The organism is Variovorax sp. GW460-12-1-14-LB1 (assembly GCF_059423605.1).
Window position 1 is genome coordinate 1 of record NZ_JBWKYF010000024.1, and the last position, 55692, is coordinate 55692.

The window sequence follows — 55692 nt, forward strand, 5'->3', positions numbered from 1 at the left end:
GGCCCGCGGGGTCAACGCCGCGGCCATGCCAGGCCCCCGTTCTGCAACACGCCGGCCAGCTTCGCGATGCCGCCGGTGCCGCTCGCCGCCCGGCCGATCAGCGCGCCGCCGGCGGCGCCCGCGACGATCCGCATCAGGAACGACCGGCTGCGGCCCGCGGCCAGCAACAGCAGCACGCCGGCGCCGAGCACGACGAAGTGTTCGCCGGGGTAGTCGGCGCGCGCCGCATCCACCTGCTTGATCTTGTCGATCGTCTGTTTCAGGTCCATGGCTGAGGCTCCTTGTCGTGTTCAGTCGTTCTTACCGGTGAGTGCCGGGCTCCGCTGTAGGCCGGCACCATGCGCGGTGACGGAATCCGCCGCGAAAACGCCGTGGAGAAAGCCGCATCGCACGGGAAGCGGGGGCGCTCTCGATAATGCAACCCGCTTGTAGAGAACCCCACAGAAGCAGAGAACTAGAGAACCGCGAAATGAGTGCAGCAGATTTTCTTTTCGCCCCCGAGGTGCAAAAGCTCTTGATGGTCGCCTACGCGGCGCCCCAACAACCCTTGTCTTCCAGCGAGCTGGCCCATCGCTCGAAGCTCGACACGGCCGATGTGGAACGCACCTTGGCGCACCTCGTCAGCAGCGGCATCCTGAAGAAGCAAAAGCCGAAGGCCGAGGAGGCCGAGACCTTCTCGATCGACCGCGTGTTCATCTTCCACGACGAACTGCGCAACATCGCCCTCAAGTCGTTCGCCGCGGCCGAGCCGGTTCGCGCGATGCTGCGCGGCAAGTTCAAGGCCTCGGTCGTGCGCGCCTTCGTGCTCGCAGAGGACGAAGACGGCACCCTGGAGCTGCTCGTCGTGCACGGCCAGTCGATGCCCGACGAAGCCACCCTGGCGGCCGCCTGCCGGAAGCTCTCGAAGAACATCCACCGTCACCTGAAGGTGCACGTCATCTCGAACGCGAAGTTCAACGGACTCACGCCGCGCGATGCACTCATGCCGAAACCCGCGGCGCTCGAGATCATCAAGCCCGGAGATACGAAGGCGCCGCTGCCCGCCGAGAAGGTCGGCCTCTTGCAGAGTGCGAGGAAGAAGTTGGCGACGCTGTCGCGTTCGTCGGCGTGATCGCCTGGCTTTTGTCCTGTGAGGCCAGCTGCCGATGCAGGCCGCGACGGACCCCGACGTGTTCCTGAAGGCCGCCTGAGCCGGGGGAGGAGGGCGCGCTGGGGGACAATCGAAGCAACCCCCTCGACATCACAGCATCCCACGATCATGTCCCGCCTCGACGACCCCCGCCACGACGCCGAAGTCGGCTCCCGCGACAGCACCCTCGACACCACCCGCATCGACGACGTGCGCATCGGCGCCGTGCGCCCTCTCATGACCCCCGCGCTGCTGCAGGAGCGCGTGCCCGTGCGCGACAACACGCTGGCGCTGGTCGAAGGCAGCCGCGCGGCCATCGCCGACGTGCTGCACGGCCGCGACGACCGGCTGGTCGTGGTGGTTGGCCCGTGCTCCATCCACGACCACGACCAGGCCATCGAATACGCGCAGCGCCTGAAGAAGGTGGCCGATTCGCTGCAGGACGACCTGCTCATCGTGATGCGCGCCTACTTCGAGAAGCCGCGCACCACCGTCGGCTGGAAGGGCTATATCAACGACCCGCACCTGGACGGCAGCTTCGCCATCAACGAAGGCCTGGAGCGCGCGCGGCGCCTGCTGCTGGAGCTGACCACGCTGGGCCTGCCGACCGGCACCGAGTTCCTCGACCTCTTGAGCCCGCAGTTCATTGCCGACCTGATCGCCTGGGGCGCCATCGGCGCGCGCACCACCGAGAGCCAGAGCCACCGCCAGCTGGCCTCGGGCCTGAGCTGCCCGGTCGGTTTCAAGAACGGCACCGACGGCAGTGTGAAGGTGGCGGCCGACGCCATCCTCGCGGCCCGCGCGCCGCATGCCTTCATGGGCATGACCAAGATGGGCATGGCGGCGATCTTCGAGACGCGCGGCAACGACGACTGCCACGTGATCCTGCGCGGCGGCAAGGCGCCCAACTATTCGGCGGCGGATGTCGCGTCCAGCTGCGAGGCGCTGCTGGCCAACGGCCTGCGCCCGCAGGTGATGATCGACGTCTCGCACGGCAACAGCAGCAAGCAGCACCAGCGCCAGATCGTGGTGGCCGAAGACGTGGCCGCGCAGATCGCGGCCGGCGAGCGGCGCATCACCGGGATCATGATCGAGAGCCACCTCGAGGAAGGGCGGCAGGACCTGAAGCCCGGTGTGCCGCTGAAGCACGGCGTGTCGATCACCGATGCCTGCATCGGCTTCGCGCAGACGGTGCCGGTGCTCGAGGGGCTGGCGTCGGCGGTGAAGGTGCGGCGGCGGTTGGCCAAGGCCTGAGGCTTTGGCTTCTTTGGCAGCTTCGGCTTCAAGCCAGCATCTCATGATCCACTGCGAATCCTTCGCCAACCGCGAACGCTGATTCTCAAGCGGGTCAGTCCCATGCAACTCTCAAGCCCAGCAGGCGTCATTCAGATCGTCAACGAGCCGACTTATTCATTGAGTTCGGCTGACAACGTTCGGCGCTACCCGCTTGAGCTGCAGCTCGCAGGTGGGGCGCAGTCCAGCTCGATCCATGGCGTCCTGCTGAATGACGAGCCCGTTGCAGTGATTTCCAACGGAGGGGGGGCAAGCGGAGTACATCAGCACTCGGCTGTCTTCAAGGACGGGCTCCTCTATCTGGCTGTGGGAGACAGTGTGGTGTGCCTGAGTCTCGAGCCGGTCAGGATGGTCTGGTCGCTCAAGGTGGACTCGGCGACCTGCTTCGGAATCCACTTTGACGAGAGGCACAGCGCCTTCATTTCGCATGGGGAGCTGGAGATCGCTCGATTCTCAGCGGCCGGAGAAACTCTCTGGAGCGAGTCGGGAGCCGACATCTTTTCGGAGCGATGTGCGCTTCATCCTCAGTTCGTCGAGGCGATGGATTTCAACGGGAAAATCTACCGGTTTCGCTATGAAGACGGTCTTCCAGCCTCACCTTGACCGCGACCGTTTTCGACCGGTGTCGGCAGCGAGGGCCTGAGATTCGGGAGAGGGTCGGGCGCCTGTGGGGCTGGCTGTGACGGCCTGTTCGGCGGGCTGCCCCTATCGGCATGAATAGGCCGGTCAGCCTCTGGCGCCGCAGGCCCTGCGTTTGTTACGGCCACTCCCCATCCACCACCGACCGCACCGAAGGCCTCCATTTCGCCGAGGCAGGGGCACGGTGACTGTGGTGGAAATGTAAACAATGCAAACAGTTTTCCAATTGTTACGAGAACTAGATCACGAAGTTTGAGCCGAGGCGCCGTGAATCCGAGGGCAAACGGGCCGGTTGTGGGGCATCCTTGCGCCACTTTGTAGTCAAAACGTATGCAAAATGATTACAAAATACCGACCTGTCAGGTCTTATTGATTACATTTGGAGTGCTTTCATGCTCAAGCTCGCAGTCGCCGCGGCGGCCACCGCCACCTTCGTTTTCGCATCCGGTTCGGCCTTGGCTGACACGGCCAGCGCCAACTTCCAGGTCAAGATGACCATCGTCCGCAGCTGCTCGGTGACGGCCGGCAACGCCTCCGACATCAGCCTGGGCACCACCGTGCAGCCCACCGCCACCAACCAGACGGGCAACAACACCATCTCGGTCACCTGCTCCAAGACCACGCCGTACACCGTCGGCCTGCTGCCTTCGTCCACGAACGGCGGCACCACCGACGGCACGGGTGCCATGTCGTCCGTCGCCAACTCGGCCACCAACACCGACAAGGTGCCCTACGCGCTGTACTCCAACGCGGGCAACAGCACCGTGTGGGGCAACACCACCGGCACCGGCGCCAATGTGGTCGGCGGCACGGGCACCGGTGCGGCGATCACGCACACGGTCTACGCCAAGAACACCAACGCCAACTTCACGCCGGACAGCTACGCCGACACCGTCACGGTGACGGTCACGTACTGAGCCCGTACCCGTACTGAATCGTGAGACGTGCACTTGCCATCCTCGGACTGTGGGGCGCATGCCTGCTTGGCGGCGGTGCGGTCCAGGCGGCCGGCCTGCAGGTCTCGCCCGTCACCCTGACCCTGGCGCCGACCCGGCAGGGCGATGGGCTCTGGCTCAGCAACACGGGAACGGCGCCGCTGGACGCGCAGATCCGCGTGTTCCGCTGGACACAGGTGGACGGACAGGACCGCATGGAGCCGGCGGACGGACTGGTCGTCAGCCCGCCCATGCTGCAGCTGCCCACCGACGGGCGGCAACTGGTGCGCGTGATCCGCAACGGCCCGCCGCCCGCGGGCCCGGCGGAAGAGGCCTACCGCGTGCTGGTGGATGAGCTGCCCGTGCCCCAGGCGGCGGGTACCGCGACGGACGGCAAGAAGAGCAACCTGAACTTCGTGATGCGGCACTCGCTGCCCATCTTCGTGTCTCCGGCGGGCGCGGAGCCGGCCCCCGCGCAGTTGCGCTGGAGCCTGCGGCGCGAGGACGGCAAGGCCGTGCTGGAGGTCAGCAACAGCGGCGGGGTGCATGCCCAGCTGGCGGACCTCGTGTTCACCGGCGCGGACGGCCGCGCCGTCGCCGCCTATACCGGCTTGCTGGGCTACGTGCTGCCTGGCGCCACCATGCGCTGGCCGCTGAAGACGTCGCCCGCAGCCCTGGCCGGCGCGGGTCGCTGGCAGGTCATGATCGATGGCAGAACGACGGACGCCAACCTCGCGCCGCTGGCGCGCTGAGCGGGCCGGGTTCGCTGCGAGGGCCTTGCTGGCTCCGTTTGCACTGGCCCTGACCACGCTCCCCGCCCACGCAGCGCCCGCCGCGCAGTCCGTGCCGGGGGCCATGACGCTGTACCTGGAGGTCCGCCTCAACGGCATGGCCCGCGGGCTGCACCCGTTTCGCCTGCAGGCCGGGGCCTTGTCGGCCTCCCGCGCGGTGCTGCGCGAACTGAGTTTCTCCCTGCCCGACAACGGCGCTGAATGGCTGCCCCTGCGCGACCTGCCCGGGCTGGTGGCGGGCTACGACGCCGCGCGCCAGCAACTGAGCCTGACCGCGCCGCTGGCGATGCTGCAGCTGCCCACGGCCACGGTGGGGCAGGCGGCCGTCACCGCGCAGCCCCTGAGCACCTCCACCGGCCTGCTGCTGAACTACGACCTCTACGGCACCCAGGGTAGGGGCGGCAGCGCCAGCCTGAGCGCCTTCGGCGAGCTGCGCGCGTTCCGCGGCGCCAGCGTGCTCAGCACCACCTGGCTGATGCAGCGCACGCACGACACCCAGGGCTGGAAGGACCAGTCCGTGCGCATGGACAGCACCTGGAGCATGGCCTTCCCCGACAGGATGCTCACCCTGCGCGTGGGCGACACGCTCACCGGCGCCGTGCCCTGGTCGCGCGCCACGCGCATCGGCGGCATCCAGCTGTCGCGCGACTTCGGCCTGCAGCCTTACCGGCAGACCGCGCCGCTGCCCAGCTTCATCGGCTCGGCCACGATGCCTTCGGACGTGGAACTGTTCATCGACGGCATCCGCCAGTACAGCGGCCAGGTGCCGGCGGGGCCTTTCCAGCTCAACGCGCTGCCGCGCATCAACAGCACGGGCACGGCGCAGGTGGTGGTGACCGACGCGCTGGGGCGCGCCGCCACGCTGAGCTTTTCTCTCTTCGACAGCAGCCGCCTGCTGGCGCCGGGGCTGAGCGACTGGACGGTGGACCTGGGCGTGGTGCGTCGCAACTACGGCCTGCGCTCCTTCGACTACGGCAAGCAGCCGGTGCTGACCGGCACCTGGCGCCGCGGCCTCAGCGACAGCTTCACGGTGGAAGCGCATGGCGAAGTGACGCGCGGCCTGGCGCTGGCCGGCGCCGGAGGCGTGTGGCAACTGGGCGCGGCGGGCACGCTGTCGGCGGCGCTCGCAGGCAGCCGGCACGACGCCGACACCCCGGGCGGCAGCCGCAGCGGCACGCAGACCAGCCTGGGCTACCTGTGGCGGCAGGAGCGCCTGTCGGTGGGCCTGAACGGCTCGCGGACCCAGGGCGACTACCGCGACGTGGCCACGGCCTACGGCGCGGCCCCGGCCAAGGGCAGCGCCAGCGCGAGCGTGGGCTACGACATGGGCGGCCTGGGCAACGTCAGCGTGAGCTACCTCTACCTGCGCCCGGTCGGGCAGAACGCGTCGCGCTACGCCAGCGTGAACTGGTTCCGTTCGATCGGGCGCACGACCTCGGTTTCGGTGGGCATGAACCAGAACCTGGACAAGCGCAGTGACCGCGGCATCTTCGTCGGCCTGAGCTGGTCGTGGGACGCGCAGACCAGCGTGAGCGCCGGCGTGCAGCGCAGCGGCGACCAGGGCACGGTGGGCACCGTCAGCGCGCAGCACTCCCCCCTCGGCGACGGCGGCTGGGGCTGGCGCGCCACCGCGCGCACGGGCGGCGGCACGAGCGGCGGGCAGGCCGAAATCAACTACCTGGGTCCCTACGGCCGCGTGCAGGCCGGCGTGAGCGAGATGGGCGGCGGCCGCGCCAGCCGCTACGCCTATGCCGGCGCCAGCGGTGCGCTGGTGCTGATGGGCGGCGGGGTGCTGGCCGCGCGGCGCATCGACGACGCCTTTGCGGTGGTGGACACCGACGGCGTGGCCGGCGTGCCCGTGAAGCTCGAGAATCGACCGGTGGGGCAGACCAACTCGCGCGGGCTGCTGCTGGTCGTGCCGGTGAACGCCTACCAGAACAACAAGCTGGCGATCGACCCGATGGACCTGCCCGCCGACGTGCGCATCGAGCGCGCCGAGAGCCTCATCACCCCGGCCGGCCGGTCGGGCGCACGGGCGCATTTCGGCATCACGCCCGTGCGGGCCGCCCACGTGGCATTGATGGACGCACAGGGCCAGGCCTTGCCGCTGGGCAGCCGCGTGCAGGTGAACGGCCAGGAGGGCGGTGGTGCGGTGGTGGGCTACGACGGCTGGGTGTACCTGGACACGCTCGACGTGCGCAACACGCTGGCCGTGCGCACGCCCGACGGTGCGGTGTGCCGGGCGCAGTTCGACTGGCGCCGGCCCGAGGGCGGTGGTTTGCAGAAAGAGCGGTTGACATGTGGACGTTGAGATTCGTGAAACTGGCGCTGGCGTTCTCATGCCTGCTGGGCATGGGCGCGGCGCATGCCGACCCGAGCTGCTGGGTCGCCAGCCAGCCCAGCTTCGCCTTCGGCACCGTCACGGCGTCGGCGGCGACGGACACCACCGCCACGGTCGGCTTCGCCTGCCAGAACGACACCGGCCAGACCATGTTCTTGAGCTACTGCGTGTACGTCTCCCAGGGCAACGAGATCGCCGGCTACGCCCCGCGCTACATGACCAACTGGAACGGTTCGCAGATGGCCTACAACATCTATGCCGACGCGGCCCGCAGCGGCATCGTCGGCCCGCCGCCGGGCGGCGGCACCTACGCCAGCGCGGGTGGCACCTTCGTGCTGCCGGCCAGCGGCGGCAACGTCGCGTTGAACATCCCGCTGTACGGTCGCGTGCCGTCCGGGCAATCGCTGGCGGCGGGCGGCTACCAGGCCAACATCTACAACTCCGAGGTCGTCTGGGGCATGAAGAGCGGCAACGCGCCCGACAGCTGCACCGCGAGTTCGGCCAAGTACGTCGGCAGGACGAACTTCTACACGCAGGTCACGGCCCTCTATTCCAACGCCTGCACCGTCAGCGTGGCGGCCACCGACCTGGACTTCGGCAGTGCCAGCTCGCTGAGCGCCGCGGTCAACGGCACGGCCGCCATCACGATGGCCTGCCCGCCCAGCACCGCCTGGAAGGTGGGACTGAGCAATGGCGTGAACGTGGCGGGAACCCAGCGGCGCATGGCGGGCGGCACCGGTGACTACATCCAGTACGAGCTGTACCGCGATGCCGCGCGTTCGCTGCGCTGGGGCAACACCGTCGGCACGGACACGGTCGACGGCAGCGGCAACCCCGGCAGCAGCATTCCGGTCTATGGGCGGGTGCCGGCCCAGACCAATGTGACGCCGGGCAGCTACAGCGACACGATCACGGTCACCGTGACCTACTGAATCGCCATCGTCCCGGGGCCGGGCCGCGCATCAGATCGGCGCGTACGTGCCCGTGCCGCCCGGCCAGGCCGTCAGCACCTCGTAGCCGTCGGCCGTCACTGCCACCATGTGCTCCCACTGCGCGGACAGCGAGCGGTCCTTGGTCACGACGGTCCAGCCGTCGGCCAGCTGCTTCGTTTCGGCGCGGCCCGCGTTGAGCATCGGCTCGATGGTGAAGACCATGCCCGGCTCGAGCACGAGGCCCGCCCCGCGCCGCCCGAAGTGCAGCACCTGCGGTTCGTCGTGGTAGATGCGGCCGATGCCGTGCCCGCAGTATTCGCGCACCACGCTGAAGTGCTCGCGCTGCGCGACCGACTGGATCGCGTGGCCGACGTCGCCCAGCGTCGCGCCGGGCTTCACCTGGCGGATGCCGGCGCACAGGGCTTCGTAGGTCGTCTCCACCAGCCGGCGCGCCAGCACGCTGGGCGCACCGACGAAGAACATGCGGCTGGTGTCGCCGAACCAGCCGTCCTTGTTGACGGCGACGTCGATGTTGACGATGTCGCCCGCCTTCAGGATCTTGTCGGCCGAGGGAATGCCGTGGCACACCACCTGGTTCACCGAGGTGAGGATGGTCTTCGGATAGCCCAGGTAGCCCACGTTGGCGGGAATGGCGCCTTGCACCTTCACGATGTGTGCGTGGCAGAGGCGGTCGAGCGCTTCGGTGCTCACGCCGGGCACGACGTGGGGCTCGATCATCGCCAGGACCTCGGCGGCCAGCTGTGCGGCGCGTCGCGCCATCACCAGCTCTTCGGCGGACTTGAGTGGAACGTCGTGTGCCATCAGTGCTGCTTGCCGTTCGCGGGGGCGCGGGGCTTGCCGGGGGGCGCCGCAGTGACTGTCGCGGCAATGTCCAGCCCGCCCGAGAGCTCGGCCTGAATCAGCAGTTGGCAGACCTCCCGGTAGTCGAGGTCGGGATGCATCTCGGTCAGCATGCCGACCCGCATCCAGTGCTCTGCCTGCGCATTGATCGACCGGCTGAGGGCGTTGCCCGCCACGCGCAGGTTCTCGTGCATCAGGTCTGAAATCTTGACGATGCCCATGGGCCACCTCTGTATGAAACGTATATGGATTGTATGCGTTTCATGTGGTCGGGTGCCAGGGCCGGTCTACGCACTCTTGTCTCGCGCGATCAGCAGGTTGCGCGCCTCCGCCAGCAGCGGCTTCACGGTCTCGAAGGTCGCGGCGCTCGGGTTGATCACGCTCACCCAGTGCATCCTGGCGTACACCGGGTGCGGCATCAGCCGGTCGAGCGCGGTGTAGTCGATGTCGACTGGTGGCTGCTCGCCGAACAGCGCGCGAAAGGTCTCCTTGCCCACGCCGACGTTCAGGCGGAACACGCCGGGCCGGTTCAGCTTCGAGGCGCTGTCGAAGTCGTTGTCCTTCGTCACGATCGTGGCGAAGGGGAACTTGTTGTCCGCGCCGTGGAAGAAGAAGGTGTTGTCGTCGGCCACTTCGAAATGGCCGCCGCCGAGCATGTCGATGAGGTGTTGGGTGATGTCGTCTTCGGTCATGGAGATTGGATGAGGTCAAGGCTTCCAGCGCCGCAGGCCGAGCTCGTCGGCGAGCGCCTGGTAGGCCTTGATGCGCGCCTTCACGTAGTCATCGAGCGCGGCGCCGGTGAGCGCGAAAGGATAAAGGCCGTGCCGTTCGCGCAGCGCCGCATAGCCCGGCGCGGCCGTGGCCTCGGCGAACGCGGCGGTCCAGGCGCGCACGGCGGCGTCGGGCACGTTGGCGCTCAGGTAGACGCCGCGCACGGTCGGCCAGACGATGTCCGCGCCTTGCTCGCGCGCGGTGGGCACGCCCGTGAGCGCACCGCCCAGCCGCGCTTCGGACAGCACCGCGAGCAGGCGCAGCGGCGCGCCGCCGGCGATGGCCTGCAGCGCCTCGGCGGCGTCGCCGGGGAACGCGTCGACGTGCTTGCCCTGCAGCGCGCCCAGCGCATCGCCGCCGCCTTCGAAGGACACGAAGCGCATCGCCTTCGGTGCGCCGCCGGCCGCGCGCACCAGCAGTGCGGCCTTCACCCAGTCCTGGCTGCCGACCGTGCCGCCCGCGCCGAAGACCACGCGCGATGGGTCCTGGCGCAGCGCGGCGATCAGGTCCTGCAAACGCCGGTAGGGCGAGTCGCGGTGCACGGCGACCACGCCGTAGTCGGTGCCCAGCGTGGCGATCCAGCGCACGGCCGAGGGCGGGTGCGGCCCGAAGCGGCCCTGCGCGAGGTTGAGCAGCGAGCCGCTCGAGAACGCGACCAGCGTGCCCGGCCCGCCGAGCTGGCCGCTCGCGATGCGGTCGAAGGCCACCGCGCCGATGCCGCCCGGCAGGTAGCGCTGCGCAAGCGGCGTGCGCGCGGGGCGCACGGCCTGCAGCGCATCGCGTGCGAGGGCGCAGGTCAGCGCGAAGCCGCCGCCGGCCTTGGCGGGAATCACGCATTCCGCCGGGCCCTCGGACACATCGCCCGCGGCCGCCGTCGCCTGCAGCGCGACAGGCGCGAGCCACGCGGACAGCGCGCGCAGCACATGGCGACGGGTGAGAGCGAAGGGGCGTGACATTGAAGGGAAGGAGGGCAGCGGTTCACCCCGCAGGCCGGGGCCACCAGATGATGGCATGCAGGCCCGGCCCCGCGCCGCGCGCTTCGAGCCGCAAATCGCCACGGTGCCGTTGCGCGATGGAACGCACGATCGCCAGGCCGAGCCCGAAGCCGCCCTGGTCCGCGCGCGTGCCGCGCCGGAAGCGCTGGCCCAAGGTGGCGCGCTCGTCCTCGCTCAGGCCGGGGCCGTCGTCCTCCACGTTGAGGCTCCAGCCCGCGGCATCGCCGGCCGCGAAGAGCGTGATGGTGCCGGCCGCCGGCGTGTAGGCGATGGCGTTGGCCACGAGGTTGCTCAGCGCCTCGCGCAGCAGGCCGCGGTCGCCCACCGCGTGCAGCTCGGGCGAGGGCGCATGGATGCCCAGGTCGATGCGCTTGGCGCGCGCCAGCGGCAGCAGGTCGACCGCCACCTCGCGCAGCAGCTCGGCGGTGTCGAATTCGGCGGGTGCCACGGCCACGGTGTCGCTGCGGCCCAGCGCCAGCAGCTGCTGCGCGCTGCGCGTGGCACGGCCGATCTCGGCGCCGAGCGCGTCGAGCGCGGCGCGCACCTGCGCGGGGTCGTCCTCGCGGCGCGCGTAGTCGGCCTGCATCTGCAGCGTGGTCAGGTGCGTGCGCAGCTGGTGCGAGGCGTCGTCCAGAAACTGCCGCTGCTGCGCCACCAGTTCCTGCGTGCGCGCCATCTGCTGGTTCACGGCGGCGACCAGCGGGCGCACCTCGGCGGGCAGGTCGGTCTCGGCGATGCGCGTGAGGTCGTCGGGCGTGCGTGCCTGCACCTCGCGCGCCAGCCGCGACAGCGGGCGCAGCGCCGCCGCCAGCGCCAGCGCGGTGCCGCACAGCAGCATCGCGAGGATCAGCCCGTCGCGCAGCGCGGCGCTGCGCACGAAGCGGCTCGTGAACTCCTGGCGCGAGCGCGTGCTCTCGCCGACCTGGATCAGCACGCTGCGCCCGGTGCTGCCGGCCGGCGCGCTGTCCAGGTCGCGCCGGTAGGCCGCGAGCCGCACGGCCTCGCCGAAGTAGGTGGCGTCGTAGAAGGCCGGCACGCCCATCGCCGGCTCGACGGGCGGCGCGGGCAGGTCGGCGCTGCCCAGCTCCACCAGCCCGTCGGAGGTCGCGACGCGAAAGAACACCTGCCCGCTGGCCGTGAGCTCGAAGAACTCGAACATCGTGTACGGCAGCTCGACCGACAGCCCGCCCGAGGCCGTGGAGATGTTCGCGTCGATCGATTTGAGCGCGCCGAGCAGCGAGCGGTCGTAGGCCGCGTTGGCGGCGGCCAGCGCGTCGTGCCGTGTCATCCACAGCTCGATGCCCGTCACCAGCAGCAGGGCGGGGAACAGCAGCAGCGCGAGCCGCTGCCACAGGCTGGTGCGGCGCAGGCGGTCGGTGAAGCGGCGCAGCGCGCTCACTCAATCCGCTTCCAGCACGTAGCCCAGGCCGCGCAGCGTGACGATGCGCACGCCGCTGCCATCGAGCCGCTTGCGCAGCCGGTACACCAGCACCTCGATGGCTTCGAGGTGCACCTCGTCGTCGTCGGAGAACACGCGGTCGAGGATCTGCTGCTTCGACAGCGGCTCGCCGCTGCGCTGCACCAGCGCGCGCAGCACGGCCTGTTCGCGCGGCGACAGCGCAAGCGCCTCGCCGCCCAGCGTGAACTGCCGGCGCGCGCCGTCGTACACCAGCGGCCCGCAGGCCAGGCGCGGATGCTCCACGCCGCGCGCGCGGCGCACCAGCGCATGCAGCCGCGCTTCGAGTTCGGCCAGCGCGAAGGGCTTGGCGAGGAAGTCGTCGGCGCCTGCGTTGAGGGAGGCGACACGCTCGTCCAGCGAATCGCGCGCCGTGAGGATCAGTGCCGGCAGCCGCTGGTCGCGTTCGCGCAGCCGCTGCAGCACCGTGTGGCCGTCCATGCCGGGCAGGCCCAGGTCGAGCACCAGCGCGTCGTGGTCGCGCTGCTGCAAGGCCCGGTCGGCCAGCCGGCCGTCGTCCACCCATTCGACCTGGATGCCCGCATGCTCCAGCGCCTTGCAGAGCCAGGTGCCCAGGGTGTGTTCGTCTTCGGCCAGCAGGATGCGCATGGCGCCGATGCTAGGGCCTGTACCGGTCAATCAGGCTTGATGTTTGCCCGGGCGATGACCTTTTGCCAGCGGTTCTGTTCTGCGGTGATGAACTGCGCGAACTGCTCCGGCGTGCCGCCCACGGCCTCGGCCGCATCGGCCGTGAGGCGCTGCATCGAGTCGGGCGACTTCACGGCCTTCATGGTTTCGGCCGACAGCTTGGTCATCTGCGCGGGCGTGATGCTGGCCGGCGCGAGCATGCCGTACCACTGCGTCATTTCGAAGCCGGGGAAGCCTTGCTCGGCCACGGTCGGCACGTCGGGCAGTTGGGCGAGGCGCTTGGCCGAGCCGGTGGCGATGCAGCGCACCTTGCCGGCCTTGATGAACGGAATGATCGCCGCCGCGCCGATGGCCGAGGCGTCGAGCCGGCCCGAGAGCAGATCGGTCACCATCGGGCCGGTGCCGCGGTAGGGCACGTGCAGCATGAACACGTCGGCGGTCATCTTCAGGTACTCGAAGGCCAGGTGACCGGCGCTGCCGTTGCCGGCCGAGCCGTAGCTCAGCTTGCCGGGCTTGCTCTTGGCGTAGGCGATGAATTCCTTGAGATTCTTCGCCGGCACGTCGGGGTGCACCACGTACAGGCTGGGCACCTTGGCCAGCAGGCTCACGGGCTTGAAGTCCTTGTTCGCGTCGTAGGGCAGCTTGGCGAAGATGTAGGGGTTCACGGCCAGCGTGCCGATGTGGCCGAGGATCAGCGTGTGCTGGTCGGTGGCGCGCGCCACTTCGCTCATGGCGATGTTGCCGGCCGCGCCGGGCTTGTTGTCCACGAACACGCTCTGGCCCAGCGTGCGCGACAGCTCGGCGGCGGTGGAACGCGCCACGATCTCCGAGCTGCCGCCCGGTGCGAAGGGCACGACGAAACGGATCGACTTGCTGGGCCAGGCGTCCTGCGCGCAGGCCATCGAAGGCAGCAGGCCGCCGAGGGTGAGGGCGCCGCCGGCTTGGAGCCAGTGGCGGCGGCTCAGGGGGGCGTCGGTGGGGAAGCGGTCGGACATGGCTTGTCTCCAGTGTTTTTTGGATGGAAGCCCGCATCCTGCCGGGCGGATGCTGTCGGAATGCTGTCAGTGCCTCTCTGGATGGAGCCCGGTGGCCGAACGGGATGGCGTCGCGCTGCCGGCGCGAACTCGCACTCAATGGCGCGGGCTTCGGAATGTTGTGGCTTCAAGACACTTCCTCGCCTTCCATTCGGTCCCTCACTGATTTCTCGCGTTCACGGGACCTCGAGTTCATCGGCTAGATAACATCGGTTTACAAAATTGGAGGAGAGACTTGTGAACCACATCTACCGCGTGATCTTCGACCGTCGTCTGGGCCGGTTTCGCGTTGCATCGGAACTGGCGAAGGGCTGCGGCAAGGGCAGCGGCACGGCGACAGTGGCGGGCGCTGCGCTCGCGTTTTTGGCGACCAGCTTCTTTCCGGCGCAGGCGGTGTGCACGGTTGCATTCAACGACGTGACCTGCGACGGTGCCGCCCCCCTGCTGGCGCCGGACTATGCGAACGGCGCCAGCAACCTGAACGTCACGGTGAACGCCGGGGCGACCGTCGGCGTGCTGCCGGGTGGAAGCGGCAGCGCAATGACGCTGACGGGCTCCGACATCAAGCTCACGAACAACGGCCAGATCGATCCGCTGCTGTTCGGCAACGGCACCGCGAACCTGTCCACGGGCGTCGTGATGGGCAACGGCGGGGCCAGTACGGCCACCGTCATCAACAACGGGACGATCAGTGGCACCAGGGATGCGTCCGTCGGCCTGGCCGGCCTGGCGCTCGCGCTGCAGAACGGCGGCGGCATCACGACGATCACCAACAACGGAACGATGACCACCGGGGCTATCGCCAAAGCGACACTGGCCGAGGCCGATGCAGCGGCGGTCGCCGTCTATGGTGGCGGCCAGATCAACATGGTGAACACCGGCACGATCACCGGCCGCATCGCGTTCGAGAGCCCGACTTCCAGCGGCAACAGTTTCACCAACGCGGGCACGATCAACGGCAGCGTTTCGCTCGGCACCGGGGCGCGCAACGACACCTTCATCGCGGCCACCGGCTCGTCCATCAACGGCGGACCGAGCCTGGTGCCGGCCACTGCGGTGGCGGCGCCGTCGGGCGGCACGCTGAACTTCGCGGCCGCCGGCACGGTCGATGCGGGCGTTGGTGGCACCGACACGTTGGTGCTGCGCAACGCCGGCGGTGGTGCTGGCTCGGGCGAGATCAAGGCCGCGCAGTACCTGAACTTCGAGAACCTCCAGGTCAACAGCGGCACCTGGACCCTGAACGGCCCGGTGGTCAGCGGCAGCGCCCTGCTCAACGGCGGCGTCGCGATCTTCGATGACGCAGGCGCCTTCGGCACCGGCACGCTGATGGGCAACGGCGGCGCGATCCAGGCCGCGGCGAACGGCCTCACGCTGGCCCAGAACGTGAACCTTGTCGGCAGCCTGACCGTGCAGGGCAACAACAACTTCACGTTGGGCGGCACCGTCAGCGGCATCGGTGGCCTCATCAAGAACGGCGCCGGCACGCTCACGCTGAGGGGCAACAACAACTTCTTCGGCGGCACGACGATCAAGGGCGGCATCCTGCAGATATCGGGCGACGCCAACCTCGGCGCGTTCGGCACGGGCCTGGCGCTGGATGGTGGCACCCTGCGCATCGCCGCGGGCTCCGCGCCGTCCTTCAGCATGCGCAACGTCGCGCTCGGCTCCGGCGGCGGCACGATCGATCTGGGCGACAACTTCTTCGGCGTGGCCGGCGCCATCACCGGCAACGGTTCGCTCACCGTCACTGGCAAGGGCGGCTCCCTGAGCCTCATGGGGGCCAACAACTACAGCGGCGACACGGTGCTGCAGGACCGCGTGAGCATCTTCACCACCGTGAGCGGCGTGTTCGGAAGCGGCGCGGTGCAGCAGCAGGGCGTCGGCTCGCAGTTGATTTTCAGTGACAAGGCGAGCGCCGGCGGTAACGCGTACACGGTGGGCCGCGCCGCAGGCGGGGACAGCAGCAACACGCTGTCGTTCGCCCAAAGTGCCACGGCCGCTTCCTCGAAGATCACGCTCAATGGCGCGACCTGGCAGATGGCCGGCGCGAACGCGTTGCAGTTCGGCGGCAATTCGAGTGCCGATGCATCGACCATCACCAACGCGGGCGGGGCGATCAACTTCTTCGAGAGCGCCAGCGCCGGGACGGCGACGATCACCAACGGAAGCAACAGCCTGTTGGCCTTCGGCCAGACGTCCACGGCCGGCAGTGCGCAGATCGTCAACACGGCCGGCGGGCTGGTGCGCTTCGTCGATGCCGCGACGGGCACGAGTGCCTCGGTCGCCAACGCCGCAGGCGCCACGCTCGACGTGTCGGGCGCGACGGGCAAGCCCTCGCTTGAACTCGGTGCGGTTTCGGGCGGCGGCGCCGTCGTCCTGGGCGCCACGCAGCTCGCGCTCGGCGGTCTGGGCCGCAACGACACGATCTCGGGCACCGTCAGCGACAAGGGCAGCATCTTCTCGCAGCCGGGTTCGGGCACAGGCGGCTCGATCGTCAAGGTGGGTGCGGGCACGCTCACGTTGAATGGCGCCAATACCTATACCGGTGGCACCACCATTGCAGCCGGCACGCTGAGTCTGAACAACGCCAGCGGCAGTGCGACCGGCAGCGGCGCGGTGCGAGTGCTCGGCGGCGGGACGCTGGCGGGCAACGGCAGCATCGCGGGCGCGGTCACCATCTCCAAGGCCGGCGTGCTGTCGGCCGGCAACGGTGGTGCCGGCACGCTGACGCTTGGCAGCCTGAGCCTCTTCGAGGGCGCGGTGCTCAACTACGACCTCGGCCAGGCCGGCACTGACGGCGGTTCGCTCAACGACCTGGTCAAGGTCAACGGCAACCTGCTGCTGGACGGCACGCTCAACGTGGCGCAGTCCAAGGGCGGCCAGTTCGGTGCGGGCATTTACCGCCTGATCGACTACACCGGCACGCTCACCAACAACGGCTTGGACATCGGCAGCGTGCCGGTTGCGGCCACAGACCTTCAGGTGCAGACCTCGGTGGCCCAGCAGGTCAACCTGGTCAACCGCGCGGGCCTTGAGCTGAAATTCTGGGACGGCGGCGACGCCGGCAAGTACAACGACGGCAAGATCGCCGGCGGCGCGGGCACCTGGCGCGTGGGCGTGCCCGGTGACGGCTGGACCGGCGCCGACGGCAAGATCAACGCAGCCTGGGCGCAGGACCAGCTCGCGGTGTTCGGCGGCACGGGCGGCACCGTCAATGTCAGCAACGCGGGGGGCACGGTGCGTATCACCGGCGCGCAGTTCGCGGCCGATGGCTATGTGGTGCAGGGCGATGCGATCGAACTCGGCGCCTCGGGCACGGTGGTGCGCGTGGGCGATGGCTCGGGCACCGACACCACGCGCAGCGCGACGGTGAATGTCGCGCTCACCGGCACGGGCGGCCTGGTCAAGGACGACGTGGGCACGCTGGTGCTGCGCGGCACCAACACCTACACCGGCGGCACCACCGTCAAAGCTGGCGTGCTGGTGGGCGACACGCTGAGCCTGCGAGGCAACATCGTCAACAACGCGGAGGTCGTCTTCGACCCGAGCCTGTTCGTCGTCGGTTCCTATAACGGCGCGATGAGCGGCAGCGGCCGGCTGCGCAAGATCGGCGGCGGCATTCTGCTGCTGGGCAGCGCGAACAGCTACACGGGCGGCACCTTCGTCGATGGCGGCTTGCTCTCCACCGATGTCACCGGCGCCCTGGGCAGCGGCCCGGTGAGCGTCGCGGCCCCCGGCAGGCTGCTGTTCGGCATCAACGCCGATGCGGGCGGCGCGGCCATCTACAACCAGGGCTCGGTGCGCTTCCAGACAAAGGCAAGCGCCGGCACGTCGACCATCACCAACGCCGCGGGCGGGGTGCTGGACTTTGCCGACTACGCCTCGGCCGACAAGGCCACGGTGATCAACCAGGCCGGCGCGCAGGTGCGCATCGACCAGGCGGTCATCGGCGTGAGCTTCGGTTCGCTCAGCGGCGCGGGCGATCTGGTGCTCGGCGGCAGCGCACTCACGCTCGGCGGCAGCGGTGGCGACAACACCTTGTCGGGCACGATCAGCGGCACCGGCGGTGCCGGGGGCTCGATCGTCAAGGTGGGCGGCGGCACGCTCACGCTGTCGGGCGCCAACACCTACACCGGCGGCACCCGGGTGACCGCTGGCACGTTGAGCGTGAACAACAAGAGCGGCAGTGCCACGGGCACGGGCAGCGTGCAGGTGCAAACGGGCGCCACGCTCGCGGGCAGCGGCACCATCGCGGGCACGGTCTTCGTTGCCGACGGCGGCATCCTCGCCGCGGGCAACAGCCCCGGCACGCTGACGCTCGGTGCGCTCGCACTGGGCGGCGGCGCCACGCTGAACTACGAACTCGGCCAGGCCGGCGTGCCCGGCGGCGCGCTCAACGACCTGATCAATGTCACGGGCAACCTGCAGTTGAATGGCACGCTGAACGTCGCGCAGTCGGCCGGCGGCACTTTCGGGCCAGGGTTGTATCGCCTCATGAGCTACGGCGGCACGCTGACCGACTTCGGCCTGGACATCGGCACCGCACCGGCCGGCACCAAGCTGGCCGACCTGCAGGTGCAGACCTCGGTGGCGAACCAGGTCAACCTGGTCAACCGCGCGGGCCTTGAGCTGAGATTCTGGGACGGCGGCGACAGCACCAAGTACCACGACAACCAGGTGGCCGGCGGCAGCGGCACCTGGCGCGTGGGCAACCCACAGCCCTCGCAGGACGGCTGGACCGACATGGACGGCAAGCTCAACGCCAACTGGGCGCAGAGCCAGTTCGCGGTGTTCGGCGGCAAGGGCGGCACCGTGACGGTCGATGGGGCCGGTGGCGCGGTGCGCATCGCGGGCGCGCAGTTCGCGGTCGACGGCTACGTGGTACAGGGCGCCGGCCTCACGCTGGATAGCGCCAACTCGGTGGTGCGTGTGGGCGACAACACGGCCGCGGGCGCGAACATGACCGCGACGATGAATGTCGCGCTCTCGGGCGCGGGCGGCATCTCCAAGGAAGATGCGGGCCGGCTGATCCTCGGGGGTATCAACACCTACACCGGTGGCACCACCGTCAAGGGCGGCGTGCTGCAGGGCAGCGCCACCAGCCTGCAGGGCAATATCGTCAACAACGCCGAGGTCGCGTTCGACCAGGACAAGACTGCTGGCACCTACGCCGGTGCGATGAGCGGCACCGGCAAGCTGCGCAAGATCGGCACGGGCACGCTGACGCTGGCCAGTGTCAGCAGCTACAGCGGCGGCACGCTGGTCGATGCAGGCACGCTCGCCACCGACACCAGCGGTGCGCTGGGCACGGGCGCGGTCAGCATCGCCCCGGGCGCGGCGCTGCAGTTCGGCGGCAAGGCCGATGCGGGCATGCTCACCATCGCCAACCAGGGCACGCTGCGGCTGCAGGACGGTGCGAATGCCGCCAGCGCCACGGTGACCAATGCGGCCGGCGCGCAAGTGCACATCGACCTGGCCACCACCGGTGCGAGCATCGGCTCGCTCGGCGGCGCGGGCGACGTGGTGCTCGGCGCGAAGGCGCTGACCACCGGCGCAGTCGGCAGCGACAGCACGATCTCTGGCGCCATCAGCGGCGCCGGCGGTTCGCTCGTGAAGGTCGGAGCAGGCACGCTCACGCTCGCAGGCACGGCCAGCTACAGCGGCGAGACCCGCGTGGTCGCAGGCATGCTCAAGGCCGGCGCGGCCAACGCCTTCAGCGCTGCGTCGAGCGGCGTGGTGGCCAGCGGCGCCACGCTCGACCTGGCGGGCTTCAGCCAGCAGATGGCAGGCCTGAACAACGCAGGCACCGTCTCGCTGCTGGGCAGCACGCCCGGCACCACGCTCACGCTGACCGGGCCCTACGTCGGCAGCAACGGCGTGCTGCGCCTGGCCACGAAGCTGGACAACCCCGGCACCGCCGACCGCCTCGTGCTCGACGGTGCTGCCGCCAGCGCGAGTGGTCGCACGACGGTGCAGGTGTCCAACCTCGGCGGCCTGGGCGCACGCACCAGCGGCGCGGGTATCGAGCTGATCAGTGCACGCAACGGCGCGACCACCACCGCGCAGACCACCAAGGACGCCTTCGTGCTCTCGGGCGGCCATGTCGATGCCGGGGCCTTCGAGTACCGGCTGTACGCGGGCGACGCCAGCGGCGGTGGCGAGAACTGGTATCTGCGCACCGAGGCCGAACTGGGCGCTCCGGGCGTTCCAGGCACTTCCGGCGGTGCTGGGCTGCCGACCTACCGCGCCGAGGCTTCGCTGTTCGCGGCGCTGCCCCATCAGCTGCGCCAGGGCAACCTGGGCATGCTCGCGAGCCGCAGCCAACGCGTCGGCGACGACGATGTGCGCGGCGGTGCGGGAGCAACGCCGGGCACCGACGGCAATAACCGTCGCGCCTGGGGCCGGCTGATCTCCACCGACATGGACATCCGCCAGGGCGGCACCGTCTCGCCGCACGGCGAGGGCCGTCTGACCGGACTGCAGGCCGGCACCGACCTGTGGGCCAACCCGGATTGGCGCGCGGGCATCTACGTGGGCCAACTCGACGGCAACGCCCGCACGAGCGGCTTCAGCGGCGGCCTTCTGAACACCGCCGCAGGCAGCAACGATCTGCGCAGCCAATACCTGGGTCTCTACGGCACCTTCACCACTGAGGATGGCTTCTATGCCGATGCGGTGCTGCAGGCCGGTCGCCACCGCTACACGGTGCAGCCGCTCCTGAGTGCGGGCGTCTCGGGCAAGGGCAACAGCTTCCTGGCATCGATCGAAGTAGGCAAGGCCTTCGCGATCGGTGCGAGCGGCTGGTCGGTGGAGCCGCAACTGCAGCTGATCCATCAACGGCTGCGGCTTGACAACGTGTCCATCCCGGGCGCACTCGTGCAGCAGGACGCGGACAGCGGCTGGATCGGCCGTGCGGGCGTTCGCATCAAGGGCAGCTTCGCGACCGGCGCCGGCACGCTGCAGCCCTATGCGCGCCTGAATGTCTATCGCAGCGCCAAGGGCAACGACGTTGCTCGCTTCGTGAACCCGGCGGCCATCACGCCTGTCGGCGCGCCGATTGGTGGCACCAGCACCGAGCTGGCTGCGGGCTTCACGCTGGCGGTGAGCCAGCGCACGAGCCTCTACGGCGAACTCGGCAAGCAGTGGGCCACGGGTGGCGGGGCGCGGGTGGGCAGCTCCATCAATGCGGCGGCGGGCGTGCGAGTGAAGTGGTGAGCAGGTGAAGTGAGGCGGCGCGACGGAACTGCCTGTCGCGGCCGCTTCGAAAGAAAGCGTCGGCATGACCGACGCGCGCCACCGGTTCAGCTCAGATCAGGTTGCGCATCGCCTGCGCAGTCTCGCGCAGCACGGGCAGCACGCGGGCCACCGCGTCTTCCGAACTCTCGTGCCCCATCGGCATCGTGATGTTGAGCGCGCCCACCAGCGTGCCGTGGCGGTCGCGCAGCGGCACGGCGATGCCGCGCGAGTTCAGGTCGAGCTGCTGTTCCGATAGCGCCCAGCCCTGGGCGCGGATGCGTGCCAGTTCGAGCTTCATGCGCTCCATGCTCGCGATGGTGTGCGAGGTGAACACCGTGAGCTGGCGCGTGGCCAGCCAGTCGTTCAGCTCGGCGTCGCTGCGCAGCGCCAGCATCAGCATGCCCGAGGCCGTGACCTGCGCCGGCACGCGCGCGCCGAGCACGTAGCCGGTGCTCATGCTGCGGTTGGGGCCGTTGCGCGCGATGTAGACCACCTCGTCGCCGTCCATCACGCTGAGGTACGCGATCTCGTTGGTGCCGGCCGCCACGCGCTGCAGAAAGGGCTGCACCACGCGCGGCAGGCGGGCCGACTCGAGGTACGACTGCCCCAGGCGCAGCACGCGCGGCGTGAGCCAGAACAGCTTGCCGTCGCTGGCCACGTAGCCCATGTGCTGCAGGGTGAGCAGGTAGCGCCGCGCGGCGGTGCGCGTCATGTTCGTGCGCTGGCCGGCCTGGCTGGCCGTGAGGCGCGGGTTGGCGTCGTCGAAGGCCTCGATGATGCTCACGCCGCGCTCCAGCCCGGCGATCCAGTCGCGCTTGTCCAGGCCGGCGGGCGGCGTCGAGTCGTCGGGGCTGGTGCTGTTCATGGGCGGAAGTGTGCCCGCGTCCGGCGCGGCGGCGGGGGCCGAATGGCTAAGTAAAAACCCGCAATTTGATCGATTGACGAACTTGAAAGATCGATCATCGAGCGTTTTGCGTCTCGTATGCCAGCAGGCCGCGCGCGACGGGACTATAAAGCCCGCTGTTCCGCCCCGAAACGAGCGATTGACGAACGGAAGCACGCCCATGAGCCCCATCATCACCGGCAGCACCCAGGCCTACCTCATCCCCGGCGACCCGGTCCGCAACGTGCGGCTGCCGCGCATGTTCAACGCGGCCTTCGCGCGCTACGGCATCGACGCGGTGCTGGTGCCCATGCAGGTGCCGGTGCGCGACTTCGCGGTGTTCATGAAGTCGGCCTTCCTGGCGCGCAACGTGCGCGGCATGGTGATTGCGCCGCCGCACAAGCCGCGCGTGGTCGACCTGCTCGACGGCTGCGGCCTGTTCGGCCGCGTGGCCGGCTCGGTCAACGTGGTGCGCCGCACCGAGGGCGACCAGCTCGAGGGCGATCTGTTCGACGGCGAAGGCCTGATCGGCGCGCTCGACCGCTGCAACGTGCCGTTCCGCGGCAAGCGCGTGCTGATCCTCGGCGCGGGCGTCAGCGCCGCGGCCATCGGCGTGGCGCTGGCCGAGGGCGGCACGGTGAACGGGGCGGAGCACATCGCCTTCTTCGACACCGCCTCCGGCAAGGCCGCGGGCGTGGCCGCCAAGCTCGACGCCTTCTTCGATGCGACCGTGGTCGCGGTCGACAGCAACGCGCCCGAGGGCTACGACCTCGTGATCAACGCCACGCCGCTGGGCCTGGCCGAGGACGACGCGCTGCCGTTGGACGTGGCGCGCATGGAACCGCATGCGGCGCTGTTCGACATCCTGCTGCGCAACCAGCCCACGCCGCTGGTGCGTGCGGCACGTGCGCGCGGGCTCAACGCACAGGCCGGCTTCGAGATGCTGGTGCAGCAGATGCCGCACTACTTCCGCTACTTCGGCCACATCGACGCGGCCGATGCGATGCAGGCCGACGCCGACTTCCTGCGCGAGCTCATCTATCCGCCGGCGATGCACGCCGAGATCGCAACCCCGTTGCGCTACCAATCCCCGAGCGTGGCCTGATCCCGCTCCTTCCTGAACAAGACGACTCCCATGATCTCCGGCAAGACCACGCTCATCGCCCACATCGGCTACCCCACCGAAGCCTTCAAGGCGCCGATGATCTACAACCCCTGGTTCGACAAGCAGGGCATCGACGCGGTCGTCGTGCCCATGGGCGTGAAGCCCGAGGACTACGCGGTGTCGCTCGCGCAGATCTTCAAGTTCTCGAACCTGCGCGGTGCGCTCGTGACGATGCCGCACAAGGTCACGACGATGTCGCTGGTCGACGAGGTCACGCCCACCGCGCGCGTCGCCGGCGCCTGCAACGCGGTGCTCAAGCGGCCCGACGGCAGCCTGCTGGGCGACCAGTTCGACGGCGCGGGCTTCGTGCGCGGCGTGGAGCGCAAGGGGCGGCTGTTCAAGGGCACGCGCGTGCTGGTGTCGGGCACGGGCGGCGTCGGGTCGGCCATTGCGGCGTCGATCGCGGCGGCCGGTGCGGCCGAGCTGATGCTGTTCGACATGAGCGACGCCTCCGCGCAGGCACTGGCCGCGCGGCTGCGCGAACACTATCCGCAGATGAAGGTCGCCACCGGCTCGAAAGACCCGGCCGGCTTCGACATCGTCGTCAACGCCACGCCGCTGGGCATGAAGGACACCGACCCGCTGCCCTTCGACGTGGACCGCATCGCGCCCGAGACCTTCGTCGGCGAGGTCGTCATGAAGACCGAATACACGCCGCTGCTGCAGGCCGCCAAGGCCAAGGGCTGCCAGGTGCAGGTGGGCACCGACATGCTGTTCGAGATGATCCCGGCCTACCTCGAGTTCTTCGGCTTCGGCACGGCCTCACCCGAAGAACTGCGCGCTGTGGCGCAATTGAAATACTGAAAACACCGGAACACGCATGAGCATTTTTGAAGGCTTCCTTTCCACCTCCGAGACGCTGGGCGCCTTCAGCGACCGCGCCTTCGTCGACGCCATGCTGCGCTTCGAGGCCGCGCTCGCGCGCGCACAGGCGGCCGAGGGGCTGATCCCCGAGAGCGCCGCGCATTCGATCGTCGGCAGCTGCAAGGTCGAGCTGTTCGACGTGGCCAAGATCGTGCGCGAGAGCGGACGTGCGGGCAGCGTCGCCATCCCGCTGGTGAAGGCACTGCGTGAGGCCGTGGGCCTGTTCAATGCCGAGGCTGTGCCCTTCGTGCACTTCGGCAGCACCAGCCAGGACGTGATCGACAGCGCGATGGCGCTGGTCACGCGCGAAGCCGTTGCGCTCGTCGAGGCCGACCTGGCCAAGGCCGCCGACGCGCTGCTGCGGCTGGCCGTGCAGCACGCCGACACGCCGATGCTCGCGCGCACGCTGATGCAGCCGGCCTCGGTCACCAGCTTCGGCTTCAAGTGCGCCGGCTGGGCCGCGCCGCTGGTGCGCAGCCGCACCCGCCTGCGCGCCGCCGCGAAGCATGCGCTGCAGCTGCAGCTCGGCGGCGCCGTCGGCACGCTGGCGCAGATGAAGGGGCAGGGCGCCACGGTGCGCCAGCGCATGGCCAAGGAACTCGGCCTGGGCGACCCCGGCGCCACGTGGCACACGCAGCGCGACGAATGGGTCGCGCTCGGTTGCGAACTCGGCCTGCTGACGGGCAGCCTGGGCAAGGTCGCGGTCGACATCTCGCTGCTCGGCCAGTACGAAGTGGCCGAGGTCGCCGAGCCCAGCGAACCCGGGCGCGGCGGCTCGTCGGCGATGCCGCACAAGCGCAACCCCGTGGCCTCGATGGTCGCCATCGCCGCCGCGCACCGCGCGCCGCAGCGCGTGGCCGCCTTGCTCGGTGCCATGCCGCAGCAGCACGAGCGCGCGCTCGGCGCCTGGCAAGCCGAACTGGCCGAATGGCCGCAGCTGTTGATGTCGGCGCACGGCAGCGTGCGCGCCATGGCCGGCGCCTTGCCCGGCCTGCAGGTCGACGCCGCGCGCATGCGCGCCAACATCGACCGGCTGCGCGCCGAGCTGCCGCGCGACGCGGCCGACGAATGGTTCGACCCCGCGCTCGCCGTGAACGCGGGGCACATCGCTGTGGCAGAGGTGAAAGCCCTGCAAGCCCAACTCTCATCCGACAAGGAACTCTCGCCATGACCGCCCCCGAAACCCCGAGCAACCCTTACGAAGACGGCCTCGTCAACCGCCGCCGCGTGCTCGGCGACGCCTGGGTCGACAAGTCGCTCGCCAACCGCAACGGCTTCAATGCCGAGTTCCAGGAGCTCATCACGCGCCACGCGTGGAACGACATCTGGGGGCGCCCCGCGCTGGGCGACAAGACGCGCCGCTTCATGGTGCTGTCGATGATGCTGGGCATCCATGCCTACGAAGAATTCGCCATGCACGTGCGCGCCGCGCTCGACGGCCCGCCCGAGTCGCGCCTCACGCCCGACGAGATCAAGGAAGTGATCATGATGGCCGCGATCTACTGCGGCGTGCCGGTGGCCAACCACGCCTTCGGCATCGCGACGAACATCCTGCGCGAGAAGGGCCTGCTGCCGCCAGTGGCGGCGCAGTGAGCGCGACGGAAGGCCGGCAGGGCGGCAAGGGCCGCTTCGACGTCGGCTTCACCTTGCTGTTGCCGCTGCTGCTCGCGGCGCAGCCCGTGGCGACCGACAGCTACCTGCCCGCGCTGCCCGCCATCGCCAGCGAACTCGGCTCGGCCAGCACCAGCCTCACGCTGTTCGTGCTGGCCTTCGGCTTTGCGCAGCTGCTGTGCGGCCCGCTGGCCGACCGCTTCGGGCGCCGGCCGGTGCTGCTCGCGGGCCTGGGCTGCTACGCCATCGCGGCCTTCGGCGGCGCATTCGCCGGCAGCGTGGCGGTGCTTGCGGGCTGGCGCACGCTGCAGGGCTTCTCGATGGCGGCGATCCTCGTGTGCGCGCGTGCCGCGGTGCGCGACCTGTACCCGGCGCATGAAGGCCCGCATGTCATGGCGCGCGGCCTCACGGGGCTGGGCGTGGTCGGCCTCATGGCGCCGCTGCTCGGCGCCTGGCTGGTGCAGGGCGCGGGTTGGCGCTGGGTGATGGTGGCGATGGCGCTCTATGCCGTGGTGCTGTTCGCGCTGTGCTGGCGCTCGTTCGGCGAAACGCGCCGGCCGTGGGGCGAGGGCGAATCGTCCGCGCCGCGCGGCAGCACGCGCGCCGTGTTCGCGAGCCGCGCCTTCCGCGCCTGGGCCTCGGTGGCGGCCGCCACCTACGGCGGGCTGTTCTGCTTTCTGCTGCTCTCGCCGATGGTCTACATCGGCTACCTCGGCTGGTCGCCTGCGTGGTACGGCTGGATTCCGGCCGGCGGCTCGCTGGTCTACATCTTCAGCACCACGATGTGCCGCAGCCTGCTGCGCCGCTTCGGGCCGATGCGCACGGTGCGCCTGGGTGCAGTGCTGAGCATCACCGGCGCCGTGATCCAGGCGCTGGGCTGCTGGCTGATGCCGCACAGCGCGGTGCCGCTGCTGGCGGGCCACGCCGTGTACTGCCTCGGCCACGGCATCCACCAGCCCTGCGGGCAGGCCGGCGCCGTGGGCGACCTGCCGCACCTGGCGGGGCGGGCCGTGTCGTGGTCCGGTTTCGGCATGATGATGGTCGCGTTCTGCGTGGGGCAGGTCGCCGCGCTGTTCGTCGACACGAGCTTTTCGTATGGCGCCTGGCCGATGGTGGTGCCGATGCTGATGGCCGGCACCGTGCTGCTGGCCATCGCGTTCCTGTGGCTGCCGCGTCTCCCGCAACCTGCTTCTCCATCCTCCCCAAAGAAGGACTCCACCCCATGACCACTTCCTCTCCCCGCCTGAATATCGTGCGCGAAGGCGACGGCCCCTTCGTCGTGCTCAGCCATGCGCTCGGCTGCGACCTGCACATGTGGGACGGCGTGGCCGCGCAACTCGCGCGCGCCCACACGGTGATCCGCTACGACCACCGCAACCACGGCGGCTCCGAGGTGGCGCCCGGCGTGCTGCGCGTGGAAACGCTGGCGCAGGACGCGTCCGAGCTGATCGTGCGCGAGACGGGCGGCGAGCCCGTGCACTTCGTGGGCCTGTCGATGGGCGGCATGACCGCGCAGGCACTGGCGGTGCGGCACGCCGCGCAGCTCAAGACCGTGGTGATCGCCAATTCGGCCGCGCACTACCCCGACCAGGCCCCGTGGCGCCTGCGCGCGGAAACCGTGGCCGCCAAGGGCGTGGCCGCCATCGCCCCGGGCGCCGTGGCACGCTGGCTCACGCCGGCCTATGCCGCCACGCCCGAGGGCGCGGTGGCCGCGCGCACGCTGCACGACACACTGGTGCGCACCGATGCGCAGGGCTACATCGAGAGCTGCAACGCCGTGGCCGCCATCGACTTTCGCGACAGCAACCGCCGCATCGCCACGCCCACGCTGGTGATCGGCGGGCTGCAGGACGAGGCCACGCCCCTGGCCATGTCCGAGGCCATGGTGGCGCAGATCCCGGGCGCGCGGCTGGCGACCATCGACGCCGCGCACCTGAGCGCGGTGGAGCGCCCGGTCGAGTTCGCGCAGATGCTGATCGATTACTGGCGCAGCCTCTGAAAAAACGCCCGGCCCGCACCCCCGTGCGGGCTAGGTGTAACCCCTATTTCGTGCGAATGATGATCGGTGGCGTGCGATCATCGATCAGACGGGGCTGATTTGCGTTGTGGCGCGCCCGGGCTCTTTCTACAGTCCATCCCCATGCACCGCGCCATTGCCACCGTCTCGCTCAGCGGCACCCTCCGCCAGAAGCTCGAAGCCATTGCGGCCGCGGGCTTCGACGGCATCGAGCTGTTCGAAGCCGATTTCGTCAACTTCCGCGGCACCGCCGCTGAGCTGCGCCGCATCGCGTCCGACCTGGGCCTGGCTATCGACCTGTACCAGCCCTTCCGCGACTTCGAAGGCATGCCCGAAGCGCAGTTCCACCGCAGCCTGGAGCGCGCCGAACGCAAGTTCGACCTCATGGAAGCCATGGGCGCGCCGCTGGTGCTGTGCTGCTCCAACACCTCGCCGCTGTCGGTGAACGACCCGGCGCGCGCCGCCGCCCAGCTGCACGAGTTGGCCGAACGCGCCGCGCGCCGCAACCTGCGCGTGGGCTTCGAGGCGCTGGCCTGGGGCCGCCACACCTCGCGCTACGCCCAGGCCTGGGACATCGTGCAGCGCGCCGACCACCCGCACCTCGGGCTGATCCTCGACAGCTTCCACACGCTGTCGCTGAAGGACGATCCGGCGGGCATCGCCGCCATTCCGGGCGAGAAGATCTTCTTCGTGCAGATGGCCGATGCGCCGCTCTTGTCGATGGACGTGCTGCAGTGGGCGCGCCACCACCGCTCGTTCCCGGGGCAGGGCGACTTCGACGTGGTCGGATTTTTCGAGCAGGTGCTGCGCGCGGGCTACACCGGGCCGCTGTCGCTGGAGATCTTCAACGACATCTTCCGCGAGACGCCGAACCGCCGCACCGCCGTCGATGCGATGCGTTCGCTGCTGTACCTCGAAAGCGAAACGCGCGAGCGGCTCGCCCACGGGAATGCCCCCGTGCAGCCGCAGCGCTTGGAGCTGTTCAACCCGCCGCCCGCGCCGGCGCTCTCGGGCCTGTCGTTCATCGAGTTCGCGGCCGACGAGGCCTCGGCCGTCACGCTCGGCGCGCTGCTCGGGCAGCTGGGCTTTCGCCGTGTGGGGCGCCATCGCTCCAAGGCCGTCACGCTGTACCGCCAGGGCGGCATCCACTTCATCGTCAACGCGCAGCCCGATTCGTTCGCGCGCCGCCGTTTCGAGGCGCACGGCACCTCGGTCTGCGCGCTGGGCGTGCGTTGCGCCGACCCGCTCGCGGCCGTGGGCCGCGCCAGCGCCATGCGCTCGCAGCGCCATGACAGCCCGGTGGGGCCGAACGAGCTGCGCGTGCCGGCCATCGTGGCACCGGGCGGCAACCTGATCCATTTCGTGCCCGAGGCGCTGGGCGCCAACGGGCTGTACGAGACCGACTTCATCCTCGAGGACGCGGGGCCGGGCGACAGCGATGCGGGCCTCACGCGCATCGACCACGTGGCGCTGGGCCTGGCGCTCGACCAGCTCGACACCTGGGTGCTGTTCACGCGCGCCGTGCTCGGCCTGGAGCCCGGCGAGAGCCTGGAGCTGGCCGACCCCTTCGGGCTGATCCGCAGCCGCGGCGTGGCCAATGCCGACCGCAGCCTGCGCCTCGTGCTGAACGTGTCGCTGAGCCAGCGCACGCGCACCGCGCGCACGCTGAGCGTGACCGGCGGCGGCGCGGTGCACCACATCGCGCTCGATTGCGACGACATCTTCGACACCGTGGCCCGGCTGCGCGCCAACGGCACGCGCTTCGTGCCGATCTCGGACAACTACTACGACGACCTGGCCACGCGCATCGACGTGGCGCCCGAGCTGCTGGCGCGCATGCGCGAAGCGGGCGTGCTGTTCGACCGCTCGGCGGCCGGCGACTACCTGCACATCTACACCGAGAGTTTCGACGGCGGCCTCTTCTTCGAGGTCGCGCAGCGCGTGGGCGGCTACGACGCCTACGGCGCGCTCAACGCACCCGCGCGCATGGCGTCGCAGGCGCAGCAGCCCCAACAAAAAGACTGATTTTTTCCCCTCGCATCCGACACCTTCGTCACACCACTGGAGACAACCCATGGCCCACCCATCCGCCAAAGAGCCGCAAGGCAAGCACCAGTCGAGGAAAGCCGCCGCCAGCGGCTGGATCGGCTCGGCGCTGGAGTACTACGACTTCTTCATCTACGCCACCGCCGCGGCGCTGATCTTTCCGCAGATCTTCTTCCCCAAGGGCGACCCGACCACGGCCATCATCGCGTCGCTCGCGACCTACGGCGTGGGCTATGTCGCGCGCCCCATCGGCGCCTTCGTGCTCGGCCACTGGGGCGACACGCACGGGCGCAAGCAGGTGCTGGTGCTGTGCATGTTCCTGATGGGCTTCTCGACCGTGGCCGTGGGCCTGCTGCCGACCTACGACCAGGTCGGCCTGCTGGCACCGGCGCTGCTGGTGTTCCTGCGCCTGGTGCAGGGCTTCGCCGTGGCCGGCGAAATTTCGGGCGCGAGCTCGATGATCCTGGAGCACGCGCCGTTCGGGCGCCGCGGCTTCTTCGCGAGCTTCACCTTGCAGGGCGTGCAGGCCGGCCAGATCCTGGCGGCCGCCGTGTTCCTGCCGCTGGCGCACTACATGCCTGAAGAGTCCTTCAACTCGTGGGGCTGGCGCATTCCGTTCCTGCTGAGCTTCATCGTGATCGTGGCCGGCTACATCATCCGCCGCGAGGTCGACGAGACGCCGGCCTTCGCCGAAGTCGACCAGAAGGGCGAAGTGGCCAAGGCGCCCATCGTCCAGGCGCTGACCGACAGCTGGGGCGACATGCTGCGCGTGATCTGCATGGCGCTGATGAACGTGATTCCCGTGGTCGCCACCGTGTTCGGCGCGGCCTACGCGGTGCAGGCCGCCTACGGCATCGGCTTCCAGAAAGACGTGTACCTGTGGATTCCCGTGCTGGGCAACATCCTGGCCGTGCTGGTGATCCCGTTCGTGGGCAACCTGTCGGACCGCATCGGCCGCAAGCCGCCGATCATCGTGGGCGCACTGGCTTCGGGCCTGCTGTCGTTCGTGTACCTGTACGCCATCAGCATCAAGAACGTGCCGCTGGCCATCTGCATGTCGCTCTTGATGTGGGGCGTCGTGTACCAGGGCTACAACGCGACCTTCCCGAGCTTCTACCCGGAGCTGTTCCGCACCCGCAACCGCGTGTCGGCCATGGCCATCTCGCAGAACATCGGCACCACCTTCACCGCGCTGCTGCCCGCGCTGTTCGCTGCCGTGGCGCCTCCGGGCTCGACCAACATCTGGTTCACCGTGGGTGCCATCACCTTCGCCGTGACCGTGCTGGCCGCGCTGGCCGCCATGAGCGCCCGCGAGACCTACCGCGTCCACATGCGCGACCTGGGCAACCCGAACGCCGTGCCGGTCGACAAGGCCGAGTACGACCGGCTGCGCGAAGAAACGCTGGCCAGCGCCCGCATGGAGCGCGAGCGCCGCAAGGCCATGGCCTGAGCTCGGGGGGCGAAGACCCCGCGCGCACAAAGGGGTTGTGGCGCCATGAAGAATGGCGCCATGACCGCCCATCTCAAGATCGATTTCGTTTCCGATGTCTCCTGCCCCTGGTGCGCCGTGGGCCTCGGCTCGCTCGAGGCCGCCCTGAAACGGGTGGCGCCGGAGGTCTCGGCCGAGCTGCATTTCCAGCCCTTCGAGCTGAACCCGCAGATGCCGCCCGAAGGCCAGGACACCTTCGAGCACCTGAACCAGAAGTACGGCTCGTCGCTCGAGCAGCAGGCGCAGGCCCGCGAGGCGATCCGCCAGCGCGGCGCGGCCGTCGGCTTCGAGTTCAGCGCCGGGGGCCGGCCCCGCGTGTACAACACCTTCAACGCCCACCGCCTGCTGCACTGGGCCGAACTGGAAGACCCGGCCAAGCAGGTGGCGCTGAAGAAGCTGCTGCTGAAGGCTTACTTCACCGACAGCCAGAACCCCTCGGACCCCGAGGTGCTGGTGCGCGCGGCGACCGAGGCAGGGCTCGACGCGGCACGGGCCCGCGAGATCCTGGCCGGCGACGAGTTCGCGGCCGAGACCCGCGAACGCGAGCGCCTGTACACCGACGCCGGCATCCATTCGGTGCCCGCGATCATCATCAACGACCAGCACCTGATCTCCGGCGGCCAGCCGGTCGAGGTGTTCGAGCGTGCGCTGCGGCAGATTGCGGGCGCGGAGCCCAGCCGCACCGCCACGGCCTGATGAGGCGGGGGGCGCAGGGCCGCGGCCCCGGCGTTTCGTCCTGAAACGAAGCTGACCTTCAGCTTTACCTGAGTGCGGGCCGAGGTCGGTCAACCGCCTACATCGCGAAGCGGTTGAAGGGCGCATGATCGTCCGCATGCCGTTTCCGAAGCTGCACCGTTCGCGCGCGATCGCCGTGACGCTGGCCGCCGTGCTGGCGCTCACCGCCTGTTCCACCGGCCTGCTGCGCCCCGAGGGCCCGCCGCTCACGGCGCTGGGCCACGCCGCCGACACACCCGCCGCGCAGCTGCGCTGGCTCGACCGCGTGAGCTGGGGCGCCAACGCCGGCAGCCAGGCCGAACTGGTGCGCGACGGCCTGCCGCGCTGGATGGGCCGCCAGTTGCGCCCCGCGCCGCGCCCGCTGCCCGCGGCGGCGCAGGCGCAAATCGACGCCATGGCCATCTCGCGCACGCCGCTCGATCAGCTCGTCTTCGCGCTCGATGCCCGGCGCAAGGCCGCCGACGCCATGCCCGACGAAGAAGCGAAGAAGGCCGCACGCACGGCCTACCAGCAGGAACTCAACACCCTCGCGCGCGAGGCGCAACAGCGCTTCCTGCTGCGCGCGCTGTACGCGCCCAACCAGCTGCAGGAGCAGATGACCTGGTTCTGGATGAACCACTTCAGCGTCAGCATCCGCAAGGACCTGGTGCGTGCAATGGTCGGTGACTACGAAGAGAACGCCATCCGCCCGCACGCGCTCGGCAAGTTCCGCGACCTGCTGGGCGCCACCGCGCGGCATCCGGCCATGCTGCGCTACCTCGACAACGCGCAGAACGCCGCCAACCGCATCAACGAGAACTACGCGCGCGAGCTCATGGAGCTGCACACGCTGGGCGTGGGCGGCGGCTACACGCAGGCCGACGTGCAGGAGCTGGCGCGCGTGCTGACCGGCGTGGGCGTCAGCGTGCAGCCGCCCGACGCGGCGCCGCCCGCGGTGCGCCCGGCCGTGCGCGCCGACTACGTGCGCCAGGGCCTGTTCGAGTTCCACCCGAACCGGCACGACTACGGCCCGAAGACCTTCCTGGGCCAGCCCATCCAGGCGCGCGGCCTGGCCGAGACCGACGAGGCGCTCGACCGCCTGGCGCGCGCGCCGGCCACCGCGCGCTTCATCTCGCGCAAGCTCGCCGTGTACTTCGTGGCCGACGAGCCGCCGCCCGCGCTGGTCGATCGCATGGCCGCCACCTTCACGCGCAGCGACGGCGACATCGCCGCCACCTTGCAGACGCTGTTCGAATCGCGCGAGTTCGCGGCCTCGCTGGGCCGCAAGTTCCGCGACCCCGTGCACTACGTGGTGGCGGGCGTGCGGCTGGCCTACGACGAGCGCGTGGTGCTCAACACCACGCCGATGATCGGCTGGATCAACCGCATGGGCGAGACCCTGTACGCCCACGAGACGCCCGACGGCTACCCGCTCAACGAGGCCGCCTGGGCCAGCGCGGGCCAGATGAACACCCGCTTCGAAATCGCGCGCGCCATCGGCACGGGCGGCGCCGTGCTGTTCCGCACCGACGACAAGGCGCCGCTCGAGAAGCCGCCGTTTCCGCCGCTGGCCGAGTCGCGCGCCGTGCGTGCGCTGCAACCCGGCCTGGGCACCGACACGCAACAGGCGCTCGCGCAGGCGAAGAACCCACCGGAGTGGAACACCTTCCTGCTCGCATCGCCCGAGCTGATGCGGCGTTGAAAAGAGGGACCGTCATGCAACGTCGACACCTGCTGCAACTCCTCGCCGCCACACCCTTCGCCGGCGCCGCGGCGCGCGTGGTTGCCGCGCCCGCCGCCGAGGGCACCAAGCTGCTCGTCGTGTTCCTGCGCGGCGCCTATGACAGCACCAGCCTGCTGGTGCCCACCGCGAACAGCGACTTCTATTACGCCTCGCGGCCCAACATCGCCATCCCCCGGCCCGGCACGCCCGACGGCGCGTTGCCGCTGGACGGCGGCGACTGGGGCCTGCACCCCGCGCTCGCGCAGAGCGTGCTACCGCTGTACCAGCGCAAGCAGGCGGCCTTCATCGCCTTCGCCGGCACCGACGACCTCACGCGCAGCCACTTCGAGACGCAGGACGCCATCGAGCTCGGCGTGGCACCCGACAACGCGCGGCGCGACTACCGCTCGGGCTTTCTCAACCGGCTGGCCGGCGTGCTCGGCGCCGGGCCGCTGGCCGACGTGTCGCCCATCGCCTTCACCGACCAGCTGCCCATCGTGCTGCGCGGCGACGACGCCAAGGCCGCCAACATGGCGCTCGCGGGCGTGGCGCGGCAGGCCCTCGATGCGCGGCAGAGCCAGATCATTGCGTCGATGTACCGCAACACCGTGCTCGCGCAGCCCGTGGCCGAGGGCTTCCAGGTGCGCGACGAGGTGGTGCGCGCCATGCAGGCCGAGATGGACGCCGCCAGCCGCAACGCCATGAGCCCCAAGGGCTTCGAGCAGGTCGCGCGGCGCATGGCGCTGTTGATGCGCGAGCGCTACGACATCGGCTTTGTCGACGTCGGCGGCTGGGACACCCACGTGGGGCAGGGCGCGGCCAAGGGCTACCTGGCCAACCGTTTCGAAGAGCTGGGCCGCGGCGTGGCCGGCTTCGCGCAGGAGATGGGCGAGCCTGCCTGGCGCCAGACCGTGGTGGTCGTCGTCAGCGAGTTCGGCCGCACCTTCCGCGAGAACGGCAACCGCGGCACCGACCACGGGCACGGCACCGTGTACTGGGTGCTCGGCGGCGGCCTGGCCGCGCAGGCGGGCGGGCGCGTCGTGGGTGAGCAGCAGCCGCTGACGCAGGCCACGCTGTTCCAGAACCGCGACCACGCGGTGCTCAACGAGTACCGGGCGGTGCTGGGCGGGTTGTTCCAGCGGATGTACGGGCTGTCGACGGCGCAGGTGGCGCGGGTGTTTGGTGGTGCGGCGGTGAAGGACCTGCGGCTGGTCTAGCGAGCCAGCGCGTGCAGCCGCACGGCGCCGACGGCCACGCCACCGAGAATCGGTGCATGCCTCACGCCGTCTCCCTCCTTCGCGCCGCGCGCCTGGCGCGCAGCGCCAAGCCTTTTCTTGCCCGTGGCGGCTTCAAGCGCGAGCGCTGTGCGGGCTGCCGGCTGGTGCCCAGCCATTGCATGTGCGCCGTGCGTCCTCCGGTGGCCACGCGCGCGGGGGTGTGCCTGCTCATGGCCGACATCGAGCCGCTCAAGCCCACCAACACGGGGTGGCTGGTGGCCGATGTGGTGGCCGACACCTTCGCCTTCGGCTGGGCCCGCACCGAGACCGATCCCGCGCTGCTGGCGCTGTTGAACGACCCGCAATGGCAGCCCTACGTGGTGTTCCCGGGGCAGTACGCGGCGCCCGAGCGCGTGGTGCTGGGCGTTCCTTCGTCGCCTGATGCGGCCGGCGGCGGCAGCGCGAAGCGTCCGCTCTTCATCCTGTTCGATGCGACCTGGGCCGAGGCGCGCAAGATGTTTCGCCGCAGCCCCTACCTCGACCGGCTGCCGGTGCTGAGCCTGCAGCCCGAGCAGATCACGCAGTACAAGCTGCGCAACTCCGGCCGCGACGACCACTTCTGCACCAGCGAGGTGGCGGCGATGTGCATGGACCTGGCCGGCGAGCAGGCCGCGCAGCAGACGCTGGACGCCTACCTGGGCGTGTTCACGCACCACTACCTGTGCGCGAAGAACCAGCAGCCGGTGGCGTGGGACGGCGCCGCGCACCAGCGGCTGCGCGAGGTGGCTGCGCGGCGCGATCAGGCCGCCTGAGACCGTCTGCGCGGGCGATGCCTCAGCGCAGGTCGAACAGCGCCGCCGCGTTGCCCCAGGCGATGCGCTGCGCCACGGCGGGCGGCAGGTCGCCCAGCCAGGTGCGGTAGCTGCGCATGATCTCGTCGTAGGCGCTCCAGCGCTGGTTGACCCAGGTGTCGGAGCCGACCATGAAGCGATCGGGGTGCTTGAGGATCAGCGCGCGCCACTCGGGGCACAGGCGACCGTCCTCGCAGGTCAGGCCGGGGCGGTACGAGAGTTCGCCCATCAGCAGCGGGTAGCGCTCCAGCATCGCCTGCACGCGCTCGACCGGCGTGCCGCCGATGCCGGTGTGGGCCCAGATGAGGCGCAGCGCGCGGCCCTTCGACGGCGCGTTCGCCATCAGCAGGTCGACGGCTACGTCGTCCACGTGCGCGAGCACGGCGAGCTTTTTCTCTTCGGCCAGCGCGATCAGTTTCTTGGCCACAGGGCCGTTGGCGTTGGCGCTCTCGTACAGGTGGAACTCGCCGAGCCCGCGGTAGGGGCCGCTGGCGGTGCCGCGCGCCAGTTCGGCCAGCACCATCTCGTGGATGCTTTCGTCGCGGAACCAGTTGTTGTAGTCGTCGCGGTTGCGGTACAGGCGCACGAAGGGCACCACGGTGACGCCGGCGGCGCGGGTCTCACGCGCGGCGGCCAGGGTCTGCGTGCCGGCGTTGGGCCGCGAGTTCGCGATGATGGCCTTCACCTGGTTGCGCTGCATGCGCGCGAGCGCCTCGGTGGGCGGGAAGGGGCCGGCGGTGCCGTCCCAGGCTTCCTGGTTGTAGTGCAGGTGGGTGTCGAACAGCGGGCCGTCGTAAGGCGCGGCGGCTTGCCCGTGGGCTTGGGGCAGGGCCAGGGCCGCGCAGGCGGCGATGCAGGCAATGAAGCGCATGGGGTTCTCGCGGTGAGGGCCGGGGAGCCGGATTACATCACCACAGATCACCGCATCGGCACAGCCGCGCCCTTGTCGCCGGGCGCGACCTCGAGGCGATCGCGCGGGCCGGCGTCAGCTGCCGGCCGGGTGCGTCGTCGCCTTGCGGCTGCCATCCAGCGAGTACAGCTGCGGGCGGTCTTCCACCGCGACCGCCACTGCCTCGGTGCCGTGCTCCGCGGCGCGCGGTTGCCGGTACAGCTCGTTCTCGAGCCGGCGGGCACGTTCCGCGTACATGCGGGCGAGGGCGCTGTGATGCTCTGCGGCAGCCTGGTGTTCGATGCGCGCCATCTGCGCCTCTTCGAGCAGTGCCGAGGCACGTTTCAAATAGGCCGTGTGGGTGGGCCGAAACAAGAAGTCGAACATGGTTTCACACTCCTTTCCGCTGCAACAACGGTGCAATCATTGTGAACGAATGGCCTCAAAACGCCATCACTTCCTGTGGCTGCGACGCATCGAAGAAGCGTTCTGTTTCACTTGAGTCAGACAGAATCGGTGGCGAAGAGAGAGGGTTCGATCACCGATGAGCAATGAGGTTCGTTTTTGTCTGGAATACCGGCTCGCCGAAGGCGGGCCCGCGCATGCCGTGCAGACCGCGTGGATGGTCGATTCACCGGCCACGCGTGCGCAGATCGAGGAAATGATTGTCAACGCGCGCGCGATGAATGCCGCGCAGGCGAAGTGGTGGGTGGAGGAGCGCCAGGGCGGCGACGCCCCGCGCTGAAACGGCCGGCAGGCCTCAGTCGCGCATGTTCGCGAACTTCACCAGCGTTGCGTACTTGGCCGTGTCCTCGCGCATGATCTGCCCGAGGTCTTCCTTGCCCGTGGCGGGGATGGATCCGCCTTCTTCCAGCCGCCGGCGGATCGTCGGGTCGGCCAGGCCGGCCTGCAGCGCCGCGCGCAGGCTCTGCACGATGGGCGCGGGCAGGTCCTTCGGGCCCGCGAGCGCGAACCAGCCGCTCAGCTCATAGCCCTTCAGCTGCGGATGCTCGCCGAGCGCCGGCACCTGCGGCAGGCCGGGAAAGCGCTTGGCCGACGACACGCCCAGCGGCACGATCCGCCCGCCCTGCAGGAACGGCGCCGCGGCGGTGGGCGACACGATCGCGAAGTCGAGCGTGCCGCCGACCAGGTCGCTCGTGAGCGGCGCGGTGCCGCGGTAGGGAATGTGCGTGAGGAACAGGCCCGCGCGCTGCTTGATCTGCTCGCCCACGAAGTGCAGCGTCGAGCCCACGCCCGAGCTGCCGTAGCTGTACTTGCCGGGGTTGCGCTTGGCCAGCGCGATGAATTCGTCGAGGTTCTTCACGCCCACCTTCGGACTCGCCACCAGCAGCACGGGCGCGAAGGCGAGCAGGCTGACGGGCGTCAGGTCTTTCACCGGGTCGTAGCGCTGTGCGGGGTTCACCAGCACCGTGGCCGCCATCTCGTTGCTGGAGCCGGCCAGCAGCGTGTAGCCGTCGGCCGGGCTGCTCACCGCGCGCTGCGCCGCGACCACGCCCGCGGCGCCGGTCACGTTCTCGACCACCACCGTCGCGCCGAGCTTGGCCGACAGGATGTCCGCCGCCACGCGCGCTGCCATGTCGACCGAGCCGCCCGGCGCGTAGCCGACCAGCAGCTTGATGGGCTTGGCGGGGTAGGTACCCTGCGCGAACGCCGGGGCGGCGGCACAGAGGGCGGTGGCGCCGAGCGCACTCAAGACCACGCGGCGCGAAACGGAAGAAGAAGCAAGACGGGTCATCGCGGTTCCAGTACGAAAAAATGGGAAAGGAAAGGCGAAAGGCCCGCTCAGGCCTGCGCGCCCAGGAAGCGCCGCACCAGCTGCACCCAGTAGCTGGCCGCGATCGGCAGGATCGCGTCGTTGAAGTCGTAGCCGGGGTTGTGGACCATGCAGCCGCCGGTGCGGTGGTGCTCGCCTTCGCCGTTGCCCACGATCAGGTAGCTGCCGGGGCAGCGCTCCAGCATGAAGGAGAAGTCTTCGCTGCCCGTGAGCGGCGCCAGCGGCGGCAGCAGGCCGTCGTCGCCCAGCCAGTCGTGTGCGACCTGCCGTGCGAAGCGCGTGGATTCCTCGTCGTTCACCAGCGCGGGGTAGCGCCAGTGGTAGTCCACCTCGGCCTTCACGCCGAGCGTGGCCGCCTGCGCCTGCGCCAGCTCGGTGATGCGCTCGCGCAGCATGGCGCGGATCTCGGGGCGGTAGGCGCGCACCGTGAGGCGCATCTGCACGCTGTCGGCAATCACGTTGGGCGCGTCGCCGCCGTGGATCGCGCCCACCGACACCACCGCCATCTCGCGCGGGTCGACGTTGCGCGACACGATGGTCTGCAGCGCCACGACGATGTGCGCCGCCGCCACCACCGGGTCGGCCGACAGGTGCGGCGCCGAGCCGTGCCCGCCGCGCCCCGTCACCGTGATCGTGACCGAGTCGGACGAGGCCATGAACGAGCCTTCCTTGAAGCCGAACTTGCCCGCCGGAAAGCCGGGCATGTTGTGCAGCGCGAAGATGGCGTCGCAGGGAAAGCGCTCGAACAGGCCTTCTTCCACCATGCGGCGCCCGCCGCCCAGGCCTTCCTCGGCCGGCTGGAAGATCAGGTGCAGCGTGCCGTCGAAGCTGCGCTCCTGCGCGATGACGCGCGCGGCGGCCAGCAGGATGCTGGTGTGGCCGTCGTGGCCGCAGGCGTGCATCTTGCCGGGCACCTGGCTGGCATAGGGCAGGCCGGTCGCTTCCTGGATCGGCAGCGCATCCATGTCGGCGCGCAGGCCCAGGCGTCGCGTGCCCGTGCCGCATGTCAGCGTGCCCACCACGCCGGTGCCGGCCAGGCCGCGGTGCACTTCGTAGCCCCACTCGGCCAGGCGCGTGGCCACCAGCTCGCTGGTGACGTGCTCTTCGTAGGCCAGTTCGGGGTGCGCGTGGATGCGGTGGCGCAGGCCGACCATCTCGGGCGCGACCTCGCGCACGGCGGGCAGCACGCTCTCGAGGGCGGCGGCGTTGTCGACGGTGTAGGTCGTCATGGGGGAATCTGTCTCCTTGCTGTCTTGCGGCGAGTCTAGGAATTCGCTGCCTGCGGGGGCAGACAGGCGCCGCCATGCGGAGGCGGGCGCAGCCTGTCGCCGCGGACGGCTGCGGATAATCGGCCGCCATGAAGCTGCACCAGCTCCGCTATCTCGCCGCCGTCGCCTCCGAAGGCAGCATTCGCGCCGCCGCGCGGGCACTGGGCGTCACCCAGGCCACGGTCACGCAGGGCCTGCGCGAACTCGAGGCGCATGCGCAGGTCGCGCTGTTCACGCGCCACGGCGGCGGCATCGCCTTCACGCCGGCCGGCCTGGAGCTGCTGGAGCATGCGCAGCGCGTGCTGGCCCAGCTGCGCCAGGCCGAGGACACGCTCTCACGCCACCGCGACACCGGTGCGCAGCAGCGCCTGACCGTGGCCATCACGCCCTGGATCACGCAGACCCTGCTGCCTCGCGTGGTGTCGCTGTTCCGCGAGGAGCTGCCGCATGTGCAGCTCGAGATGTTCGACGGCCTGTCGGCGCTCAGCTACCCGCGGCTGCGCGAAGGCAGCCTGGACCTGCTGATCGGCCGCATCGGCCCCGACGAGGCCATGCAGGGGCTGCAGTCGCAGCCGCTGTTCCGCTACGACATGACGGTGGTGGCGCGCCGCGGCCATCCGCGGGCCGGCGCGCAGTCGATGGCCGAGCTGCTGCAGGACGACTGGGTGCTCAACTTCACGCCGGGCGAGGGCGCGAGCTTTCTCGACAACCTGTTCCGCCAGCACGGCCTGGCTGCGCCCGTGCAGCGCATCCAGCTGGCGCATTCGCCGTCGATGATGCTGGGCCTCGTGCGCAAGACCGACATGCTCACCTTCTGCCCCTGGCCGCTGGTGGAAACCGAGAGCCTGCGCCATGCGCTCGTGACCTTGCAGCTGCGCGAGCGCTTCCACAGCAACGTCGTGGGCATCGTGCGCCGCGCGCAGGAGGCACCGTCGCACGCGGCGGCGCGCTTCATCGCGCACTTCCTGGCGCAGCTGCCGGCGTGGCAGGCCTCGGACGATCCGGAGCTGCGGCGGGTGCTGCACTCCGTGGATTTCATCGAGGCGGCGCCTCACCCGTGATAGTCGCTCCACGACATGCGCACCATGCCCGGCGGCGTGGGCGCGCCGGCTGAGGCCAGCGTCACCGGCGGGTCGTCGTCCACGCGGCTTCTGGCGCGCGAATCCCAGTCGTCGAGAAAGACCTGCTGGTAGTACTGCGCCACGTCTTCGTTGTGGATGATCAGCCCGGCGTCGCGGTTGCGCAGCACGCCGTCGCCCGACCAGTTGGTGCTGCTCACCAGTACCACCTGGCCGTCCACGATGATGCCCTTGTTGTGGATGCTGCCCTGGACGCGGAACACGTCCTGGTTGCAGCCCGCCTCGACCAGCTTGCGGATGTTGTCGGCCGCGCTGGTGCTGCCCAGGATGATGCGCAGGTCGAGGTCCGGCTCGGTGCTGCGCTGCGCCAGCTTGCGCAGCAGCGCGCGAAAGTCGGCGTCCTTGTCGGCATCGCTCCAGGTGATGTAGGCGAACTGCAGGTACAGCGAGGTCTGCGCGCTGTCGATGAGCGCGTTGATGTGCGGCAGGTAGTTGTCCGGCGTGAGCACGGGCTGGACTTTCACCGTGGTCTTCACCGCCGGCAGCCGCGCAGGCTCGACGGGCACCACCGGCCCCGCGAAGGCTACGGCCTGTTCCAGCAGGTGGTCGAGCGGCACGAACACGTCGGGCAACGTGAGCTTGGGCGCCACGTCCAGCGCCGCGTCGGCGGCGCCGTCGGCTTCTTCCTTCTCGGAGGCCTTGAGGTCGTGCAGGATGTACTTCTCGAAGACCTTCGAGAGCACGGCGTCGCTGCAGATCACGTGCCACTCGCGGTTGCCCTTGCTGAACATGCCCTTGGCCTGCGCGGGCGTGGCCACGGGGTCGATGTCGGGCTGGCTGCGCTTGCTCCAGTTGCCGCTCGACAGCCAGAAGGCCTTGCCGTCGCGCACCGCCACTTTCTCGTGGTACGCGCTGGCGAAGCGGCGGCCCTTGCCGCACTGCACGAGCCAGGCGGTGAAGTCGGCCTCCTGCTGCAGCTTGCGCAGCTTCTTGCGGATGACCTGTTCTTCTTTCGTCATGCCGTCGTCCCAGCTCAGCGCCGCCGCGATGCCGCCGTCGCGCACGAGTTCGATGAAGACCTGGGCGACGTGGTCGGCGTTGAAGTCGTACATCGCCACCGACAGCGAGCGCGTGGTGCCTTCGAGAAAGGGCCGCAGCACCGGCCACCCCGCGTCGGGGCCGACGTGGCACAGGAAGGGCTGCTTCACGTTGTAGATCTTGTCGATGGGCTGGCCTGCAGGCGGCTTGTAGACGAGGCCGACGGCCGCTTCGGCGAGCGCGTTCACCGTGTCTTCGAAGTCCGCGCTGGCGGCCAGTTGCCGCGCGGGGTCGGCCTGCATCACGCAGACGCGGTACGGGCCGAGCTGCCGGGGCGCGCGCTCGGCCACGGGCACCTCCGACAAGGGCCGCTTGCGGTCGACCAGCACGATCACCGCGGGCTCGCGCAGGAACCGGCCGTCGACCAGCGGAAAGCCCGGCTCCGCCGCCACGTAGCCGGGCAGGGCGGCCAGCTGCGCCTGGTGGGTGGCGATCACCGACCGGACCGCCGCGCGCGCGGCATCGTCGAGCACTTTCATGGGTGTTCCTTGGGCTGAGTTGTGGGGCACGCGTGTGCGGGCGCCTGCCGGCATGGCATGCGCGAAGGCAGCGACCCGGGTGGGTCGCGAGTCAGGAGATGTTGGGCAGCCGGCGCGACAGCTCGACCGACTCGACGGCCGGGTCGGCCTCGAGCTGCTGGAGCTTGTCGAGCGGAATCTCGGCCGAGAACAGGCCCGGCGAGATGTCGGCGCGCGCGGCGATGTAGTCCGGGCGCTCGGCGCCCTCGCACAGCTTGACCAGCACGACGACGCGCTCGCTCGACACCGGCGCGGGGGCGGCCGAGAAGTCGAGTTTCTTGAGCGAACGCAAATCGATGGGCATGAGAGGGCAGATGGGGGCGGGAACACAGATTACACCCCCCGCTCGGGTTCGGCACAACCGCACCGGGCGTGGGGGTCATGGCTGGATCGTCAGATCGCGCCGCTGCCGGCGCGGCCGTCGCCGCGCTGCGGGTCCCAGCCGGCCGGCCCGCCGCCGGGCTTGACGCCCGCCTTCAGCCTGGCGCGGATGTCGGCGATGGTCAGCTTCTTTCCAGCTTTGTGGGCCTTGGCCAGCATCAGCGCGACCAGCCCCGTCACCGCCGGCGCCGCCATGCTGGTGCCCGACTTCTTCACCATGCCGTCCTTCGTGCGCGACTGCGCGGCCTTCACCTGCACGCCGGGTGCGCTGACCTCGGGCTTGGGCCGGCCGTCGCGCGTCGGGCCCGCGCTCGAGAAGCTGGCGGCGGGCTCGCCCGTCTTGCGGGCGTCGTAGGCGCCGACCACGATCGACAGTTTTCCCGTCGACAGCGAGCCCAGCAGGTGCGACTTCACCGGCTGGCCGAAGTACGATTGGCCGCTGTCCAGGCGCTCGAGCCAGGCATGGAACGGCACGTCGTCGGCGGCCAGGGCGTGCAGCCGCACCTTGAACTCGCCGTCGGGCCAGTTGGGTGCGAGCCAGATGCCGATCACGTTGTCCTTGTTGTTCGGGTCGGTGATGCGGCTGCTGAGGAACGCGGCGATCTCGCCGTTGCCTGCACCGAGCGGAAAGTTTTCTCCCGGTGCGACGCTCGCCAGCACCTGGCCGTCGGGGCCCAGCAGCTCGGCACGCAGGCGCTGGCTGCCGCCGTACCAGAGCTCGAACTCGCCGCCCTTGCCGTTGACCAGGGTCCACGACACATCGAGGTGCCCGTTGCCGGGCACCGTGCCCGCCGTGTGCGTGTTGTCTTCCTGCGAATTGCCGGCCGCCAGCACGATCGCGCGGTTGGGCTTTTGCGACACGAGCGCGTCGAAGCCCTGCTCGACCAGCGAGGTGCCGTCGTGCGGGCCGCCGTTGGTGCCCAGGCTCAGGTTGACGACGCAGGGCCTGTCGCCCGCGCGGTCGAAGATGAACTTCACCGCCTCGAGCATCTGCACCGAATCGCCGAAGGAGCTGAACACGGCGTTGTGGCCGGTCCAGGCGATGTCGCGGGCCGACATCTCGACGAAGATCAGGTCGGCCTTGGGCGCCACGCCGGGTTGCAGCGACCCCCGGCCGTTGCCGCCGGCGATGTCCATCACATGCGTGCCGTGCGAACCCGGGCTGCCCGGCATGCCCGCGCCGGGGTCGTAGCCCAGCGCCTTGTACGGGTCGGCCTTCTTCAGCGCCTTGTCGATGTCCGCCGCCTCGAAGAGCCGGCCGTAGCCGTAGGGGCTGTTGGCCTTGGCCGGCGCGCCTTGCTGCCACAGCGCCAGCAGGCGCGTCTTGCCGTTGGCTTTCAGGAAGTTCTGGTGCGCGAAGTCGCCGCCCGAGTCGACCACGCCGATCACCACGCCGGCGCCGCCCGCCGTGCCGGCGAGTGCGGGGTTGTCGGCCTGCACGCCCATCGACGCAATGGTGTTGTTCAGCGCCGGCAGCACGGGCTGCGAGGCCTTCATGCTGAGCACGGCTGGATGCTGGCGGATGGCCTCGGCCTTGCCCAGCGGAATGCGGCCCGTGACGAGCACCGTGCCGTCGTCGGCGGTGCCGATGTCGGAGCCCGCATCGACGTCCGGAATGTCGGCCCACTCGGCATGGCTGGTGACGCGCGCCACCACCGGCACCGAGTCGCCATCGGCGGACGAGATGGGCATGCTCTGCTTGCCCGCGCGGCGGTTCATCACCGCCAGTTGGAGGCGCGGGTCCATCGAGGTCTCGACGTCCATCGGCAGGCGCTGGAGTTGCGCGAGCCCGAAGGTCGACACCGGCGAGAGCCGCGTGCACAGCGCATCGGCCGTGCCGGCGAGCGCGGCGGTGAGGGCGGGGGAGGCTTCGCCCGGCAGGTGGCCCGCGGCGGGCGCATCGGCATGGGCCGACTGCGCCACCATCGCGGCGGCCATCTCGGGCGGAAGGTCGACCCAGCTGTTGAGGAGCTTGATCTGCCCGGTCACGTGCAGCCGCACGCTGCCCGACGACAGCGCCGGCGTCAGCACCCCGTGCGGCATCCTGGGGACTTTCGTATCAGCGGGCGAGGGCTTCTTCGCGGCGACGCGCTTCTTGGCTGGGGCCATCGGTCGGATCTCCTTGCGCAGGGGGACGGGTGGGTACCGCGAGGTGTAGCAGATTGCCGTGTCATCTGTCACCCCGGCTTGGGCAAGGAGGCGGTCAGAATCGCCGCATGAAAGTGGTGTTCAAGCTTCTGTTCGCGTACCTGGTGGCGAGCCTGTTGTCGACCGGCCTTGCGCTGGTTCTGTTTCCGCTGCACGCGCATGTGCCTGCGGTGGTGGTACTGCTCGCGTTTCCGCTGGTGCCGTGGACCTTGCTTGGCAACCTCGCGAGCCAGGGCTTCAGGGCCCGGGAGGTGGGGCCGTTGCTGGTGTTCGTGCTGGCGTTTGGCGGCGTGGCCTGGCTGGCGTTTCGGTCGTCATCGAAGGCCGCGCAGCGATAGCCGCGCCGGGCTCACTTCGCCCCGATCTCGAAGACATCGCCGTTCGTCGGCGTCGCGTTCTCGTGGTAGATGTCGTAGAGGTACTGCGCGAGGTCGGCCGGCGCCACGTCCGGCGGAATCGCGAGCTGGGCGAGGCCCAGTTTTCCGTCGGCGCCGACCCAGTGGCTGCGCCAGCGGGCATCGGTCATTTCGACGCGCAGGGTACGGCCGAACACGTTGAAGAGGTGGCGCATCGTTTGGGCTCCGGGCATGCACGAAAAGAGATGAGGGGACAGCCACTGTAGCGCCCTCGCCGTATGCACAATGGGCCGAATCGCCCGTCACATCCACTCCAGAGTCCGCATGGCAGACCTCAACGTACGCAAGACCTACGAAGCGGCCGTGGCCGAGCTGGGGCCTGCCGCTGCGCGGATGCTGGCCGATGGTGTGAGTGAAGAACAGGTGGCGCGCTGGATCTTCGCGCAGCGGGACGATCTCAAGCTGCACTACCGCGCGCTGACGCCCTCGCACGAGCTGCAGGCCCTCGAAGCCAGGTCGCACAGCCGCTACGGCAACACGCTGGGCCCGTCGATCGAGCAGCTGCGAAGCGCGGGAAAGTCGTGGCGGGACATCATCGATTCGGCGGCGCGGCCGGGGAACCACTACCGCCAGGGCGATTGATCGTTCGTTCGCTACGTGCCGCTGAGCCAGCGGCCGGAGTTCGCGCAGACCTGCGCCGGTTCGCCGTTCACCCGCACCTGTTCTTCATCGAGCTGCGACGCGGTGGCCGGATCGACATCGAAGCCGACGCCGAGCAGGCGCGCCACCTGCGCGTCTTCGATCGACAGCTCCCAGGTCAGGAACAGCTGCGTGCGATCGAGCGAAGACGGGAAGTCGGCCGCGTCGAAGCCGTGGTCGCTGCCGCGCGGCACGACGGCGTGGGGCTGGCCCGTGTCGAACAGCAGGGCCGTGCCCCGCGTGAGCGCAATGCGATGGCCCGTGACGGGAAAGTGCACGTCCAGGCCCTTGTCCTCGCTGAGGAACAGGTTGCAGAAGGCCGCGCCGCCGTACTGCGCGCCGTCGTGGTGGTAGCGGGCGCCGCGGCAGGCCATCAGGGCGACGTCGCTGGCAGGCAGCAGCGACGCGGGCAGGCCCAGCGTGCCCAGCCAGCCGGACATCGCCTGCACGCACTGCGCGTAGTCGGGCCAGCGCGTGCGCGCGCGGGCCAGCGGCATGGGTTCGACATCGCCGGGTTCGAGCAGCACGTTCGTGGCGATCTCCCGCTGCCAGTCGGCCACGAGGCGGGCCGGGGGCTCGGGCACGTCAAGCAGGGCCGCGTGCACGATGCCGCTCACGCTGCGGCTGCGCAGCGTGTCGCCGTGCCAGAAGTAGGAGGTCAGCAGGTCGTGCATGCGGGGGCTTTCAAGGCACGGAGGGTACACGCGGCGGGGCGCCGGGCACCGGGGAGCGACGGCCGATGCGGCATACTCCCACCCCCTCCCAACTCGCCAGAATTCCGCTGAATGGACAAGGAAGTCGACCCCTCCGTGCTCGCCGCCATCGATGAGATGCGGCTCTCCGGACCGCGCCTCACGCCGGTCGAAATCGTCGCCAAGATGGGGGTGTTCGACGCACGCGACAAGCCGTTCGAGCACGCCTGGCTCGCCACCGGCGACAACGTCATCGCCACCATCTGGGGCGAGTACGTGAGCGTGGCGGCCGGTGGCCGCTGGTTCTACCTGGAATCGCTCGACGCCCAGCGCCGCCCCGGCGGCGGCGTGCGCAGCGCCCAGCAGGCGCAGCGCGCCAAGGACCGCCTGGCCCTGCTCAAGCGCACCTTCGACGCCGGCCAGGGCTTCCGCGCCGTGCTGCAGACCAACCGCGTCGCCATCGCCGAGCTCGAGAGCAACAAGAGCGCCAAGGTGTCGACCCGCGTGCGCGACGATGCCGAATGGCACGTCGCGAGCTGGGAGCCTGAACAACAGCTCGCCGTGCTGGTGCGCGGTGCGCGCGGCTGGGTGCCGACCGAGGCCGACATCACGGCCGCCAAGGCCCGTGGCGGCGTGCCGGCGGCCGATGACGCCGACGCGGCCCCGGCCGGCCCGACCACGACCGACGCCGTGCAGGCCGCCGCCATGGCCTATGTCATGGGCCACTTCAAGGGCTACGGCTACAACGCGGAAGACGTCACCAGCAAGGCGCTGGGCTACGACATCGAGGTGTCGAACGCCAAGGGCGCGATGCTGCTCAAGGTGGTCGTGAAGGGCACCGCCCCGGCGCTGCCGACCTTCGCGCTCACGCCCGAGGAAAGCCTGTGCGCCGTGCGCGAGCCGCTGTGGCGCCTGCTGGTGGTGGCCGACGCGGGCAGCGCGACGGCGGCGCACAAGATCTACAAGCCGACCGAAGTGGACCAGGCGCCGGGCTTCCAGCGCAAGGCCTGACGGGCCTCCCGGGCAACGCCGCGGCCGCACCGGCGCGCCGCGGGCGTTTCCAAATTCTTACAACTGAGCCCCCGGAAACCCGTCGTTTCCAACGGTAAAGTTCCGCCGTCCGGCGCGAACAGTTCGTGCCTTCGCCCCTCTGTTCGCCCCCTTTCATGTCCAACCTCATCGTGCACGGCGGTACGCCCCTTCGCGGCCGCATCATTCCCTCCGCCAACAAGAACGCGGTGCTGCCGGTGCTGTGCGCCACCTTGCTCACCGGCGAGCCGCTGCGGCTGCACGGGGTGCCCGACATCACCGACGTGCGCAAGATCCTCGACATCTTCCGCACGCTGGGCAGCGAGGTCCACATGGACCACGAGAGCGGCACGCTCGAACTGCACCACCGCGCCACCACCTTCGATGCGGCGCTCCACCGCCTGCCCGAGGAGATGCGCTCGTCGATCATGCTGGTGCCGCCGCTGCTGGCGCGCTTCGGCGTGGCGCGGCTGGAGGACAACGTCAAGGGCTGCACGCTGGGCGTGCGCGAGATCGATCCGCACGTGGAGGTGTTCCAGCGCTTCGGCGGCCAGGTGGAGCGCACCGAGGGCTCGCTGCTGGTGTATGCGCCCGGCCGGCTCACGCCCACCGACCACTGGCTGGACTACGCCTCGGTGACGACCACCGAGAACTTCGTGCTGTGCGCGGCCGCCGCGGACGGCACCTCGACGCTCACCAACGCGGCCTCGGAGCCGCACGTGCAGGAGTTCTGCCGCTTCATGGCCATGATCGGCGTGCGCATCGAAGGCATGGGCACCTCGCGGCTCACGGTGCATGGCGGCGGCGCGCTGGGTGGCGGCGAGTTCCGCTTCGACGAAGACTTCCACGAGATCACCACCTTTCTGGCGCTGGGCGCGATCACCGGCGGCGACGTCGTGGTGCGCAACAGCGCGCCGGGCAACTTTCCGCTCATCGACCGCACCTTTGCCAAGTTCGGCGTGCAGATCGAGCATGCCGACGGCTGGTCGCGCGCCATCCGCAGCGGCCCGCTGAAGGTGCAGACGCCGTTCACCAGCAACGTGCTCACCAAGGTGGAGGCCGCGCCGTGGCCGTACTTCCCGGTCGACCTGCTGCCGATCTTCATCGCGCTGGGCGTGCGCGCGCAGGGCAACGCGATGTTCTGGAACAAGGTGTACGACGGCGCGCTGGGCTGGACCGGCGAGCTGTCGAAGTTCGGCGCGCACGTGTTTTCGTCCGACCCGCACCGGCTCATCACCTTCGGCGGCCACGCGCTCACGCCGGCGGTGGTCGAGAGCCCCTACATCATCCGCGTGGCGATCGCGCTGTTCATGGTGGCCGCGAGCATCGAGGGCAAGTCCGAGATCCGCAACGCGACCCCGATCCGGCGCGCGCACCCGCGCTTCGTGGAAAACCTGCGCAGCCTGGGCGTGCAGGTGGAGTGGACCAGCGAGGAGTGAAGCGGTCGTGATCGTCTCCGTCTCGAACAAGGCCAAGTGGCTGCTGATGCAGCTCGGGCAGCTGGTGCTGATGGTCGGCCTGACTTCGCTGGTGTTCAACTACGCCTACCGCTTCCTGGTCGACCGCACGATCAACACGCCGCTGTTCTATGCGGTGACGCTGCTGCTGGCGCTCGTGGTCATCGTCGCGGTGCGGCGCGACTACCTGTTCGTGTCGCGCTACGAGTTCACGCCCGAGGCCATCGTCGTGCGCACGGCACTCGGTGCCTCCAAGCGCTTCGAGGCGCAAGATTTCAAGTTCGTGCCCAGCCTGCACAAGACGATCAACCTGCCGGAGCCGAAGGCCTCGCTGTCCTTCGATGTGCAGAACCGCCAGACGGGCCGCCGTGCCCGCAACTACACATGGACCGGCTTTGCGGTGGAAGACTTCCGCGCAGTGTGCCGCCTGTACGGCTACCAGGACGACACCGATTTCAAGCTGAAGGACTTCGGCAAGGCGCGCTGAGCCGGCGGGCGGCTGCGCCCGCGATGACCCCGCAGCCACAGCGCCCACCGGCTTCGCCGGAGAATGCCGTCATTCGACACACGGACACAGGAGCGCACCCCGAATGACGACGTTGCAACAGATCCTCGGCACCGAACTTCCATTGATCCAGGCGCCGATGGCCGGCGCGCAGGCCAGCGCGATGGCGATCGCGGTGTGCAACGAGGGCGCGCTGGGGTCGCTGCCGTGCGCGATGCTCGGCCCCGACGCGATGCGCAGCGAACTCGCGGCGATCCGCGCGGGCACCGACAAGCCCTTCAACGTCAATTTCTTCGCCCACACCCCGCCCACGCCGGACGAGGCACGCGAGGCCGCCTGGCGCGCCGCGCTGGGGCCGTACTACGCCGAGTTCGGCATCGACCCCGCGGGCATCCCGACCGGCCCCGGGCGCAACCCCTTCAGCGCCGAGGTGGCCGACCTGCTGGCCGAGTTCAAGCCGCCGGTGGTGAGCTTCCATTTCGGGCTGCCGCCCGAGCCGCTGCTGGCCAAGGTGCGCGGCTGGGGTGCGAAGGTGCTGGTCTCGGCCACCACCGTCGACGAGGCGCTGTGGCTCGAGGCGAAGGGTGTCGACGCGGTCATCGCGCAGGGGCTGGAGGCCGGCGGGCACCGTGGCCACTTCCTGTCGCACGACCTCACGAAGCAGCTCGGCACCTTCGCGCTGCTGCCGCAGCTGGTGCGTGCGCTGAAGGTGCCGGTGATCGCGGCGGGCGGCATCGCGGATGCCGACGGCGTGGCCGCGGCCATGGCGCTGGGCGCGGCCGGCGTGCAGGTCGGCACGGCCTATCTGCTGACGCCCGAGGCCATGACCAGCGCGCTGCACCGCGCGGCGCTGAAGAGCGAGGCCGCGCGCCACACGGCCCTCACCAACCTGTTCACCGGCCGGCCTGCGCGCGGCATCGTCAACCGCGTGATGCGCGAGCTGGGCGCCATCGGCCCGGCGCCGGAATTTCCGCTCGCCACCTCGGGCATCGCGCCGCTGCGCGCCAAGGCCGAGGCGCAGGGCAGCGGCGACTTTTCTCCGCTGTGGTCGGGGCAGAACGCCACCGGCTGCCGCGAGGTGTCCTCGGCCGAGGTCACGCGGGCGCTGGCCAAGGGCTTTCGCTGAGCCGCGCCGTCCGTCATTTTTTCGAGGCACTTCCGACCCATGACATCGCTCCATCTGCCCCTGCAGTTCCTGCACCATCCCGCACCCTCGGGCGGCCCTGAACCCTGGCTGCTCGTGTTGATGCACGGCGTGGGCAGCAACGAGCAGGACCTGTTCGGCCTGGCGCGCATGATGCCGCCGCAGTTCCACGTGCTGAGCCTGCGCGCGCCGTACGTGCTGTCGCCCGGTTCCTACGCGTGGTTCGAGTTCCAGGTGCTGGCCGACGGCGGGCGCCGCATCGACGAAGAACAGGAGCGCGAAAGCCGCTTCCTCATCGGCGAGATGGTCGCGTCGGCGTCGCAGCAGCTGGGCATTCCGCCCGAGCGCGTGGTGGTCGGCGGCTTCAGCCAGGGCGGGATCATGTCGCTGTCGCTGCTGCTCACGCAGCCCGAGAAACTGCGTGCCGCGCTGGTGTGGCACAGCCGGCTGCTGCCCGAGGTGGTGCCGCACATCGCGCCGCCCGAGGCCTTCGCGGGCAAGGCGCTGTGGGTGAGCCACGGCAGCGCCGACAACGTGATTCCGCCGAGTGCCGCGCAGGCCACGCGCGAGCTGGCGCGCGGGCTGCCGCTGGCGCTGTCGGGCTCGGACTTTCCGGGCGCACACGAGATCCGCCCGGCCGAGCTGCAGGGCACGCTGGCGTGGCTGCAGGCGCTCAGCGCGCCAACAGCCGCGCCGTGACCATCGCTTCCATCTCGGCGACCCAGGCGTCGCCCGTCGCGTCGTCGGGCTGCACCAGCAGCCGGTAGCGGCGCCCGCCCCAGGCGGCGGTGAGCAGCGCCTGCACGGTGGCGGGCGAGGGCGGCGGCTGCAGGTCGCGGCAGGCGGCGAAGGCCTGCGTCCAGCGCGCGAGCAGCTCGTCGTACACGCGCCGGTGGTGCTTGGGCTCGGCCACGCGGTGCTCGAGCATCAGCATCTCGTGGTCGAAGGCGGGCAAGCCGTCGATGCGCGTGTCGCAGGTGAGGCGCACGAGGCGCTGCGTGCGTTCATGCCAGTCGATGCCTGAAGGCGCGATCACGTCCGCGTCGAGCCGCGCCAGCAGCGCCTCGACGCAGTGGCGCACATAGCCCGAGAGCAGGGCTTCCTTGTCGGGAAAGTAGTCGTAGAAGGTGCCGACGGCGATGCCGGTTTCGAGCGCCACGGCGCGCGTGGTCACGCCCTCCCAGCCCTGCGCGCGCCAAATCCGAACAAAGGCGTCGTAGATGGCCTGCACGGTGAACTTGCCGCGCGCCTGCGTGGGGCGTTTCAGGGGCTTGGAGCGGGGTGCGGCGGGCATGGACCGGGTTTCCGAACCCGCGGCGAAGCGGGCCGTCCTACAGTTTGCGAATGAACAACGCATTCACTTTAACCCGCCTCGAAACGCGCAAGAACGCACTCGGAACCACCCGCATCGTCACTTCGGAAGACGCCGGCAGCCTGCAGCCGGGCGAGGTGCTGATGCAGATCGAGCGCTTCTCGCTCACCACCAACAACATCACCTACGCGGCCTTCGGCGATGCGGTGATGAAGTACTGGCAGTTCTTTCCCACCGGCGACGCCGACTGGGGCCACATGCCGGCCTGGGGCTTTGCCGACGTGGTGGCATCGAACGTCGAAGGCGTGGCGGTGGGCGAGCGCTTCTACGGCTACTTTCCCATTGCGAGCCACCTGCGCATGCAGCCGGTGCGCGTGACGCCGCGCGGCTTCTACGACGGTGCGGCGCATCGCAGCGAATTGGTGTCGGCCTACAACCAGTACATGCGCTGCAGCCACGACGCCGGCTACGTCGCCGCGCTGGAGGACTACCAGATGCTGGTGCGCCCGCTGTTCATCACCTCGTTCATGCTGGCGGACTTTCTCGAAGACAACGGCTTCTTCGGCGCGACGCAGGTCGTGGTGTCGAGCGCATCGAGCAAGACGGCGTTCGGCACGGCCTTCTGCCTCGGCCGCCGCGAAGGCCTGCAGCTGATCGCCGCCACCTCCGAAGGCAACCGCGCCTTCGTCGAGGCGCTGGGCTGCTACGACCGCACGGTGGCCTACGGCGAGATCGCCACGCTGGCGGCCGACGTGCCCACGCTGTATGTCGACTTCGCGGGCCACGACGCGCTGCGCGCCACGGTGCACCACCACTTCGGCGAATCGCTGGTGTACGACTGCTATGCGGGCTCGGCGCAGAAGACCGAGTTTCTGGGCGACACCAGCGCGCTGCCCGGCCCCACGCCGAAGCTCTACTTCGCACCCGTGCAGATCCGCAAGCGCAACGCCGACTGGGGCCCGCAGGAGGTCAACCGCCGCTTCAACGATGCGCAGGGCCGCTTCATCGCCGAGCTGAGCCGCCCGGGCAACCGCTGGATGACGCTCGCGCAAGGCCGCGGCTTCACGCATGCGCAGGCCGTGATCGCCGACCTGCACGCGGGCCGCGTCGATCCGCGCGAGGCGCATGTGGTGCGCATCGGCGGCGAGTGACAGCGTGAGCGACTGAACTTCGGCGCGGGTGGGGCGTCACAGGGGGTTACGAGAACGTGGCGATCGTGCGGGCCATGCAGGCCATCCTGGTGCACCATTGCCTTTCGTCTCCCCACTGCCATCCCGCAAAAGGAAACCGCCCATGTCCGACGCCGACTCCCCCCGCGACACCCCTGAATTCCGACCCCGCAAGGAAGCGCCGATGGGCACCATCGTCGGCCTGGCGCTGGTCGTGCTGGTGGCGGCTTATTTCGGCTGGCGCTGGTACCAGCAGCAGCAACTGGCGCCGCTGCCGACCGCGCCCGTGGCCGTCGCCCCGACCGACGCGCCCCCCGAGCCACCGAAGGCCGAAGAGCCGAAGGGCCCGCAGAACCCGGTCGAGGCACTGGCCCCGCCCGATGCCGCGCTGCCTGCGCTGGCCAGTTCCGATGCGCGCGTGATGAAGGCGCTCTCCGAGCTGCTGGGCGGCAAGGCCGTGGCGGCCTACCTGCAGTCAGACGGCGTGGTGCGGCGCTTCGTCGCCACCGTCGACAACCTGCCGCGCGAGCAGGCGCCCGCGAGCAAGTGGCCCGTGCAGCCCGCGCCGCAGCGCTTCATCACCGAGGGGCCGCAGCAGGGCGGCGTGCAGACCATCGCGGCGAACAACGCGGCGCGCTACAACGGCGTCGTGATGCTGGCCGGGGCGGTCGATCCGGCCAAGGCGGCGGCGGTGTATGCGCGGCTGTACCCGCTGTTCCAGCAGGCGTACGAAGAGCTGGGCTACCCGGGCCGCTACTTCAACGACCGCTTCATCGCCGTGATCGACCACCTGCTGCAAGCGCCCGAACCCACGGGGCCGGTGCAGGTGAAGCTGGTCGAGGTGAAGGGCGACATTCCCTCGCAGCGGCCCTGGGTGCGCTACGAGTACGCCGATCCGAAGCTCGAATCGCTCTCGGCCGGCCAGAAGATCCTGGTGCGCATGGGGCCCGAGAACGAGCGCAAGATGAAGGCCAGCCTGCGCGGGCTGCGCGCGCAGATCGCCACCGGCGAGATCGCGAAGAAGAAGCAGCCCTGAGGCGCGATGCACTGACAGCGCCCCGCCTGCACGCCCTGTAGGCGCGGGCCGATTGCATGCGGCGCGAAGGGTCGAGATGATTTGCGCCTACGACTTCGAGGGCAAGCCATGAACCTGATGAGCGTCGATCTTTACCAGAGCACCACCGACCCCGGGAAATTCCTGGCGCTTCCCGCCGGCACCGACCCGACCGAACTCATGGGCCCGATGACCTTCGATCGGGACTACGCGCACATCAAGCGCTACCAAGCGGCCTTCGCCTTCGATCCGTCCGAAACCTACGCGGGCGTGAACGCCGCGAAGATCGCCGCGGACCTGCTCACCGTGAAGTGGGCGATGTACCGCCGCGAAGGCTGAACGGCGGGCGGCTTGCGCCGCCGCGCCTTCGTCAGGCCTCTTCGGTTTCCTGGTACTCGCCCACCGGCACGCAGCTGCAGAACAGGTTGCGGTCGCCGTAGACGTTGTCGACGCGCCCGATCGGCGGCCAGTACTTGGCCTGCTTGAGTTCGGCCAGCGGGAACGCGCCGAGTTCGCGCGAGTACGGGTGGCTCCACTCCGTGCCGAGCAGGCTGGCGGCGGTGTGCGGCGCGTGCTTGAGCGGGTTGTCGTCCTTCGACCAGACGCCTTCTTCCACGCGGCGGATTTCGCCGCGGATGGCGATCATCGCGTCGACGAAACGGTCGAGCTCGGCCAGCGGTTCGCTTTCGGTCGGTTCCACCATCAGCGTGCCGGGCACGGGGAAGCTCAGCGTGGGCGCGTGGAAGCCGTAGTCGATGAGGCGCTTGGCCACGTCTTCGGCGGTGACGCCGCTGGTGTCCTTGAGCGGGCGCAGGTCGAGGATGCACTCGTGCGCGACGTGGCCGTTGGGGCTCGCGTACAGCGTGGGGTAGTGGTCCTTCAGGCGCGCGCTGATGTAGTTGGCGCTGAGGATGGCCGTCTCGGTCGCGGCCTGCAGGCCCTTGGCGCCCATCATGCGGCAGTACATCCAGCTGATCGGCAGCACGGCTGCGTTGCCCAGCGGCGCGGCCGACACGGCGCCCACGCCGTTCGAGGGCACGCCGGCCGTGGCATGGCCCGGCAGGTAGGGCACGAGGTCTTCGACCACGCAGACCGGGCCGACGCCCGGGCCGCCACCGCCGTGCGGGATGCAGAAGGTCTTGTGCAGGTTCAGGTGGCTCACGTCGCCGCCGAATTCGCCCGGCGCGGCCACGCCGACCAGCGCGTTCATGTTGGCGCCGTCGACGTACACGCGGCCGCCGTGTTCATGCACGAGCTCGCACAGTTCCTTCACGCGGGTTTCGAACACGCCGTGCGTGCTGGGGTAGGTGATCATCACGGCGGCCAGGTGGGCGCTGTGTTTTTCGCAGGCGCGCTTGAGGTCGTCCATGTCGACGTTGCCCTGCGCGTCGCAGGCCGTCACCACCACCTGCAGGCCCACCATCTGGGCGCTGGCCGGGTTGGTGCCGTGCGCGGACG

General features: G+C 69.8%; 52 protein-coding genes (1 of these 52 only partly in view). 32 read left to right on the top strand and 20 right to left on the bottom strand.

Annotation, left to right across the window (positions count from 1 at the left end):
* Window positions 1–11: 11 nt before the first annotated feature.
* Complete coding sequence (locus AC07Y4_RS14425; protein WP_487847304.1) at window positions 12–269, bottom strand: hypothetical protein; 258 nt, start codon at window positions 267–269, stop codon at window positions 12–14.
* A 200-nt stretch (window positions 270–469) separates the two neighbouring features.
* On the opposite strand from AC07Y4_RS14425, the gene AC07Y4_RS14430 reads away from it, so the two are divergent.
* The 7 genes from AC07Y4_RS14430 to AC07Y4_RS14460 all read left to right on the top strand — a co-directional run bounded on the left by AC07Y4_RS14430 (window position 470) and on the right by AC07Y4_RS14460 (window position 8060).
* Window positions 470–1111, top strand: coding sequence for a hypothetical protein (locus AC07Y4_RS14430; protein WP_487847303.1), 642 nt, complete (start codon window positions 470–472; stop codon window positions 1109–1111).
* Window positions 1112–1258: 147 nt separating this feature from the next.
* Window positions 1259–2383 (top strand): 3-deoxy-7-phosphoheptulonate synthase, encoded by a 1125-nt coding sequence (locus AC07Y4_RS14435; RefSeq protein ID WP_487847302.1) that lies wholly within the window; start codon window positions 1259–1261, stop codon window positions 2381–2383.
* 102 nt (window positions 2384–2485) lie between these two features.
* A complete protein-coding gene (locus tag AC07Y4_RS14440; protein WP_487847301.1) occupies window positions 2486–3025 on the top strand; it encodes a hypothetical protein in 540 nt (179 codons plus the stop codon).
* 428 nt (window positions 3026–3453) lie between these two features.
* Window positions 3454–3978, top strand: coding sequence for a Csu type fimbrial protein (locus AC07Y4_RS14445; RefSeq protein WP_159272294.1), 525 nt, complete (start codon window positions 3454–3456; stop codon window positions 3976–3978).
* A gap of 20 nt (window positions 3979–3998) precedes the next feature.
* Complete coding sequence (locus tag AC07Y4_RS14450; RefSeq protein WP_172438275.1) at window positions 3999–4748, top strand: fimbrial biogenesis chaperone; 750 nt, start codon at window positions 3999–4001, stop codon at window positions 4746–4748.
* 25 nt (window positions 4749–4773) lie between these two features.
* Window positions 4774–7098 (top strand): fimbria/pilus outer membrane usher protein, encoded by a 2325-nt coding sequence (locus tag AC07Y4_RS14455; RefSeq protein WP_487847300.1) that lies wholly within the window; start codon window positions 4774–4776, stop codon window positions 7096–7098.
* Window positions 7086–8060 carry a Csu type fimbrial protein gene (locus AC07Y4_RS14460; protein WP_487847299.1) on the top strand — a complete coding sequence of 325 codons (975 nt, stop codon included), beginning with the start codon at window positions 7086–7088 and terminating at the stop codon, window positions 8058–8060. The genes AC07Y4_RS14455 and AC07Y4_RS14460 overlap by 13 nt, the downstream gene beginning before the upstream one ends.
* Window positions 8061–8090: 30 nt before the next feature.
* Here AC07Y4_RS14460 and map read toward each other — a convergent pair whose 3' ends face one another.
* The 7 genes from map to AC07Y4_RS14495 all read right to left on the bottom strand — a co-directional run bounded on the left by map (window position 8091) and on the right by AC07Y4_RS14495 (window position 13786).
* The gene (gene map, locus AC07Y4_RS14465) at window positions 8091–8882 is read right to left on the bottom strand and encodes a type I methionyl aminopeptidase (protein WP_070059414.1); all 792 of its coding nucleotides are present in this window, start codon (window positions 8880–8882) and stop codon (window positions 8091–8093) included.
* Entirely contained in the window at window positions 8882–9142 is a 261-nt protein-coding gene (locus AC07Y4_RS14470; protein WP_062482851.1) for a ParD-like family protein, read from the bottom strand. The genes map and AC07Y4_RS14470 overlap by 1 nt, the downstream gene beginning before the upstream one ends.
* A gap of 66 nt (window positions 9143–9208) precedes the next feature.
* Window positions 9209–9613, bottom strand: coding sequence for a DUF6194 family protein (locus tag AC07Y4_RS14475; protein ID WP_487847298.1), 405 nt, complete (start codon window positions 9611–9613; stop codon window positions 9209–9211).
* Window positions 9614–9628: 15 nt separating this feature from the next.
* The gene (locus tag AC07Y4_RS14480) at window positions 9629–10648 is read right to left on the bottom strand and encodes a Bug family tripartite tricarboxylate transporter substrate binding protein (RefSeq protein ID WP_487847297.1); all 1020 of its coding nucleotides are present in this window, start codon (window positions 10646–10648) and stop codon (window positions 9629–9631) included.
* A 22-nt stretch (window positions 10649–10670) separates the two neighbouring features.
* The gene (locus tag AC07Y4_RS14485) at window positions 10671–12086 is read right to left on the bottom strand and encodes a sensor histidine kinase (protein ID WP_487847296.1); all 1416 of its coding nucleotides are present in this window, start codon (window positions 12084–12086) and stop codon (window positions 10671–10673) included.
* Window positions 12087–12752, bottom strand: coding sequence for a response regulator (locus AC07Y4_RS14490; protein WP_062482520.1), 666 nt, complete (start codon window positions 12750–12752; stop codon window positions 12087–12089). It abuts the gene before it with no gap.
* Window positions 12753–12778: 26 nt separating this feature from the next.
* Window positions 12779–13786, bottom strand: coding sequence for a Bug family tripartite tricarboxylate transporter substrate binding protein (locus AC07Y4_RS14495; protein ID WP_487847295.1), 1008 nt, complete (start codon window positions 13784–13786; stop codon window positions 12779–12781).
* Window positions 13787–14062: 276 nt separating this feature from the next.
* Between AC07Y4_RS14495 and AC07Y4_RS14500 the strand changes: the two genes are divergently transcribed.
* Entirely contained in the window at window positions 14063–21040 is a 6978-nt protein-coding gene (locus tag AC07Y4_RS14500) for an autotransporter outer membrane beta-barrel domain-containing protein (RefSeq protein WP_487847294.1), read from the top strand.
* 91 nt (window positions 21041–21131) lie between these two features.
* Here AC07Y4_RS14500 and AC07Y4_RS14505 read toward each other — a convergent pair whose 3' ends face one another.
* A complete protein-coding gene (locus tag AC07Y4_RS14505) occupies window positions 21132–21926 on the bottom strand; it encodes an IclR family transcriptional regulator domain-containing protein (protein ID WP_056573982.1) in 795 nt (264 codons plus the stop codon).
* 199 nt (window positions 21927–22125) lie between these two features.
* Between AC07Y4_RS14505 and AC07Y4_RS14510 the strand changes: the two genes are divergently transcribed.
* From AC07Y4_RS14510 to AC07Y4_RS14565, 12 genes are all read left to right on the top strand, one after another.
* Window positions 22126–23049 carry a shikimate dehydrogenase family protein gene (locus AC07Y4_RS14510; protein ID WP_095947409.1) on the top strand — a complete coding sequence of 308 codons (924 nt, stop codon included), beginning with the start codon at window positions 22126–22128 and terminating at the stop codon, window positions 23047–23049.
* 30 nt (window positions 23050–23079) lie between these two features.
* Complete coding sequence (locus AC07Y4_RS14515; RefSeq protein ID WP_062481274.1) at window positions 23080–23913, top strand: shikimate dehydrogenase family protein; 834 nt, start codon at window positions 23080–23082, stop codon at window positions 23911–23913.
* A gap of 16 nt (window positions 23914–23929) precedes the next feature.
* Window positions 23930–25144 (top strand): 3-carboxy-cis,cis-muconate cycloisomerase, encoded by a 1215-nt coding sequence (gene pcaB, locus AC07Y4_RS14520; protein WP_487847293.1) that lies wholly within the window; start codon window positions 23930–23932, stop codon window positions 25142–25144.
* On the top strand, window positions 25141–25566 hold the full coding sequence (locus AC07Y4_RS14525) for a carboxymuconolactone decarboxylase family protein (protein ID WP_487847292.1): 426 nt from the start codon (window positions 25141–25143) through the stop codon (window positions 25564–25566). The genes pcaB and AC07Y4_RS14525 overlap by 4 nt, the downstream gene beginning before the upstream one ends.
* On the top strand, window positions 25563–26810 hold the full coding sequence (locus tag AC07Y4_RS14530) for a multidrug effflux MFS transporter (RefSeq protein ID WP_487847291.1): 1248 nt from the start codon (window positions 25563–25565) through the stop codon (window positions 26808–26810). Before AC07Y4_RS14525 ends, AC07Y4_RS14530 begins: the two co-directional genes overlap by 4 nt.
* A complete protein-coding gene (locus AC07Y4_RS14535) occupies window positions 26807–27583 on the top strand; it encodes an alpha/beta fold hydrolase (RefSeq protein ID WP_487847290.1) in 777 nt (258 codons plus the stop codon). Before AC07Y4_RS14530 ends, AC07Y4_RS14535 begins: the two co-directional genes overlap by 4 nt.
* Window positions 27584–27724: 141 nt before the next feature.
* Entirely contained in the window at window positions 27725–29626 is a 1902-nt protein-coding gene (locus AC07Y4_RS14540; protein WP_495274765.1) for a bifunctional sugar phosphate isomerase/epimerase/4-hydroxyphenylpyruvate dioxygenase family protein, read from the top strand.
* Window positions 29627–29675: 49 nt separating this feature from the next.
* On the top strand, window positions 29676–31097 hold the full coding sequence (locus tag AC07Y4_RS14545) for an MFS transporter (RefSeq protein ID WP_487847288.1): 1422 nt from the start codon (window positions 29676–29678) through the stop codon (window positions 31095–31097).
* Window positions 31098–31157: 60 nt separating this feature from the next.
* A complete protein-coding gene (locus tag AC07Y4_RS14550; protein ID WP_487847287.1) occupies window positions 31158–31832 on the top strand; it encodes a DsbA family oxidoreductase in 675 nt (224 codons plus the stop codon).
* A 136-nt stretch (window positions 31833–31968) separates the two neighbouring features.
* Complete coding sequence (locus tag AC07Y4_RS14555; RefSeq protein WP_495274766.1) at window positions 31969–33552, top strand: DUF1800 domain-containing protein; 1584 nt, start codon at window positions 31969–31971, stop codon at window positions 33550–33552.
* Window positions 33553–33566: 14 nt separating this feature from the next.
* Complete coding sequence (locus tag AC07Y4_RS14560) at window positions 33567–34790, top strand: DUF1501 domain-containing protein (RefSeq protein ID WP_487847285.1); 1224 nt, start codon at window positions 33567–33569, stop codon at window positions 34788–34790.
* A gap of 56 nt (window positions 34791–34846) precedes the next feature.
* Entirely contained in the window at window positions 34847–35602 is a 756-nt protein-coding gene (locus AC07Y4_RS14565; RefSeq protein ID WP_487847284.1) for a tRNA-uridine aminocarboxypropyltransferase, read from the top strand.
* A 22-nt stretch (window positions 35603–35624) separates the two neighbouring features.
* Here AC07Y4_RS14565 and AC07Y4_RS14570 read toward each other — a convergent pair whose 3' ends face one another.
* Together AC07Y4_RS14570 and AC07Y4_RS14575 are read right to left on the bottom strand one after the other, a co-directional pair.
* Window positions 35625–36512 carry an amidohydrolase family protein gene (locus AC07Y4_RS14570; protein ID WP_487847283.1) on the bottom strand — a complete coding sequence of 296 codons (888 nt, stop codon included), beginning with the start codon at window positions 36510–36512 and terminating at the stop codon, window positions 35625–35627.
* Window positions 36513–36626: 114 nt separating this feature from the next.
* The gene (locus tag AC07Y4_RS14575) at window positions 36627–36917 is read right to left on the bottom strand and encodes a hypothetical protein (protein WP_062474377.1); all 291 of its coding nucleotides are present in this window, start codon (window positions 36915–36917) and stop codon (window positions 36627–36629) included.
* Window positions 36918–37074: 157 nt separating this feature from the next.
* Between AC07Y4_RS14575 and AC07Y4_RS14580 the strand changes: the two genes are divergently transcribed.
* On the top strand, window positions 37075–37275 hold the full coding sequence (locus AC07Y4_RS14580) for a hypothetical protein (RefSeq protein WP_062474379.1): 201 nt from the start codon (window positions 37075–37077) through the stop codon (window positions 37273–37275).
* Between the two features lie 15 nt (window positions 37276–37290).
* On the opposite strand, the gene AC07Y4_RS14585 is transcribed toward AC07Y4_RS14580, so the two are convergent.
* Together AC07Y4_RS14585 and AC07Y4_RS14590 are read right to left on the bottom strand one after the other, a co-directional pair.
* Window positions 37291–38286 carry a Bug family tripartite tricarboxylate transporter substrate binding protein gene (locus tag AC07Y4_RS14585; protein WP_487847282.1) on the bottom strand — a complete coding sequence of 332 codons (996 nt, stop codon included), beginning with the start codon at window positions 38284–38286 and terminating at the stop codon, window positions 37291–37293.
* A 47-nt stretch (window positions 38287–38333) separates the two neighbouring features.
* Window positions 38334–39554, bottom strand: a complete 1221-nt coding sequence (locus tag AC07Y4_RS14590; protein WP_487847281.1) for a M20 aminoacylase family protein — start codon at window positions 39552–39554, stop codon at window positions 38334–38336.
* A gap of 128 nt (window positions 39555–39682) precedes the next feature.
* On the opposite strand from AC07Y4_RS14590, the gene AC07Y4_RS14595 reads away from it, so the two are divergent.
* Window positions 39683–40654, top strand: a complete 972-nt coding sequence (locus AC07Y4_RS14595; protein WP_487847280.1) for a LysR family transcriptional regulator — start codon at window positions 39683–39685, stop codon at window positions 40652–40654.
* Here AC07Y4_RS14595 and AC07Y4_RS14600 read toward each other — a convergent pair.
* The 3 genes from AC07Y4_RS14600 to AC07Y4_RS14610 all read right to left on the bottom strand — a co-directional run bounded on the left by AC07Y4_RS14600 (window position 40645) and on the right by AC07Y4_RS14610 (window position 44778).
* Window positions 40645–42249, bottom strand: a complete 1605-nt coding sequence (locus AC07Y4_RS14600) for a phospholipase D-like domain-containing protein (protein ID WP_487847279.1) — start codon at window positions 42247–42249, stop codon at window positions 40645–40647. The two genes, AC07Y4_RS14595 and AC07Y4_RS14600, sit on opposite strands and share 10 nt — an antisense overlap.
* A 91-nt stretch (window positions 42250–42340) precedes the next feature.
* Window positions 42341–42592 carry a cell division protein FtsQ/DivIB gene (locus AC07Y4_RS14605; RefSeq protein WP_487847278.1) on the bottom strand — a complete coding sequence of 84 codons (252 nt, stop codon included), beginning with the start codon at window positions 42590–42592 and terminating at the stop codon, window positions 42341–42343.
* Between the two features lie 89 nt (window positions 42593–42681).
* Complete coding sequence (locus AC07Y4_RS14610; protein ID WP_487847277.1) at window positions 42682–44778, bottom strand: S8 family serine peptidase; 2097 nt, start codon at window positions 44776–44778, stop codon at window positions 42682–42684.
* A 107-nt stretch (window positions 44779–44885) separates the two neighbouring features.
* Here AC07Y4_RS14610 and AC07Y4_RS14615 point away from each other — a divergent pair, with 107 nt between their 5' ends.
* On the top strand, window positions 44886–45155 hold the full coding sequence (locus AC07Y4_RS14615; protein WP_487847276.1) for a hypothetical protein: 270 nt from the start codon (window positions 44886–44888) through the stop codon (window positions 45153–45155).
* Between the two features lie 11 nt (window positions 45156–45166).
* Here the strand turns inward: AC07Y4_RS14615 and AC07Y4_RS14620 are convergent, their stop codons facing one another.
* Window positions 45167–45406, bottom strand: coding sequence for a DUF7661 family protein (locus tag AC07Y4_RS14620; protein ID WP_495274767.1), 240 nt, complete (start codon window positions 45404–45406; stop codon window positions 45167–45169).
* Between the two features lie 91 nt (window positions 45407–45497).
* Here AC07Y4_RS14620 and AC07Y4_RS14625 point away from each other — a divergent pair, with 91 nt between their 5' ends.
* Complete coding sequence (locus AC07Y4_RS14625) at window positions 45498–45815, top strand: hemagglutinin (RefSeq protein WP_354346455.1); 318 nt, start codon at window positions 45498–45500, stop codon at window positions 45813–45815.
* An 11-nt stretch (window positions 45816–45826) separates the two neighbouring features.
* Here the strand turns inward: AC07Y4_RS14625 and AC07Y4_RS14630 are convergent, their stop codons facing one another.
* Window positions 45827–46546, bottom strand: a complete 720-nt coding sequence (locus AC07Y4_RS14630; RefSeq protein ID WP_487847275.1) for a hypothetical protein — start codon at window positions 46544–46546, stop codon at window positions 45827–45829.
* Window positions 46547–46657: 111 nt separating this feature from the next.
* Between AC07Y4_RS14630 and AC07Y4_RS14635 the strand changes: the two genes are divergently transcribed.
* The 5 genes from AC07Y4_RS14635 to AC07Y4_RS14655 all read left to right on the top strand — a co-directional run bounded on the left by AC07Y4_RS14635 (window position 46658) and on the right by AC07Y4_RS14655 (window position 51398).
* Window positions 46658–47575 (top strand): protein NO VEIN domain-containing protein, encoded by a 918-nt coding sequence (locus tag AC07Y4_RS14635; RefSeq protein WP_095947426.1) that lies wholly within the window; start codon window positions 46658–46660, stop codon window positions 47573–47575.
* 155 nt (window positions 47576–47730) lie between these two features.
* Window positions 47731–49032, top strand: coding sequence for a UDP-N-acetylglucosamine 1-carboxyvinyltransferase (locus AC07Y4_RS14640; protein WP_487847274.1), 1302 nt, complete (start codon window positions 47731–47733; stop codon window positions 49030–49032).
* Window positions 49033–49039: 7 nt separating this feature from the next.
* A complete protein-coding gene (locus AC07Y4_RS14645; protein WP_487847273.1) occupies window positions 49040–49537 on the top strand; it encodes a hypothetical protein in 498 nt (165 codons plus the stop codon).
* Window positions 49538–49640: 103 nt separating this feature from the next.
* Window positions 49641–50681: an NAD(P)H-dependent flavin oxidoreductase gene (locus tag AC07Y4_RS14650; RefSeq protein WP_487847272.1), complete on the top strand. Its 1041-nt coding sequence runs from the start codon at window positions 49641–49643 to the stop codon at window positions 50679–50681.
* 39 nt (window positions 50682–50720) lie between these two features.
* Entirely contained in the window at window positions 50721–51398 is a 678-nt protein-coding gene (locus AC07Y4_RS14655; protein ID WP_062474402.1) for an alpha/beta hydrolase, read from the top strand.
* On the opposite strand, the gene AC07Y4_RS14660 is transcribed toward AC07Y4_RS14655, so the two are convergent.
* Window positions 51373–51993 (bottom strand): TetR/AcrR family transcriptional regulator, encoded by a 621-nt coding sequence (locus AC07Y4_RS14660; RefSeq protein WP_487847271.1) that lies wholly within the window; start codon window positions 51991–51993, stop codon window positions 51373–51375. The two genes, AC07Y4_RS14655 and AC07Y4_RS14660, sit on opposite strands and share 26 nt — an antisense overlap.
* Before the next feature lie 50 nt (window positions 51994–52043).
* Between AC07Y4_RS14660 and AC07Y4_RS14665 the strand changes: the two genes are divergently transcribed.
* From AC07Y4_RS14665 to AC07Y4_RS14675, 3 genes are all read left to right on the top strand, one after another.
* Window positions 52044–53162 carry a DUF2855 family protein gene (locus AC07Y4_RS14665; RefSeq protein ID WP_487847270.1) on the top strand — a complete coding sequence of 373 codons (1119 nt, stop codon included), beginning with the start codon at window positions 52044–52046 and terminating at the stop codon, window positions 53160–53162.
* A 142-nt stretch (window positions 53163–53304) separates the two neighbouring features.
* On the top strand, window positions 53305–54216 hold the full coding sequence (locus AC07Y4_RS14670) for a DUF3014 domain-containing protein (protein WP_487847269.1): 912 nt from the start codon (window positions 53305–53307) through the stop codon (window positions 54214–54216).
* A 108-nt stretch (window positions 54217–54324) separates the two neighbouring features.
* Window positions 54325–54573, top strand: coding sequence for a hypothetical protein (locus AC07Y4_RS14675; protein WP_062474407.1), 249 nt, complete (start codon window positions 54325–54327; stop codon window positions 54571–54573).
* A gap of 31 nt (window positions 54574–54604) precedes the next feature.
* On the opposite strand, the gene gcvP is transcribed toward AC07Y4_RS14675, so the two are convergent.
* Window positions 54605–55692: the final stretch of an aminomethyl-transferring glycine dehydrogenase gene (gene gcvP, locus AC07Y4_RS14680; protein ID WP_369632346.1), read on the bottom strand. 1822 nt of this gene lie beyond the right edge of the window; the window shows 1088 of its 2910 coding nt (coding positions 1823–2910); its start codon lies off the right edge, out of view; its stop codon occupies window positions 54605–54607.

Excerpts from the sequence above, each read along its gene's own strand:
- AC07Y4_RS14425 (WP_487847304.1), bottom strand. The coding sequence starts at position 269 with ATGGACCTGAAACAGACGATCGACAAGATCAAGCAGGTGGATGCGGCG.
- AC07Y4_RS14430 (WP_487847303.1), top strand. The coding sequence starts at position 470 with ATGAGTGCAGCAGATTTTCTTTTCGCCCCCGAGGTGCAAAAGCTCTTG.
- AC07Y4_RS14435 (WP_487847302.1), top strand. The coding sequence starts at position 1,259 with ATGTCCCGCCTCGACGACCCCCGCCACGACGCCGAAGTCGGCTCCCGC.
- AC07Y4_RS14440 (WP_487847301.1), top strand. The coding sequence starts at position 2,486 with ATGCAACTCTCAAGCCCAGCAGGCGTCATTCAGATCGTCAACGAGCCG.
- AC07Y4_RS14445 (WP_159272294.1), top strand. The coding sequence starts at position 3,454 with ATGCTCAAGCTCGCAGTCGCCGCGGCGGCCACCGCCACCTTCGTTTTC.
- AC07Y4_RS14460 (WP_487847299.1), top strand. The coding sequence starts at position 7,086 with ATGTGGACGTTGAGATTCGTGAAACTGGCGCTGGCGTTCTCATGCCTG.
- map (WP_070059414.1), bottom strand. The coding sequence starts at position 8,882 with ATGGCACACGACGTTCCACTCAAGTCCGCCGAAGAGCTGGTGATGGCG.
- AC07Y4_RS14470 (WP_062482851.1), bottom strand. The coding sequence starts at position 9,142 with ATGGGCATCGTCAAGATTTCAGACCTGATGCACGAGAACCTGCGCGTG.
- AC07Y4_RS14475 (WP_487847298.1), bottom strand. The coding sequence starts at position 9,613 with ATGACCGAAGACGACATCACCCAACACCTCATCGACATGCTCGGCGGC.
- AC07Y4_RS14480 (WP_487847297.1), bottom strand. The coding sequence starts at position 10,648 with ATGTCACGCCCCTTCGCTCTCACCCGTCGCCATGTGCTGCGCGCGCTG.
- AC07Y4_RS14490 (WP_062482520.1), bottom strand. The coding sequence starts at position 12,752 with ATGCGCATCCTGCTGGCCGAAGACGAACACACCCTGGGCACCTGGCTC.
- AC07Y4_RS14495 (WP_487847295.1), bottom strand. The coding sequence starts at position 13,786 with ATGTCCGACCGCTTCCCCACCGACGCCCCCCTGAGCCGCCGCCACTGG.
- AC07Y4_RS14505 (WP_056573982.1), bottom strand. The coding sequence starts at position 21,926 with ATGAACAGCACCAGCCCCGACGACTCGACGCCGCCCGCCGGCCTGGAC.
- AC07Y4_RS14510 (WP_095947409.1), top strand. The coding sequence starts at position 22,126 with ATGAGCCCCATCATCACCGGCAGCACCCAGGCCTACCTCATCCCCGGC.
- AC07Y4_RS14515 (WP_062481274.1), top strand. The coding sequence starts at position 23,080 with ATGATCTCCGGCAAGACCACGCTCATCGCCCACATCGGCTACCCCACC.
- pcaB (WP_487847293.1), top strand. The coding sequence starts at position 23,930 with ATGAGCATTTTTGAAGGCTTCCTTTCCACCTCCGAGACGCTGGGCGCC.
- AC07Y4_RS14525 (WP_487847292.1), top strand. The coding sequence starts at position 25,141 with ATGACCGCCCCCGAAACCCCGAGCAACCCTTACGAAGACGGCCTCGTC.
- AC07Y4_RS14535 (WP_487847290.1), top strand. The coding sequence starts at position 26,807 with ATGACCACTTCCTCTCCCCGCCTGAATATCGTGCGCGAAGGCGACGGC.
- AC07Y4_RS14540 (WP_495274765.1), top strand. The coding sequence starts at position 27,725 with ATGCACCGCGCCATTGCCACCGTCTCGCTCAGCGGCACCCTCCGCCAG.
- AC07Y4_RS14545 (WP_487847288.1), top strand. The coding sequence starts at position 29,676 with ATGGCCCACCCATCCGCCAAAGAGCCGCAAGGCAAGCACCAGTCGAGG.
- AC07Y4_RS14550 (WP_487847287.1), top strand. The coding sequence starts at position 31,158 with ATGACCGCCCATCTCAAGATCGATTTCGTTTCCGATGTCTCCTGCCCC.
- AC07Y4_RS14555 (WP_495274766.1), top strand. The coding sequence starts at position 31,969 with ATGCCGTTTCCGAAGCTGCACCGTTCGCGCGCGATCGCCGTGACGCTG.
- AC07Y4_RS14560 (WP_487847285.1), top strand. The coding sequence starts at position 33,567 with ATGCAACGTCGACACCTGCTGCAACTCCTCGCCGCCACACCCTTCGCC.
- AC07Y4_RS14565 (WP_487847284.1), top strand. The coding sequence starts at position 34,847 with ATGCCTCACGCCGTCTCCCTCCTTCGCGCCGCGCGCCTGGCGCGCAGC.
- AC07Y4_RS14570 (WP_487847283.1), bottom strand. The coding sequence starts at position 36,512 with ATGCGCTTCATTGCCTGCATCGCCGCCTGCGCGGCCCTGGCCCTGCCC.
- AC07Y4_RS14575 (WP_062474377.1), bottom strand. The coding sequence starts at position 36,917 with ATGTTCGACTTCTTGTTTCGGCCCACCCACACGGCCTATTTGAAACGT.
- AC07Y4_RS14580 (WP_062474379.1), top strand. The coding sequence starts at position 37,075 with ATGAGCAATGAGGTTCGTTTTTGTCTGGAATACCGGCTCGCCGAAGGC.
- AC07Y4_RS14585 (WP_487847282.1), bottom strand. The coding sequence starts at position 38,286 with ATGACCCGTCTTGCTTCTTCTTCCGTTTCGCGCCGCGTGGTCTTGAGT.
- AC07Y4_RS14590 (WP_487847281.1), bottom strand. The coding sequence starts at position 39,554 with ATGACGACCTACACCGTCGACAACGCCGCCGCCCTCGAGAGCGTGCTG.
- AC07Y4_RS14595 (WP_487847280.1), top strand. The coding sequence starts at position 39,683 with ATGAAGCTGCACCAGCTCCGCTATCTCGCCGCCGTCGCCTCCGAAGGC.
- AC07Y4_RS14600 (WP_487847279.1), bottom strand. The coding sequence starts at position 42,249 with ATGAAAGTGCTCGACGATGCCGCGCGCGCGGCGGTCCGGTCGGTGATC.
- AC07Y4_RS14605 (WP_487847278.1), bottom strand. The coding sequence starts at position 42,592 with ATGCCCATCGATTTGCGTTCGCTCAAGAAACTCGACTTCTCGGCCGCC.
- AC07Y4_RS14610 (WP_487847277.1), bottom strand. The coding sequence starts at position 44,778 with ATGGCCCCAGCCAAGAAGCGCGTCGCCGCGAAGAAGCCCTCGCCCGCT.
- AC07Y4_RS14615 (WP_487847276.1), top strand. The coding sequence starts at position 44,886 with ATGAAAGTGGTGTTCAAGCTTCTGTTCGCGTACCTGGTGGCGAGCCTG.
- AC07Y4_RS14620 (WP_495274767.1), bottom strand. The coding sequence starts at position 45,406 with ATGCCCGGAGCCCAAACGATGCGCCACCTCTTCAACGTGTTCGGCCGT.
- AC07Y4_RS14625 (WP_354346455.1), top strand. The coding sequence starts at position 45,498 with ATGGCAGACCTCAACGTACGCAAGACCTACGAAGCGGCCGTGGCCGAG.
- AC07Y4_RS14630 (WP_487847275.1), bottom strand. The coding sequence starts at position 46,546 with ATGCACGACCTGCTGACCTCCTACTTCTGGCACGGCGACACGCTGCGC.
- AC07Y4_RS14635 (WP_095947426.1), top strand. The coding sequence starts at position 46,658 with ATGGACAAGGAAGTCGACCCCTCCGTGCTCGCCGCCATCGATGAGATG.
- AC07Y4_RS14640 (WP_487847274.1), top strand. The coding sequence starts at position 47,731 with ATGTCCAACCTCATCGTGCACGGCGGTACGCCCCTTCGCGGCCGCATC.
- AC07Y4_RS14650 (WP_487847272.1), top strand. The coding sequence starts at position 49,641 with ATGACGACGTTGCAACAGATCCTCGGCACCGAACTTCCATTGATCCAG.
- AC07Y4_RS14655 (WP_062474402.1), top strand. The coding sequence starts at position 50,721 with ATGACATCGCTCCATCTGCCCCTGCAGTTCCTGCACCATCCCGCACCC.
- AC07Y4_RS14660 (WP_487847271.1), bottom strand. The coding sequence starts at position 51,993 with ATGCCCGCCGCACCCCGCTCCAAGCCCCTGAAACGCCCCACGCAGGCG.
- AC07Y4_RS14665 (WP_487847270.1), top strand. The coding sequence starts at position 52,044 with ATGAACAACGCATTCACTTTAACCCGCCTCGAAACGCGCAAGAACGCA.
- AC07Y4_RS14670 (WP_487847269.1), top strand. The coding sequence starts at position 53,305 with ATGTCCGACGCCGACTCCCCCCGCGACACCCCTGAATTCCGACCCCGC.
- AC07Y4_RS14675 (WP_062474407.1), top strand. The coding sequence starts at position 54,325 with ATGAACCTGATGAGCGTCGATCTTTACCAGAGCACCACCGACCCCGGG.